General features: G+C 59.8%; 58 protein-coding genes (1 of these 58 running past the window's edge). 35 read left to right on the forward strand and 23 right to left on the reverse strand.

Annotated features, from left to right (window positions below; all coding sequences use genetic code 11):
* The 5 genes from BT108_RS13975 to BT108_RS07230 all read left to right on the forward strand — a co-directional run.
* Window positions 1-355, forward strand: a 355-nt coding sequence (locus BT108_RS13975; protein ID WP_218184841.1) for a hypothetical protein, incomplete at its 5' end; no start/stop codon positions are given.
* A 91-nt stretch (window positions 356-446) separates the two neighbouring features.
* Window positions 447-692 carry a type II toxin-antitoxin system Phd/YefM family antitoxin gene (locus tag BT108_RS07215; protein WP_072293870.1) on the forward strand — a complete coding sequence of 82 codons (246 nt, stop codon included), beginning with the start codon at window positions 447-449 and terminating at the stop codon, window positions 690-692.
* Window positions 689-1,186, forward strand: a complete 498-nt coding sequence (locus BT108_RS07220; RefSeq protein WP_072293871.1) for a PIN domain-containing protein — start codon at window positions 689-691, stop codon at window positions 1,184-1,186. Before BT108_RS07215 ends, BT108_RS07220 begins: the two co-directional genes overlap by 4 nt.
* A gap of 61 nt (window positions 1,187-1,247) precedes the next feature.
* A complete protein-coding gene (locus tag BT108_RS07225; protein ID WP_072293872.1) occupies window positions 1,248-1,601 on the forward strand; it encodes a DUF1428 domain-containing protein in 354 nt (117 codons plus the stop codon).
* 36 nt (window positions 1,602-1,637) lie between these two features.
* Window positions 1,638-2,093: an EVE domain-containing protein gene (locus tag BT108_RS07230; RefSeq protein WP_072293873.1), complete on the forward strand. Its 456-nt coding sequence runs from the start codon at window positions 1,638-1,640 to the stop codon at window positions 2,091-2,093.
* Between the two features lie 36 nt (window positions 2,094-2,129).
* On the opposite strand, the gene BT108_RS07235 is transcribed toward BT108_RS07230, so the two are convergent.
* Entirely contained in the window at window positions 2,130-3,311 is a 1,182-nt protein-coding gene (locus BT108_RS07235) for a helix-turn-helix transcriptional regulator (RefSeq protein ID WP_072293874.1), read from the reverse strand.
* A 437-nt stretch (window positions 3,312-3,748) separates the two neighbouring features.
* Here BT108_RS07235 and BT108_RS07240 point away from each other — a divergent pair, with 437 nt between their 5' ends.
* The 4 genes from BT108_RS07240 (at window position 3,749) to BT108_RS07255 (ending at window position 10,946) form a co-directional block, all read left to right on the forward strand.
* Complete coding sequence (locus BT108_RS07240; RefSeq protein WP_072293875.1) at window positions 3,749-4,165, forward strand: hypothetical protein; 417 nt, start codon at window positions 3,749-3,751, stop codon at window positions 4,163-4,165.
* Window positions 4,166-4,279: 114 nt separating this feature from the next.
* The gene (locus BT108_RS07245) at window positions 4,280-7,159 is read left to right on the forward strand and encodes a hypothetical protein (protein ID WP_143142435.1); all 2,880 of its coding nucleotides are present in this window, start codon (window positions 4,280-4,282) and stop codon (window positions 7,157-7,159) included.
* A gap of 58 nt (window positions 7,160-7,217) precedes the next feature.
* Window positions 7,218-9,329: a patatin-like phospholipase family protein gene (locus BT108_RS14225; RefSeq protein WP_072293877.1), complete on the forward strand. Its 2,112-nt coding sequence runs from the start codon at window positions 7,218-7,220 to the stop codon at window positions 9,327-9,329.
* Between the two features lie 297 nt (window positions 9,330-9,626).
* A complete protein-coding gene (locus tag BT108_RS07255) occupies window positions 9,627-10,946 on the forward strand; it encodes a hypothetical protein (RefSeq protein ID WP_072293878.1) in 1,320 nt (439 codons plus the stop codon).
* Between the two features lie 42 nt (window positions 10,947-10,988).
* Here the strand turns inward: BT108_RS07255 and BT108_RS13525 are convergent, their stop codons facing one another.
* The 4 genes from BT108_RS13525 to BT108_RS07270 form a co-directional block, all read right to left on the reverse strand.
* Complete coding sequence (locus BT108_RS13525) at window positions 10,989-11,366, reverse strand: hypothetical protein (RefSeq protein WP_143142437.1); 378 nt, start codon at window positions 11,364-11,366, stop codon at window positions 10,989-10,991.
* A gap of 87 nt (window positions 11,367-11,453) precedes the next feature.
* Window positions 11,454-12,044: a YiiX/YebB-like N1pC/P60 family cysteine hydrolase gene (locus BT108_RS07260; RefSeq protein ID WP_083566284.1), complete on the reverse strand. Its 591-nt coding sequence runs from the start codon at window positions 12,042-12,044 to the stop codon at window positions 11,454-11,456.
* Window positions 12,045-12,104: 60 nt separating this feature from the next.
* The gene (locus BT108_RS07265; protein WP_072293880.1) at window positions 12,105-12,425 is read right to left on the reverse strand and encodes a hypothetical protein; all 321 of its coding nucleotides are present in this window, start codon (window positions 12,423-12,425) and stop codon (window positions 12,105-12,107) included.
* An 89-nt stretch (window positions 12,426-12,514) separates the two neighbouring features.
* Window positions 12,515-13,678 (reverse strand): tyrosinase family protein, encoded by a 1,164-nt coding sequence (locus BT108_RS07270; RefSeq protein WP_072293881.1) that lies wholly within the window; start codon window positions 13,676-13,678, stop codon window positions 12,515-12,517.
* 334 nt (window positions 13,679-14,012) lie between these two features.
* Between BT108_RS07270 and BT108_RS07275 the strand changes: the two genes are divergently transcribed.
* Entirely contained in the window at window positions 14,013-14,267 is a 255-nt protein-coding gene (locus BT108_RS07275; RefSeq protein WP_072293882.1) for a FitA-like ribbon-helix-helix domain-containing protein, read from the forward strand.
* Complete coding sequence (locus BT108_RS07280; protein ID WP_072293883.1) at window positions 14,268-14,687, forward strand: type II toxin-antitoxin system VapC family toxin; 420 nt, start codon at window positions 14,268-14,270, stop codon at window positions 14,685-14,687.
* A 145-nt stretch (window positions 14,688-14,832) separates the two neighbouring features.
* Here BT108_RS07280 and BT108_RS07285 read toward each other — a convergent pair whose 3' ends face one another.
* Window positions 14,833-15,153, reverse strand: a complete 321-nt coding sequence (locus BT108_RS07285) for a helix-turn-helix domain-containing protein (protein WP_072293884.1) — start codon at window positions 15,151-15,153, stop codon at window positions 14,833-14,835.
* Window positions 15,150-15,515, reverse strand: a complete 366-nt coding sequence (locus BT108_RS07290) for a type II toxin-antitoxin system RelE/ParE family toxin (RefSeq protein ID WP_072293885.1) — start codon at window positions 15,513-15,515, stop codon at window positions 15,150-15,152. The genes BT108_RS07285 and BT108_RS07290 overlap by 4 nt, the downstream gene beginning before the upstream one ends.
* A gap of 252 nt (window positions 15,516-15,767) precedes the next feature.
* Between BT108_RS07290 and BT108_RS07295 the strand changes: the two genes are divergently transcribed.
* The gene (locus tag BT108_RS07295; protein ID WP_072293886.1) at window positions 15,768-16,019 is read left to right on the forward strand and encodes a type II toxin-antitoxin system Phd/YefM family antitoxin; all 252 of its coding nucleotides are present in this window, start codon (window positions 15,768-15,770) and stop codon (window positions 16,017-16,019) included.
* Between the two features lie 596 nt (window positions 16,020-16,615).
* Here BT108_RS07295 and BT108_RS07300 read toward each other — a convergent pair.
* From BT108_RS07300 to BT108_RS07350, 11 genes are all read right to left on the reverse strand, one after another.
* Window positions 16,616-17,170: a D-glycero-alpha-D-manno-heptose-1,7-bisphosphate 7-phosphatase gene (locus tag BT108_RS07300; protein ID WP_304528466.1), complete on the reverse strand. Its 555-nt coding sequence runs from the start codon at window positions 17,168-17,170 to the stop codon at window positions 16,616-16,618.
* A complete protein-coding gene (locus BT108_RS07305) occupies window positions 17,167-17,859 on the reverse strand; it encodes a nucleotidyltransferase family protein (protein WP_143142438.1) in 693 nt (230 codons plus the stop codon). Before BT108_RS07305 ends, BT108_RS07300 begins: the two co-directional genes overlap by 4 nt.
* The gene (locus tag BT108_RS07310; protein WP_304528467.1) at window positions 17,859-18,446 is read right to left on the reverse strand and encodes a D-sedoheptulose 7-phosphate isomerase; all 588 of its coding nucleotides are present in this window, start codon (window positions 18,444-18,446) and stop codon (window positions 17,859-17,861) included. The genes BT108_RS07305 and BT108_RS07310 overlap by 1 nt, the downstream gene beginning before the upstream one ends.
* A complete protein-coding gene (locus BT108_RS07315; RefSeq protein ID WP_255369649.1) occupies window positions 18,443-19,492 on the reverse strand; it encodes a GHMP family kinase ATP-binding protein in 1,050 nt (349 codons plus the stop codon). The genes BT108_RS07310 and BT108_RS07315 overlap by 4 nt, the downstream gene beginning before the upstream one ends.
* Window positions 19,485-20,102: a glycosyltransferase family 4 protein gene (locus tag BT108_RS07320; protein WP_072293889.1), complete on the reverse strand. Its 618-nt coding sequence runs from the start codon at window positions 20,100-20,102 to the stop codon at window positions 19,485-19,487. The genes BT108_RS07315 and BT108_RS07320 overlap by 8 nt, the downstream gene beginning before the upstream one ends.
* Before the next feature lie 57 nt (window positions 20,103-20,159).
* On the reverse strand, window positions 20,160-20,627 hold the full coding sequence (locus BT108_RS07325) for a hypothetical protein (RefSeq protein WP_143142439.1): 468 nt from the start codon (window positions 20,625-20,627) through the stop codon (window positions 20,160-20,162).
* A 152-nt stretch (window positions 20,628-20,779) separates the two neighbouring features.
* A complete protein-coding gene (locus BT108_RS07330; protein ID WP_072293891.1) occupies window positions 20,780-21,691 on the reverse strand; it encodes an FkbM family methyltransferase in 912 nt (303 codons plus the stop codon).
* Window positions 21,692-21,817: 126 nt separating this feature from the next.
* Window positions 21,818-22,627, reverse strand: a complete 810-nt coding sequence (locus BT108_RS07335) for a TylF/MycF/NovP-related O-methyltransferase (RefSeq protein ID WP_072293892.1) — start codon at window positions 22,625-22,627, stop codon at window positions 21,818-21,820.
* Window positions 22,628-22,760: 133 nt separating this feature from the next.
* Window positions 22,761-24,947, reverse strand: a complete 2,187-nt coding sequence (locus BT108_RS07340; protein WP_218184842.1) for a glycosyltransferase — start codon at window positions 24,945-24,947, stop codon at window positions 22,761-22,763.
* Window positions 24,948-25,990: 1,043 nt separating this feature from the next.
* A complete protein-coding gene (locus BT108_RS07345) occupies window positions 25,991-26,803 on the reverse strand; it encodes an ABC transporter ATP-binding protein (RefSeq protein WP_072293894.1) in 813 nt (270 codons plus the stop codon).
* A gap of 7 nt (window positions 26,804-26,810) precedes the next feature.
* On the reverse strand, window positions 26,811-27,593 hold the full coding sequence (locus BT108_RS07350) for an ABC transporter permease (RefSeq protein WP_072293895.1): 783 nt from the start codon (window positions 27,591-27,593) through the stop codon (window positions 26,811-26,813).
* A 392-nt stretch (window positions 27,594-27,985) separates the two neighbouring features.
* On the opposite strand from BT108_RS07350, the gene hemP reads away from it, so the two are divergent.
* The 8 genes from hemP to BT108_RS13535 all read left to right on the forward strand — a co-directional run bounded on the left by hemP (window position 27,986) and on the right by BT108_RS13535 (window position 32,136).
* Window positions 27,986-28,171, forward strand: coding sequence for a hemin uptake protein HemP (hemP, locus tag BT108_RS07355; protein ID WP_083566289.1), 186 nt, complete (start codon window positions 27,986-27,988; stop codon window positions 28,169-28,171).
* 27 nt (window positions 28,172-28,198) lie between these two features.
* Window positions 28,199-28,393, forward strand: a complete 195-nt coding sequence (locus BT108_RS07360; RefSeq protein WP_072293896.1) for a (2Fe-2S)-binding protein — start codon at window positions 28,199-28,201, stop codon at window positions 28,391-28,393.
* A 42-nt stretch (window positions 28,394-28,435) separates the two neighbouring features.
* Entirely contained in the window at window positions 28,436-28,900 is a 465-nt protein-coding gene (gene bfr, locus BT108_RS07365; RefSeq protein ID WP_072293897.1) for a bacterioferritin, read from the forward strand.
* A gap of 80 nt (window positions 28,901-28,980) precedes the next feature.
* On the forward strand, window positions 28,981-30,015 hold the full coding sequence (locus BT108_RS07370) for a multicopper oxidase domain-containing protein (protein WP_083566291.1): 1,035 nt from the start codon (window positions 28,981-28,983) through the stop codon (window positions 30,013-30,015).
* A gap of 408 nt (window positions 30,016-30,423) precedes the next feature.
* On the forward strand, window positions 30,424-31,083 hold the full coding sequence (locus tag BT108_RS07375; protein ID WP_255369650.1) for an acyl-homoserine-lactone synthase: 660 nt from the start codon (window positions 30,424-30,426) through the stop codon (window positions 31,081-31,083).
* Complete coding sequence (locus BT108_RS07380) at window positions 31,080-31,565, forward strand: hypothetical protein (protein WP_072293898.1); 486 nt, start codon at window positions 31,080-31,082, stop codon at window positions 31,563-31,565. Before BT108_RS07375 ends, BT108_RS07380 begins: the two co-directional genes overlap by 4 nt.
* Before the next feature lie 135 nt (window positions 31,566-31,700).
* On the forward strand, window positions 31,701-31,946 hold the full coding sequence (locus tag BT108_RS07385; protein ID WP_072293899.1) for a hypothetical protein: 246 nt from the start codon (window positions 31,701-31,703) through the stop codon (window positions 31,944-31,946).
* Window positions 31,915-32,136: a hypothetical protein gene (locus BT108_RS13535; protein ID WP_143142440.1), complete on the forward strand. Its 222-nt coding sequence runs from the start codon at window positions 31,915-31,917 to the stop codon at window positions 32,134-32,136. The genes BT108_RS07385 and BT108_RS13535 overlap by 32 nt, the downstream gene beginning before the upstream one ends.
* A 100-nt stretch (window positions 32,137-32,236) precedes the next feature.
* On the opposite strand, the gene BT108_RS07390 is transcribed toward BT108_RS13535, so the two are convergent.
* Both BT108_RS07390 and BT108_RS07395 read right to left on the reverse strand, forming a co-directional pair.
* A complete protein-coding gene (locus tag BT108_RS07390) occupies window positions 32,237-32,839 on the reverse strand; it encodes a peroxiredoxin (RefSeq protein WP_072293900.1) in 603 nt (200 codons plus the stop codon).
* Between the two features lie 154 nt (window positions 32,840-32,993).
* The gene (locus tag BT108_RS07395; protein ID WP_255369651.1) at window positions 32,994-34,574 is read right to left on the reverse strand and encodes an NAD(P)H-hydrate dehydratase; all 1,581 of its coding nucleotides are present in this window, start codon (window positions 34,572-34,574) and stop codon (window positions 32,994-32,996) included.
* Window positions 34,575-34,603: 29 nt separating this feature from the next.
* On the opposite strand from BT108_RS07395, the gene purL reads away from it, so the two are divergent.
* The 11 genes from purL to der all read left to right on the forward strand — a co-directional run bounded on the left by purL (window position 34,604) and on the right by der (window position 50,790).
* Window positions 34,604-38,617: a phosphoribosylformylglycinamidine synthase gene (gene purL, locus BT108_RS07400; RefSeq protein WP_072293901.1), complete on the forward strand. Its 4,014-nt coding sequence runs from the start codon at window positions 34,604-34,606 to the stop codon at window positions 38,615-38,617.
* A gap of 141 nt (window positions 38,618-38,758) precedes the next feature.
* Window positions 38,759-39,904, forward strand: a complete 1,146-nt coding sequence (locus BT108_RS07405; RefSeq protein WP_072293947.1) for a ChaN family lipoprotein — start codon at window positions 38,759-38,761, stop codon at window positions 39,902-39,904.
* Entirely contained in the window at window positions 39,901-41,982 is a 2,082-nt protein-coding gene (locus BT108_RS07410; protein WP_255369652.1) for a M1 family metallopeptidase, read from the forward strand. The genes BT108_RS07405 and BT108_RS07410 overlap by 4 nt, the downstream gene beginning before the upstream one ends.
* A 111-nt stretch (window positions 41,983-42,093) precedes the next feature.
* On the forward strand, window positions 42,094-42,519 hold the full coding sequence (gene ndk, locus BT108_RS07415; protein ID WP_072293903.1) for a nucleoside-diphosphate kinase: 426 nt from the start codon (window positions 42,094-42,096) through the stop codon (window positions 42,517-42,519).
* 28 nt (window positions 42,520-42,547) lie between these two features.
* Window positions 42,548-43,714, forward strand: a complete 1,167-nt coding sequence (gene rlmN / locus BT108_RS07420) for a 23S rRNA (adenine(2503)-C(2))-methyltransferase RlmN (protein WP_072293904.1) — start codon at window positions 42,548-42,550, stop codon at window positions 43,712-43,714.
* A 61-nt stretch (window positions 43,715-43,775) separates the two neighbouring features.
* Window positions 43,776-44,738 carry a helix-turn-helix domain-containing protein gene (locus BT108_RS07425; protein WP_177257274.1) on the forward strand — a complete coding sequence of 321 codons (963 nt, stop codon included), beginning with the start codon at window positions 43,776-43,778 and terminating at the stop codon, window positions 44,736-44,738.
* 39 nt (window positions 44,739-44,777) lie between these two features.
* On the forward strand, window positions 44,778-46,031 hold the full coding sequence (gene ispG, locus BT108_RS07430) for a flavodoxin-dependent (E)-4-hydroxy-3-methylbut-2-enyl-diphosphate synthase (protein ID WP_072293906.1): 1,254 nt from the start codon (window positions 44,778-44,780) through the stop codon (window positions 46,029-46,031).
* Window positions 46,028-47,296: a histidine--tRNA ligase gene (gene hisS, locus BT108_RS07435; RefSeq protein WP_072293907.1), complete on the forward strand. Its 1,269-nt coding sequence runs from the start codon at window positions 46,028-46,030 to the stop codon at window positions 47,294-47,296. Before ispG ends, hisS begins: the two co-directional genes overlap by 4 nt.
* 32 nt (window positions 47,297-47,328) lie before the next feature.
* Complete coding sequence (locus tag BT108_RS07440; RefSeq protein WP_072293908.1) at window positions 47,329-47,967, forward strand: YfgM family protein; 639 nt, start codon at window positions 47,329-47,331, stop codon at window positions 47,965-47,967.
* A 40-nt stretch (window positions 47,968-48,007) separates the two neighbouring features.
* Window positions 48,008-49,282, forward strand: a complete 1,275-nt coding sequence (gene bamB, locus BT108_RS07445) for an outer membrane protein assembly factor BamB (RefSeq protein ID WP_255369653.1) — start codon at window positions 48,008-48,010, stop codon at window positions 49,280-49,282.
* 101 nt (window positions 49,283-49,383) lie between these two features.
* Window positions 49,384-50,790, forward strand: coding sequence for a ribosome biogenesis GTPase Der (gene der, locus BT108_RS07450; protein ID WP_072293909.1), 1,407 nt, complete (start codon window positions 49,384-49,386; stop codon window positions 50,788-50,790).
* A gap of 38 nt (window positions 50,791-50,828) precedes the next feature.
* Here the strand turns inward: der and apaG are convergent, their stop codons facing one another.
* Window positions 50,829-51,212 (reverse strand): Co2+/Mg2+ efflux protein ApaG, encoded by a 384-nt coding sequence (gene apaG / locus BT108_RS07455; protein WP_072293949.1) that lies wholly within the window; start codon window positions 51,210-51,212, stop codon window positions 50,829-50,831.
* Between the two features lie 156 nt (window positions 51,213-51,368).
* On the opposite strand from apaG, the gene rpe reads away from it, so the two are divergent.
* The 4 genes from rpe to BT108_RS07480 all read left to right on the forward strand — a co-directional run bounded on the left by rpe (window position 51,369) and on the right by BT108_RS07480 (window position 55,228).
* Window positions 51,369-52,052: a ribulose-phosphate 3-epimerase gene (rpe, locus tag BT108_RS07460; RefSeq protein ID WP_072293910.1), complete on the forward strand. Its 684-nt coding sequence runs from the start codon at window positions 51,369-51,371 to the stop codon at window positions 52,050-52,052.
* A gap of 102 nt (window positions 52,053-52,154) precedes the next feature.
* Complete coding sequence (locus BT108_RS07465; protein ID WP_369816961.1) at window positions 52,155-52,883, forward strand: phosphoglycolate phosphatase; 729 nt, start codon at window positions 52,155-52,157, stop codon at window positions 52,881-52,883.
* A 127-nt stretch (window positions 52,884-53,010) separates the two neighbouring features.
* Window positions 53,011-54,501: an anthranilate synthase component I gene (gene trpE / locus BT108_RS07470; protein WP_072293911.1), complete on the forward strand. Its 1,491-nt coding sequence runs from the start codon at window positions 53,011-53,013 to the stop codon at window positions 54,499-54,501.
* A 367-nt stretch (window positions 54,502-54,868) separates the two neighbouring features.
* Window positions 54,869-55,228 carry a helix-turn-helix domain-containing protein gene (locus BT108_RS07480; protein WP_083566294.1) on the forward strand — a complete coding sequence of 120 codons (360 nt, stop codon included), beginning with the start codon at window positions 54,869-54,871 and terminating at the stop codon, window positions 55,226-55,228.
* 29 nt (window positions 55,229-55,257) lie between these two features.
* Here BT108_RS07480 and BT108_RS07485 read toward each other — a convergent pair whose 3' ends face one another.
* Window positions 55,258-56,727, reverse strand: a complete 1,470-nt coding sequence (locus tag BT108_RS07485; protein WP_177257276.1) for a DUF3526 domain-containing protein — start codon at window positions 56,725-56,727, stop codon at window positions 55,258-55,260.
* Between the two features lie 13 nt (window positions 56,728-56,740).
* Window positions 56,741-57,509 carry the 3' portion of a DUF3526 domain-containing protein gene (locus BT108_RS07490; protein ID WP_072293915.1) on the reverse strand. 713 nt of this gene lie beyond the right edge of the window, so 769 of the gene's 1,482 nt are visible here — the last part of the coding sequence; its start codon lies off the right edge, out of view; the stop codon is at window positions 56,741-56,743.

Here is a 57,509-nt window from a genome sequence, read left to right on the forward strand (position 1 = left end):
CCTACCATCCTTGTGTATACAGGCTCAAAGCCTCGGATACTCCACGGTATTGGCGAATAGGGCGGGGAGCCAATCTACATCACAAGCTCAGACCTTAAAAAACCTGTCTTCAGGATGGGACGGCTTCCCCAGTGAAGCATCATCTTACTTGCATCACAAACAAAATCTGAATATCTCTGATCATACAAGGATGGGTGGAGCGCAGCGCAACCCATCATCTCCCGAAGAACGCTGCGATGGGTTGTATTTCATTTCACCTATCCTATCTGGCTTAAGGATTCCGACCACGAATTACGTCCTCCTGAAAATCCGTACCGCTTCCTTGGCAATCTTCGATGAACCTTTTAATGGGTAACGTCTGCGCGACCGTGGTAGCACCTTGAAAACGTCTTGCGAAGAAGGCACCTTATCATTATAGTAGTTAGTATAACTACTAAAGGGTGTGTATGGAAAAAGCCGTTTCGGCAGCGGAGGCCAACCGCAAATTCTCTCTCATCCTGCGCGGCGTGCGCGAGGGGCGCAGTTATGTCGTGACGAGCCACGGGCGACCGGTTGCGCGCATCGTTCCCGCCGAGAAGCGTGAAGGCGTGGTTTCCGGCGTGCGAGCGGCGCTCCTGTCGCGTCTTGAGCGCCAGCCTGCTGTCAATGCCGGACGCTGGACGCGCGACGAGCTTTACGAAGACGAACGTTGAAGGTTGCGCTCGACACCAACATCCTTGCCTATGCGGAGGGAGTCAATGGGATCGGGAAGCGTGACCTTGCCCTCGAATTGGTGCGCAGCCTGCCGCAGGGGGCAGTCATTATCCCCGTCCAGGTGCTTGGAGAACTGTTCAACGTCCTTACGCGCAAGGCCGGAAGATCACGTGCCGATGCCCGCGAAGTTATCCTGGAGTGGCGCGATGCCTTTTCTGTTATCGAGACGACGCCCGAAGCCATGCTGGCGGCGGCGGATCTCGCAACCGACCATCATTTTGGCATCTGGGATGCGGTCATCCTCTCCGTTGCCTCGCAAGCCGGTTGCCGATTGCTTTTGTCCGAAGATCTTCAGGACGGTTTCACATGGGGCGGAGTAACGGTCGTCAACCCGATCGCGTCGCCGGGTCATGCGTTGCTGGGACGGCTATTGGGACGGGACGATGCACGGCATGGGCCTGGCGAGCAGCCGTCGCGACCCGTACCCGAATGACGTCTTGCCGCGAATAGGATAGGATGGTTGCTCTTTTTCCGATGGCTGGAGGAGACTGCCAATGAATTACGTGGAAGGCTTCGTGGCGGCGGTGCCCGCCGCCAACAAGGAGGCGTACCGCCAGCTCGCGGCGGAGGCGGCGGTCCTTTTCAAGGAATTCGGCGCCAGCCGCGTGGTTGAGTGCTGGGGTGACGACGTGCCCGACGGCAAGCTCACCGACTTTCGCGGCGCGGTGAAGGCTGAGGAGGACGAGGCCGTGGTGTTCAGCTGGATCGAATATCCCTCGAAGGAGGCTCGCGACGCCGCGAACCAGAAGATCATGGCCGACCCGCGCATGAAGGAGATGGGAGCGAGCATGCCCTTCGACGGCAAGCGCATGATCTTCGGCGGCTTCGCCCCGATACTCGATGTCTGACCCGGCGACCCTGGGTACCGCGCGGAGGGGAGGGCCATGCGCTACTGGCTGATGAAGTCGGAGCCTTCCGACGTGAGCGTGGACGACCTCGCGGCCATGCCCGGCCAGACCGTGGCATGGTACGGCGTGCGCAACTACCAGGCGCGCAACTTCATGCGCGACCAGATGCGCGTCGGCGACCAGGTCTTCTTCTACCATTCCAGCTGCAAGGAGCCCGGCATCGTGGGTATCGCCCGGGTTGCCACCCCGGCCTATCCCGACGCCACCCAGTTCGACCCTGCAAACAAGTACCACGACCCCAAGGCCACCCCGGAAACCCCGCGCTGGTTCAACGTGGACGTGCAGCTCGTCCGCAAGACCCGCCTGGTGAGCATCCGGGAGCTGCGCAGCTACCCCGAGCTGGCCAGCCTGCGTATCCTGCAGAAGGGCAGCCGCCTCTCCATTACCCCGGTGGACCCGGCGGAGTGGAAATTCATCCTCGGGATACTCTGACGTCCACGTCTCGGCTGGCGTGCTTGGCCTTCCATTCTAGGGGGCCTGATCCAGCGTCACCAGCAGCCTGACCAGCATTGCCCGGTTGGCGGTGTTCGTCTTGGCGTAGATATGGTTGAGGTGAGTCTTCAGCGTGTTCACGCTCAGCCCGCAGCACCCGCCGATTTCCTCCAGCCCTTTCCCTTCGATCACCTGCTGCGCGACGGCGACCTCCGCGCGAGTCAATCCGTATAGCGACTTCATCAGGCCAGGGTCGACCTCGGCCGGGATGGCGGTATCCGCGATGGATATAATGACGCGTGCGGCGCCATGGGCGATGTCCGAGAAGCCGTGCCGGGAAGGAAGGGGAGAGAACCGGAGCCTGAATATGGCTCTTCCCGACGGACGGGGAATCGCCACCGTGCCCGGATGGGGTGGCGTGCCGGGGCCGGCGGCAGCCCGCACCGCTTCGTCGATCGCCGCCTGCGCAGTGGAGAGCCGTGCCGCAAGATACGCCCGGCCGGATGCCCGGGTCGACGGCTGCAGGCGCAGTCCATCATTCAGCTCGAATATCCGTGCCGCCGCCCGGTTGTGGAACAGCACCTCCCCCTGCACCCCCATCAGCAGGATGCCGTGGCGCAGCCCGTTCAGCGCGGCTTCCGCATCGGCCCGCCGGCGCTCGGCGTCGCTCGCCCGGGCCGATTCCGCCAGGGCGTGCGCAAGGTGCGGCAGCAGCAGGGACGACTTCCAGCGGTCGCGCGCGTTGAATCCGGCGTCTGCCGCGTCGCGGAAGTAGGCGATCACCACGAGAGGGCCCGCCCACGGGCTGGCGGCGTGGATCGTGCTGGCCATCACATGCGGGGTGCCCACCTGGGCCAGGAATTCCCGGTACCAGTCCGGCTGGGCCGGGCTGCGGGGCGCCTCCGGTTTGGCTGCCGCAATGGCCTGGAACGGGCGCACGGTGCCATTGCGCGTCATCGGTACGATCCAGGCGTGGAGGCGGTTGCTGCGGGTGTGCCATCGATCAATCACAGCCTCGGGCAGGCCATGGCTGACGTGAACCCCGCCATTGCGGGGCGCCACCGTAGGCGTGAACAGCAGCGCCATCGGCGCCCCCAGCCATCGCGCCATGTCTGGCAGCGTGCCGCGCCAGGCGGATGGATCGCACGCCGCCTGGTGCATGCGGTCAATCAGCTCGCTGAAACCGCCGAGTTCTTTCCCTTCGTCGTCTAAAGACACAACTTCCTCCCTCTGGAAACCGCGCCGGACCGTTTCTGGTTCTTCTATTCCTTTATATGGATCAGTTTATTGATTTTGGGCTTACTCTGCAATGAACAGAAAAAGGTTATCAGAAAAACATGTGTATGGATGTGATTTTTCTCACCTGAACGGGTGATGACATAGATGACGAGGGGGAATACAGTAACTACCCGGTTTGGGGTCGATATGCATATTCATGGATGCCTGTGGTTTGGCGCGCAGAGGTCGCTTTGGAGTGGAGACCGCTGAAGAGAATGATGAAAGCGAGGAAATGAACGCATGAGAAATACCAGGTAATCATGACCATTGCTACTAACAGATTTCCGTCAGATAAGCCTGTCGCTTATGGAGCTATTCGCAAAGACCTGAAGAACGGGGATTTGCTGGTTGGTTAGGGTACGGGAATATTTTCATCCATGATTCAGCGGGCAACAGGAAGCGTATGGAGTCATGTTGCGCTTGTACTTCGGCTTGACCATATCGATCGGATCATGCTGCTGGAAAGCGTCGAGCCTTTAGGTGTGCGTACAGTAAGACTTTCCAAGTGCCTGGAGAATTATCAGAACGACGATAAGCCATACCTCGGAGGCCTAGCGATCATCCGGCATAAAAAGGCCGATGACCTGATCAACCGGAACAGAGAGAACCTCATAGAGCTTGCCCGTTATGCCGTTGATCAGTTTGGCTATCCGTACGACAGGGGTGAGATTGCAAAGATTGCCGTTCGAATCCTTACGTTCAAAGTACTCTTCACGAGGAAACAGCTGAAAAAATCAAGCCCGATCGTGAGTTCATCTGTTCGGAATATATGGCCCGTTGCTACGAGAAAATAGGGATTCCAGTCAAGTCGGGTCGGCTTGGCTTCGTTGCGCCGTCGGATTTTGTCGGCGACAAATTTCAATCTTGTGGCTGTCCTCCAGAAACCGCCCACCTGAGGTTTATCAGACATGACAATTCCAAAAAAAAGGAACTCCGGCTGGAAACTTCCTTCCCGCGTCTTTATCCTTGCTGCATTCGTTCTGGAGCTTTCCGCATGCTCCTTCGGGAAACCCTATGCGACCGGAATGGGTTCACTTGACGAGAAATCGGCTCAGACGGCCGCCCGGATCCTCTTGAGTCCGCCACAGGTATTTACCCGCGAGCGGCTGATCAACGACAGATTAAAAGAGGAAAGCTTTTTGCTGGATCAATTGGAGAAAAGCAAGGAGGAAAAACTTGGCTGGAACCTGACGCGAAACCTGGAAACGCTCTCTGCCCTGTCTGGGCAGATGTCCTTGAGCGTGAATCCTGTATCAAAGTTCAATTTCGAGAACCAGGCCCAGAAGGCAAACCTGCAACAGCAGATCGAAGTGACACAGCTTCAGGGGCAGTTGCTGAATGTCCAGAATCAACTCAAAGCCCTCCAGGCAGGCACAGGAACAGGGCCGTCCACTCCTGCGAATGCTCCCGCGACCACTGTTACGCCCGGAACCGATAACCTCAACGTCGATGGCGAGCTTTATAAGCGACTTGACAAACTGATTGAGGCTATTTCCTCAAAGGGTGTGCTTTTGGGACCAAGTACAGATCTCCCGACGGGTACGCTGGAAGACGAATTTGAGGATCGCCTCGCGCTGCGTGTTCGTATTCGTGAGGCAATCAATGCCAATTCGCTCGATGACGTCCATGACAAAGATGGCAATGTACTCTACCGTCTGCAATTTACTGCAACCATACTGCCTGGGGGGAAAAAAGGGCAGTTCGGTGTTGCCAGGTTGACCATCGAGCCTCCCAAGTTGAAGCCGAAGGATATCAAGTGGCTCTACCATACATGGCTTTCCGCGGTGACCAGCAGAATGAATCAAGAAAAAGGGGGCGATAAGAGTGCAGACGACAAAGGCCTGATCTATGAAGTACTGGGGCCGATGACGGGGTTGTACGACGTGGCAACCCTGAGGCTGCCGCTGGAGGGACAGGACAAGGAAAAGCACACCTTCAAGGTAGCGGTATATCCTGGGCATAAAAGTCATTTCGAAATCACGGACCATGAGAGACATTATGAATTGATGGTCATCCATGAAATTTTTCATAAACTTGAGAAGGAAGGTCGACTGAATGAGTGTCTCCAAAAGAAATTGGAGAACTGCTTGAAGGAAATAGAGAAATCGGATCTCTATAAGCGGATCAGCCAGGAAATCATAAAATTCCCGACGGAAATAAAGCTGAGAAATATCGATGCGATGGTCATGGAAAAATTTATTGAGCACGTATTGAAGATCGCACCATCGGTCGAGGCGGCGATTTTTGCCTTGGGAGACCGTGGTCATGTTACAGGTGATGTCCGGAGGGTAGCTCAGGAAGAGCTTTCCATATACATGAAAACCTACACGAGTGCAAAATGGATACTCGAAAAGGTAGAAGAGGGGAAAGAAACGCCTGTGCCGGGAACAACTTCCGATGCCTGTGACGCTTCGGATAAAGTGAAGGCAGAAATTCCACGCGGTTTTATGAAGGGATTGGGGCTGAATGAGGGGAAACACGGCTGCATCGAGATCAAAAGTGATTCGTGGAGGGCATATCCTTATGGCATTGATCCCGTGCTCAGAAGCCAGAGAATGTCGACACTTGCTAGTGCTGCAAATGCGCTGGATCTTGCAATGGCGGTTTCAGCGCAGGTACCCAGCATCCCCTTGAGTCTGGGGGGAAGCGCCGGTTATTCGCAATTGGCAGCGGCGCGCGTGGATGCCATGGAGCGGGTTCCACGAGTATTCGGATTTGCAGGTCCGGGGGATGACGAGGATGACTCAGACTCAGGGTGTCGGGATGGGGCGGTGTGTAAGTATGAGTTTGGGTGGATATTCGGACCAAAACTGATGCTTGATCCGAAAGGCCATAAATTGTCGCTCCGCCAGGATGCCCGGACCGAAAAGGTCAGTGTCGACATATCCGTTCCCGGATGGTGGCCTGGCGCAACTCTTAAGGTGCAAACAGCCTGGAAAGGCAGATTCGTGGGTGGTGGGGGCATCCTGAAGGGGGAAGGGGATAATGCGCATAAGGAGTATGAACTACCCATCCGCTTCAGATCGAATCTGTCTTCGTTCGATGCCCTGACGGTCAAGCTGGCCGAGGAGTTGACCGCACAAGGATTTCATCAGGCCCGGATCGATATGGTCAGGCCGGCATCCATCCCATTGTGCAAAGCTCCATCAGTCAAAGATTTAACCGTTCTCATTTACGGCATGGATTTATGGCGGAATCCACGGGTCTTCTTCGGTGGGAGGATGGTGAAAAGCGAGTCGGTTTCGGTGTTGCCCGACATGGCTGGACTTTCAGTGGTCATCGATATCTCATCCTTGCCGAGGGAGGTGCTTCTGAGGAGCGATAAGAAGGATCGTACCCTGGTGGTCTGGACTTCGCACGGCAACGCCGAGATACCGCTGGAGGTGCATGAGGGGTGCGAGAAGAATCCATCCGCTTCATCTCAAACGCATGCCCTCCAGCTTTCCAGCGGGGTCGAAACCATTGCTTCAAACGCCGAAGGTAAGGGAGACCTCCGGATTCAGATCGTTCCCGCGGTGGGGGTATCCTCTGTGGACATATCGGCCACGGGCGGTGAAATCATCAAGGCAAGTTCTTCTCCTGGCGTCTCGTCCGAGCTTGCAGGCAATTCGGTCAAGGTCGCCAATCTGGAGAAGATAAGCAAGGACAAGAAAACGATATCTGTTGATCTTGCTCTCAGAAACCTGATACCCGGCAGAACCCTGAAAATTACGGCGGCGCCCAAGGCTACGAACGAATCGAAGGTGGATCCGGTTAGCCTGAACGTTTCTGTTGTTCCCACACAGTGAAGGGCCAGTCGGCGCGAAAAATAGGAATGGTTTCTGTAAGGAAAGGGAGGAAGATAAGGTGACGGATTCGTCGAGCGGGAAAGAGAAGGGGGAAAAGCAAGAGCACGAGAAGTGGAAGGAGAACTATTGTGACGTGATCATGAAGGGTGGTATTACGAGCGGGATTGTCTACCCCAAAGCAATAGCCACACTGGCGAAGCATTATCGTTTGAAGAGCATAGGAGGAACTTCTGCGGGTGCATTGGCTGCATGCCTTGCCGCGGCGGCTGAATATCGGCGGAGTACGGGCGGTGATTATAAAGGCTACGCCGCGATCGAAGGTCTTTCGGATGAGTTGAGGTGTCCGCCAGAAGAGGCACCAAGAGCACGGATATCGACCCTGTTCGGTTTGTTCCAACCTTCCCATAAAACCGATCCGCTCTTCAAGATCCTGCAAGGCACACTCAACAAGCAAAGTGCCGCAGGCCGAATCTATGGTGCGATAAGAGCCGCATTTTCCATCTATAGAATGAGAGTGTTGGCAGGCTTCGGAATAGGTCTGGCAGTTGCAGCCGTCTTTCTGTTCCTGTCCGGATCCTTGTCTTCCTGTAGCGTTCTGGAATCCGAGAGGATCGTATTTTCGCTTCTGGTCGGGCTGGTTTCACTGGGAGGATGTGGGCTTGTGTTATGGGTGCTGGGTAAGAGCTGGCCTTCCTACTGGAAGACGCTGCTGCTCGTACCCGCAGCGGTTGCAATATATTACGTGCAGCCTGTTGCGTGCGCGGTGGCTCTATCCCCGGCATTTATCCTGGGAGCAATGCTTGCTGCCATCTGGGTGATCTATACTTTGTATCGCCTTGTCATCGAAATCATGAATGACGACGGCCTGGGTTTTGCGCTATGCACGGGCATGAGTGGAAAGGAGAAACCCGAGGGGTACGAGGGATATAAGCCGCTCACCGAGTGGCTGAATGACAAGATCCAGGAAATCTCCGGTAAAAATAGGCCTTTGACCTTCGGAGATTTGTGGGGGGCAAAAGGATTCCCAGCAGAGGCGTGGCCATATAGTGACGAGGAAAAAGAACTTATAGAGCGTGGAGAGTTGAACCCAAAATCCATAAATCTTCAGCTGGTCACTACAAACCTAACTCGCGGATGCCCTCATATGCTGCCCTCCGACGATGAGCATGAGCCCATATATTTCAACTATGATGAATTGGAACCCTTTTTTCCAAGGGTGATTCTGGATCATCTAAAGAACAACTCAAAATGTTCTTCCAATGGGTGCCATAGGTTACCACCAGCGAAGGAGCTCCCTGTCCTGTTCGCTGCGCGTCTGAGTTTGAGTTTCCCCGGGTTGCTTAGTGCAATTCCTTTGTATATGGAAAAGCCGGGTCGGGACAAGCCGGATCAACCTGGAAGGCTTGAGCGTTGCTGGTTCTCGGATGGAGGAATCACCTCCAATTTTCCAATTCATTTCTTCGACTCCTTTCTGCCCACGTGGCCAACATTCGGCTTCACCTTAGGAGAAGTGTCTCATTCACCTAAACCCGGATCAAATGAGGAATCAAGAGTAGGTGCGTGGATGCCTGAATCGAATACCGATAAAAGAGGCGAGACATGGGATGGATTCGATAACGAAAAAGGTCTGAACCGGTTTACCGGATTCTGTGATGCAATCTTCAATACAGCCCGAAACTGGAATGACAACACCTTGACACGCATGCCCGGTGTGCGCGAGCGCGTCGCCCATATCTATCTGTCCAAAGGGGAGGGCGGACTCAATCTCGATATGGATCGTGACGTAATTAAGAAGCTAGAGGAATATGGTGAAGGCGCAGCGGACGAAATCATGAGGCGCTACATATGTCGTTCTCAAACTAGTAATGGGAGTGTCATGGATTTTGATAACCATGCCTGGATACGAGTGAACACGTTCATCGATATGCTGGGACCGCGCATATTGGAGCTTCAGAGAGTACTGAAAGGAACCGGGCCAGTAGACTACGGTGCGCTGATCATAACCGGACATTGCCGCAATCAGTATCGGCTCACAATCAAGGATGTTTCGGCAATATCCACAATTATTGTAGGACTGAAAAAAATTCAAGTCAGCCCTTCAGGAACCATGATTCGTAGTAAGGATCGTCCGTTGCCAAGAGGCGAGTTACGAGGGCGGCCGCCGTTCTAATCTTGGAGATGCTCGTTCATATCAGGTCAGGAGCCAGTCATGGAGGCTCATGGGCTGGCATTTGTGGCGGATAGATGAAGTATTATCGATAAGATCTGGATACTTATTACTCGATTTAGAGTGTGAAACTCAAGTATTGAGATGTGATATTCAAACACGTGGATCGCTAGGGAAGTTTGAAGCTGATGATTCGACGGATGGAAATTCCGGATAGCTGTATAGATTCTGCTTGTATCTTTCACCAGAGGCAGGGGATCCAGAAGAATTTTCAAACATCATTGAGGGGGTCATGAATTCATGAGCAGAATATTCATGTTGATCATGGTGATGGCTCTTGGTGGCTGTATCATTCCCTATGCCAAGCCCCGGATCATTCCTTCGGATTCCCAAGTGAAAGGGATCAGCCATTTCGTGCAGTCTGATGGGAAGGAAATCGATATCATCTTGATTCATGGAATGTGTACGCACGATAAGGAATGGGTCGCCAGCACTCGCGGCAGATTGCTTGAAATGTTCCAGAGCAGCGGACACGTCGTCAGGGAAAGAAATTCGGAGTCCTCCGGGGAGTTTTCAAGGACCAGGCTGTACTCTCAATCATTTGACATAGGAGTGGATGGGAAGATACTCAACGTTCATGCAATCGTCTGGTCGGCGGAGACTTTCGATCAGAAAAAATCCCTGTGCTACGATCGAGACAAAAAGAAATTGACTGACAGAGTCCCCTTTTGCAACGGTATTCGCCAGGACGGCTACACTAGAGCCCTTGTGAACCGATATCTGAAGGATGGTCTCATCAACGACTGCCTCGTGGATGCCATTATCTACGCAGGAGAAACAGGAATTGAGATTCGCAGGCGGGTAGCGGAAGCAATCGAATACATCGCGACTTATCGGGCGAGAGACGATAAAAGTTTATCGAAACAGCAGCAGCTTACAAAAAGTGAGGACGTGCCAATATTCGTCATTTCCGAGAGCCTGGGAAGCAAGGTGCTCTTCGATACGCTGCTGCAGATGCAGGCAAGCGGGAGTGGGGAATTGGGCGATTGTGCTAACGATCGCAGTACGATGCCTGAGAATAGTACGAACATTTCCGAGCAGATCTTTACCAGGATATTTCAGGTATATATGAGTGCCAACCAGATACCCCTGCTCTCGGCTGCCGTGCTTCCAAAGGGATGCATCAGGCAAGGGGATATAACGGAAGATTCTTCCAAAAAGGCCGTTGGCCAGGACCATACCACGGTGGATTCTCTGGATGTTCTGACACAAAGACTTTACGGTAAAAGAGCGTCCCGGATAAAAACCATCATGCCGCAAGCTCCAGCTGTACCCGCGGTGGATGGTGTCATGAAAACCGTTGAACCATTGCCATCGCTACCGGTAATTGTCTTTACCGATCCAAATGATCTGTTGTCCTATCCTCTTGGGGGCAGTACTCGTCATGAAGCTGGGGGAAAGGCGTATGATTTTATTGATGTGCTTGTATCCAATGCGGTAACCTGGCTCGGGATTATCGAGTTTCCATGGAAAGCACATAGCAAGTATTTGAGTAATGAAAACATTCATAAGATCATCGTATGCGGCATCCCAGAAACCGGAAATTGCTGGAGACCGTGAGGCACGGCACGGGGTGCATGCCAATTTATAAATCTTGAGAGTTTAGTGGGCCAATAAAGCTTTTTCGACCTGTTGAATTCTTGTTCCGAGGTCTACAAATTTCTGGGTACTCACAATTTCATTGAGGTCAATTCCTGAAGATGATCTATAGGCTTCTGCGATGTCAGAGTCCTGTGAGTTAGCGGATGATTTGGTTTGTAACTCTACAATCAATTTTTTCAGCCTTTTGTTTTCTATTTCTAGCTCATTCTTGATATCTTTAACTTGTACGATAGCCGATGACAAATTAATTTTTGCGTCAGCTATTTCTATCGATACGGTGGATGATTTATAAGCAATGACGATGATACCGAAAGTGGCGCTTACCATGCAGATACTGAGGGCATGCCAAAAGGTTATGGGTATATTTGAGGTGTCCATTTCGTTCCTCCTTTAATGCATATCGGCGTCAATTCCTCGGTTTGTACGGTTTGCCGTACAAGGCTAATCAGTTGACAGCTTGCTGGATTAGAGAGAAACCCTCCCTATAAGAGTAACCTTTTCGTCTCGCCATATATCTTCCGGGCTGATGAATCCCCTGGGATTGTATGCAAACTCTTTGCCTGCGTAAGAGAAGCATTCGTAAACCAATTCGGAGCAGATGTACTCGCGGTCTCTTTCTTTCTTGCCTATTCCAAGAGTAATTCGTGCCAGGATCTTTGCGATTTCATCTTTGTCATAGGGTTGGGTCAACTCATCGATGCCGAACGTCGAGATACCTGCAACAATACCGGAAGTCACCCCTTCACAGCGAGCTATCACAATACGCCCTTTATACGGTTTTTTATCTTCATAGTCCTCGACGTATTTGGATAGGGGAGCAAAGCGAACACCCATATCTTCAACACTTTCCAATAACAATATCCTGTCAAGCGAATCAAGTCGTAATACAATTCCCACATGGCTCCAAGGGCTTTCTGTAACCTTCTGAATGGCCTTGGACACAAGATAATCTCCGGATGCGAAAAGGAGATCTCCAGACTTCAGTGTTTTCCGGAGTTCTGGATATGGGACAGCAGAAAGCTTCTTGATATCTTTGCTTTCCAGATGCATTGCCATTTCAATGCCCTCAGATGACGATAAGATGCAAAATATTGTATTTTTATGGATACGTTTCGGTTAGTGCACTTCCTCCACTTTGATCGTCGCAATCGATATTCCGTCGTAAAAGATCTCAACATCTGTGTACTTAGGATTATGCGGAGCGAGTATCTTGTCGTAATGACATTGGATCCAGGTCACAATCTGAGGCCACATGCCTGGTCGTTGGATGAGATGAAGGTCAAGTAAGAGGATGCTTGGGTTGATTCCTTGTGGCTCTTTCACGCATAGCTCTCCCTGAGTTCCAGGGTTTCCAACGAGAATTTCACCAATTACATGAAAGCCATCCGGTTTGGGTGGCATCAGATCAATCCATGCATACCAATTCTTGGTTTCCATAGCACATCTCCTTATTCCGCAAGTGGGTTACTCGAAATGCTCTGCCTGTACTCGCATTCACGTGCAGAGCGGTTTCCTGGAAATCATGTTCACGGGACTATACGAAGATCGAGAGCCCCGATGGGCAGCGATGTTGCTTCAACGATGTCACCGGATTTGTTAATTGCGTTCAGACGTATTTCAACTGGCCGACCCCGGAGTCCCAAGCTATCTACGGCTTCCGTTATATCGATGTGCTGGGTAGCCTTCCGACTGTGATGGTGCCCATGATGGGCGCTATGTAGGCCCTCTGCGCCAAAAATTCCAAAGGATCCACCGAATGCCTCACGATCAGCTGTTGACGGATCACGAACAAACAGGTCAACCATGAATGACGTGCCCTCCCGGTCCACGTCATGTATCTCTACGACTATCCGTGGTTTACGGTCGTGAATGGTGTCTACCCGCGCGTTGAAAAGCACGCTTCCCTCAGCGCCGATGCGGGTGGGTAGGGGGCAGGAGAATTCATCTAAGCCCTCATACGTATAGTCAAGACGCGGAGACGACAGATCGAGCGTATCAGCGATTGTCCAATCAGAAAAGCCTGGGAGCGGCTGGGACAGAAGCTCCATAGGTAAAGTACGCGTGGGATTGCACTTCTGCCAGATCGCCCACTGCCGATCCACTGTTGCGTGATGCGACCAGAAGATCGGATCATAGGCTGCCCGCGATACAGTTGACATATCGCCTTGGGGGCCACCTATCCAAACATGGACGCTGTTATGTGGTCCTTCCAACCGGTTGTTGAAGTCGAGATAGCTATCACTGTTGTCCATGGCGAGAAGAACTGATGATGCATAACTGCGAAGTCGATGCGGATGGTGCGGTGGGGTGCGGCGGGTCTGTCGGCTGCGGTCCTCAATAGGCCCCGACGCTAAAGGATTTGACTGTATCTCGTTGTCGATGAACGTGGGATCGGTGTGAGCAGGTGCCATTCCTTGGGCGATTGAAGCGATTGACGTCCAATCCCAAAATGGGAGCGTAACATTTGGGTCGATTGACTGCAGTTCACTTTCGAACATACGGATATAGGCCCTATGCCAAGGCAGAAAAAAAGGAGTTCCATGAGGGCAATGGCGGCGTGGCATCCCATGAAAGCCTGCGAGGTCGATAAAACTGGGAGCTTCCTCTCTTCGTTGAAGCTCAGCCATAGATCTTCTAAGGGCAAGCAGCTGATCCGCCGTAAGGGATCGAATTTCCTTTCTTATATGCATCAGTCAGTTTTCCCTGGTCCAAAAGACCTAAAATGAGTCCGCGTCCCCGTGGGCCGATGTTCTTGATGGATGAATTGGCCCCTGTGTCATGTGTGTATCGTATACTCCTCAACCTGAAGAAAAGATGAGCTATCGGGTAACTGGACCTTAGTTCTCACCGTTTTACCCAGGATGATTGAAGCCCCCAAAATCTACATTAACCTTAACCATTTTGTCATCACCCGTTCGGGTGATAAGAATGGAGGCAGGAAGGGGCGGGGAGCTTGATGCTTGCATGAATGACTGCATTCATCTATGCTTGCAGTCATCGAAGGCGGATGAGAGGTGTTGAATCATGGCAATCTTGACTGTAAGGAATGTGCCCGATGACGTGCATCGGGCCTTGCGCGTGCGTGCGGCCCAGCACGGCCGCAGCACGGAGGCGGAGGTGCGGGAGATTCTGGCGGCCGTGGTCAAGCCGGAGAAGCGCGTGCGTGTGGGCGAAGCTCTGGTAGCCATCGGCCGCAAGATCGGGCTGGCCAATGAGGATTTCGCCGTCTTCGAGAATGTGCGTGACAAGACGCCCACCAAGCCGCTGAGTCTTGATTGAATGATCGTCCTGGATACCAACGTCGTTTCCGAGGCGATGAAGCCGGAGCCAGATGTGGCCGTGAGGGCCTGGCTGAACGACCAAGCGGCGGAAACCTTGTATCTGTCGAGCGTCACGTTGGCCGAATTGCTGTTTGGCATCCGGGCGCTACCGGCGGGCAAGCACAAGAACATGCTCGACCGTGCCCTGACCGAGCTGCTGGAACTGTTCAAGGATCGGGTGCTTCCGTTCGACACGGATGCAGCGCGCCACTATGCTGACCTGGCCGTGATGGCCAGGAACGTCGGGCGTGGCTTTCCGACGCCAGACGGTTACATCGCGGCCGTTGCGGCATCGCGGGGCTTCATCGTGGCATCTCGCGACACATCGCCCTATGAAGCCGCCGGTGTGACTGTCATCAACCCTTGGAAGGACGCATAGGACAGGGCCAGCAATCTTGCGTTCAAGCGCGACGTCATCCAGCTCTGGGGGTCGGCTCATATCCGGGGCAATTCAGAAGGTGGTTGTGCGAATTCGCCGGGCACAGCACAGGATAGTTATCCCGTTCATGCGTGGCCCCCCATTGTCATGTGGCAACAGTAATACGGGCTGCGTGCGAACGTCGTGCGGGACGCACGACAATTTCGACCTGCTGGTCAAGCGAAACCAAGGCCTGCATCAGACGCTCAAGCGAAATATTCTGGAGCTTGTAGCGTCGCACCTGGGACACTTTTGGCTGCGTCATGCCAGTGATGCGGGCGGCCTCGGTCTGGCTGAGGCCGCGTTTGTCGATCAACGCGTTCAACTTGACTGCTAAGACAGCTTTTGCCGACAGCTCTTCCGCATCATCGAATCCGAGGTCTACCAGGACGTTGTCAGTACCCTGAGGATGGCTTTTACGCGTCATCTCGATCTCCCGCTCGCTCCATAACGGGCGAGCACTGTCTTCAACCGCTTCTCGATCAACTCCACATCCGGCTGCGGTGTGGCGATGCCAGACCTGGATTTCTTCTGAAACGCATGCAGGACATGCACCGCATCGCCGACGCGCACGGTATAGACCGCACGAAAGGTGTCGCCCCTGTGATCCTCCACCAGCTCATAAACCCCGGAGCCGAGACCTTTCCAGGGTTTCGCCGAGTCGGGTGTGCGGCCCAACTGCACGACGAACAGCGCGACGCCCATATCCTTCTGGACAGAAACGGGGAACTCCTTGAAATCCTTTTTCGACGAACTTTCCCAGTAAAGGAGCTTGCGTTTCTCAGACATGGATTATACCCGTTCGGATATGAAGTACAAGAGCCGGATTGCCGCCACAGCATCGCGGCAATCCGGCCCGCACCGGCCGAGATTGGCTGTGTCGGCAATGGTCATTTTAGCTTCTGTGGTAGGGATAATTCTTACTAAATATATGGCTGTGTCAGATCTGGGAGATCATTACTTCGGCGATGACAGCTATTTTGACTGGTGGATAGTTTCAATATAAGCTGGGCTTATTGTCTAGATTATTCAGGAAAAGAGATGCGTGAAGTCGGTGCCTTCGAAGCCAAGAATAAGCTTGGTACCTTGCTCGACTGGGTCGAGAAAGGTGAAGAAGTTATCATCACACGGCACGGCAAAGCGGTAGCCCGGCTGATTCCCAATACTGCTGCCCATGATGCCAACAAGGTGGTGGCTGCCGCCAAGCGCATCCGTTCCCGGGCTGAAGCGCTCAAAAGCGGTGTATTTGATTGGCGCGAGTGGAAAGGCTATCGTGATGAAGGCCGTGCGTGACTCTGGTGCTGGACAGTTCGTCACATCATCCTGGCTCTATAGTGACGAGCTGAATCCTGCCACGCAACAGGTTTTCAATCGCGTCGTGACCGACGGCGCATGGGTGCCTTCGCTCTGACGACTTGAAGTCGCCAATAGTCTGCAAGGAGCCGTCAGACGGCGGCGCATCAGCCCGGAATTTCGTGACGCCGTCCTCATTGATCTTGCGCTGCTCGATATCACCATCGATCCGGATACCGATACCTTTGCCTGGTCAGCGACGCTGCGTCTGGCCGAACGCTGTGGGCTCACCCCCCTACGATGCCGCTTATCTGGAATTGGCCCAGCGTCTTGAGCTTCCCCTGGCCACGCTCGATCAGGAATTGCGCACAGCCGCAAGCAAGCTTGGTCTCTCCCTGTTGGAATGCTGATAGATGAACAATGATTTCGTTACTCCTTCCAATCAATGTTCTGACTGGAGAAGATTTCGGCGTCAGTACAGTGAAGGTCGATTTCGAAAAATAGCGTTGTCATGTACGATCCAGGCAAGGTTCAGCCGGAGACCTTTACCCCGCCGACTCATCCGGCTACCGCGTTTGCGGATTTAAATGTGGGTACTAGAGGCAGGGGAGAATCTGCCCCAGGTGGGTAACGACCGTCTGCGCCCCTGATTCGGGCCGATCTCCTTCGGGCCGATACAGTATATTCCTGCCTACGCCCGCGGCAATACCCGCCTCGATGTCCGAGGGCTTGTCGCCCACCAGGATCGACCTGTTCAAATCGACGCCGAATTCCCTGGCAGCGAGCAGGATCATTCCGGGAGCGGGTTTCCTGAAATGGGATTGCCTCCTGTATTTGCCCACTGCGTGTTCGGGGTGGGTTGGGCAGTAGTATACCTGATCGATTTCGGCGTTCTCATGTTTGAAAATTCCGCGCATCCAGTCGGTCAGATTGGCAAAGTCCTGCTCCGTATAGTAGCCACGGCCGATGCCGGCCTGGTTGGTGATGACGAAAATGAGGTAGTTCAACCGTTTGGCATGCCGGCACAGATCGAAGATGCCATCGGTGAATTCCATGTCCTCGGGCTTGTGGACGTAGGCCCGGTCGACATTGATGACCCCATCGCGATCCAGGAAGAGGGCCGGGCGTTCCATCGAGGAAGGATCGATCACGAAAGGATTTCGGTGAACGCGGTCTGAGCGCGAAGGTAGTCCTCGGGTATACCGATATCCATGAAGAATCCTTCGGATACGAACAGATCGAAGCGCTGTGTCATGACGGCGGATTCCAGGAAGTCGCTTTCCAGCGAGAACGCGCGGCCCGGTTCATGACGGTCGAGGATGTCAGGGGGGAATATGTAGCATCCGGCGTTGATCAGTCCTGGCCCGGGAATATCCTTGCCCACGAATCGCGTGATCCGCCGATCCCTGGCTTCCAGTCGTCCATAACGGGTAGTGTCGGCGACGTTCCTTCCGACGATGATCGGGAAGCGGTTGGCCTGCCAATGCGCCTCGGCTTGCGCGACCTCCAGGTCCAGGAAGGTATCGCCATTGAATACGAATGCATGGTCGGATTCGCAGCGTGCCAGGGCTCGTCGCAGTGCGCCGCCGGTCCCCAGGGGCTGCTCTTCGATTTCGTGGAGCAATCGCATGCCTGCGAAGCTGCCGCCAAAGTGTGAAACGATCGTGTCGGCTCTGTATCCCAGGGAGAGGATGATGCGGGAGAACCCCTTCTGCGCCAGCACACCGAGGATGATTTCGAGGAAGGGTCGTTCCCCGATGGGCGCCATGGATTTTGGCAGGTCTGGCACCACTGCCCGCAATCGGGTACCCAGGCCTCCCGCCAGAACGATCGCTTCCATCAGGCGGATGGCTTGAAGAGGGTGCTTTCGATCAATCCGCAGATGATGTGGCCCAGCACGAGGTGGCCCTCCTGCACCTTGGGTGTATCCGCACTCGGTACCTGCAAGACGTGATCGCACAGTTCAAGCATCGGCCCGCCGCGATTCCCCGTCATGCCGATACGTATCAGGCCCCTCTCCCGCGCTGCTTCGAAAGCGTGCAATATGTTGGGGGACTTCCCGGAGGTGGAATAACCGATGAATACATCGCCCTCGTTTCCCTGCGCCTGTATCTGGCGGGAGAACAGGTTCTCATACCCGTAGTCGTTTCCGATCGCAGTGAGGATGGAGGTATCCGTGGTGAGCGCAATGGCGGAAAGTCCTGGCCGATCGAAGGCGAAGCGGCTCACGAGTTCCCCCGCGATATGCTGCGCATCGGCGGCGCTGCCGCCATTGCCGGCCAGCAGGATCTTGTGGCCAGCCTTCAGACTGTCGATGCATGCCCTGGCAGCGTTGCTAGTGACGGACAATATCTCCTCGTCCGCCAGCATGGTGGAGATGATGCGCTGCGCTTCGGCCATCTGCCGTGAAATATATGTTTTCATCATATCTTCCATGCCTGGGTTCCGTGCTTGGTGAAGTGGCAGTTGCTGATCTGTCCCTGGAAGCGGCTCAGTTCCCTGATGACGTTCATCCTCCTTACCGGAGGCACGAAGAAGATCATGAAACCGCCCCCGCCCGCTCCGGAGACCTTGCCTGCCTGGGCGCCTGCCCTGATGGCGGCATCGTAGATTTCCTCTATATAGGGATTGGAAACGGTCCTGGCGGAGCGCTTCTTGCTTTCCCATCCCTGGAGCATGCTGTTGACGATGCCGTCAAAATCCCCCTTGAGCAGGCATTCCTTCATGATCAACGCTTCCCGCTTGAGGCCATGCATGGCTTCCACGGCGTCGATGAGCCCGGCCTGCACGTTGGAGCTCTGATCGGCGATGATTCGTGCGGATTCCCGGGAGACTCCGGTATAGAACAGGATCAGGCAGGCTTCCAGTTCGCAGATGATCCAGTTCTTTATGCGCAACGAGTTGACGACGACTCGCTCATTCGCATAGAACTCCATGTAATTGAATCCTCCGAACGTCGCCGAGTATTGATCCTGCCTGCCACCCTGCAGGTTGCAGTCGATGCGTTCGATCCGGTACGCAAGCTGGGCGATGGTATAGTCGTCCAGCGGAAGGTTCAGCAGTTCAGCGAAGGCGCGAATCATCACGACCACGAGTGTCGATGAGGAGCCGAGGCCCGAGCCGGCTGGCGCGTCGCAGAACGTGCTGAGTTCCAGGGGAATCGGCTCTCCGTTGTTGAAATCCCGGATGATCGCGCGATAGACGGCCTTGTGCAGATCAAGGCTGCCGTCGATCTCCAGGGAATCGGAGAGGAGTTGCGTGTTTTCCATTTGCTGGTCCGTGGCTACGAAGCGGACCCGAGGTTCCTGCAATGGCCTGATGACCGCGTATGCGTATCGGTCTATCGTTGCGCTCAGCACGCATCCGCCGTACAGGTCGCAGTAGGGGGCCACGTCCGTTCCGCCCCCTGCGAGGCCCAGGCGCAACGGCGCGCGCGCACGGACGATGGTGTTGTTCTGGCGCGTACTATCCAATTCGCAATGGCTCGAGCTCATCGAAGGCGGAAGCCATGATATCCGCGGTGAAGCGGCTTCGTATCGCTTCCAGGCCGGTGCCCGCCTGGAGCAGCCAGTAGGCATCGTCCGTCAGGAGTTGGGCGGCCATCATGGCGAATTCCATATCGTTGTCGGCGACGCAGACCGAATCGTTCAGACAGGCCAGTCCCTGCATTCCCACACGGGTCGTGACGACGGGGCGGCCCACGGCCAAGGCCGCGACGACCTTGTGCTTGATGCCAGCACCGAATCGTAATGGTACCACGGCCACCCGACAAGACCGGTAGGCGGCAGCAAGCGCTTCGTCCGGCAGCCAGCCGGATATGTCGATGCCTGCCTCCGCATCGGATCGCTGCCGTATGGAAGCGGGGATCCCGGAGCCGACTACGCGCAGGGTGGCTGCGGGGCAGTGACGCCGAATCTCGGGCCATATCGTTTGAATCAGCCACTCCGCTGCATCGACATTGGGGGGATGGCGGAAATTGCCGATGAACAGGATGCCCTGGGCGTCTGGAGGGGAGGCGTCGGGCGGCGGCGTTTCCTCGAAAAAATAGGGTATGACGCTTCGGGCGTCGGCCTTCGGCACCATGGAGTGGACGACTGCGACTTCCTCAACCGAGGGGTAGTAGACGCAATCGACATTTTCCTAGATTCTCGATTCCATCTTTCTGTAGCGTTCGGAGAGCCACGACAGCTCCGGCGCCCCGGTCAACTCCGCCTCGGATCGAAGACGGGCAAAGTGAAGATCATGCCCGTAAAAGAGTATTCTCGGGCTTCCATACCGCCTGAGGATGGGCAGGAAAGCAGTACACACGGCGGGCCGGCTGAGCAGCACATGGGAGTATCGATGCGCATTGGCGCGCCACCAGGCTTTGAAGCCCTGCGGTGAATGATTGAAGGAGAGCGTATCTATCCCTTTCTTTTTCAGAAAAGCTTCATCTTGTATATCGGCGCGGCCATCCTGAGGCCAAAGCGTCACACCCCAGCCCGCGCGAAGAAAAAGCTCCATGAACTGAATTACCGTGATTGCGCCTGCATTGTGATTCGGTTGGGGGATACATTGCTCGATGAACAGACTCTGTCGCTGAGCATACGTCGGATTGCGACAGTCCATGCAGGGGGTCCGCGATGCGAGAAGGTGGGGTTTTATGGCGCCGGATCCCTTCATTGAGAAGGGATCACGTACGAACCTATCGAGACTCATTAGAACCCAGGCCAGTCTGGGATATGTAAGGATGAGCAACTTGAGTCCTCTGCCCAAGCGTTTCAGCACAGCTCCAACTCTAGAATTTGCCTGGACCGATATTCGCCGATCCGATCTCGATGATAAAAGAAACCGTTTATTTTTGTTCCTGTGCCTGATACTGGAATCAGTTTGTCATCCTTTCTCTCCGCGTAAAGATATCCAAGGGATACCATGAGTTCTTGCAGGCCTGCTTGCCTGTTTCCCCCTTCCGTCATGATAAGAGGTGTGTGTGAGCTTAACGTCGTCATCGCTCCCTTGAGAATTTGATATTCCAGCCCTTCGACATCCAGCTTGATCGCATGTATCCCATGATTGGGTATCAGACCAGGGGAGTTGGAAATCACATCATCCAGTGTCTGTACCGGTACTTCAAACTCGCATATTTTCAGTGTGACGTCATCAACATTCGGCATCCATCGAATAATGGAGTGATGTATATTTTGCGCCAGGGAGTCAAGATGGGGATTGGCTGATGCTGAGGTGAGTGCAGTCAACGCGGTACCATTCACTACCGGAACGTTGAATCTCAATATGTCCGTACTGCTGGATAAGGCCATCATCACGTAGTTGTAGAGATGAGGTTTCAAACGGGCGATCCTCTCCAGACAGTCGCGATAGAGGGGAATGGCTTCGAACGATACGACTTTACAGGAAGCGCCTGCTGCCCATATGGATCCCGCGGAATAGCCCCAGTTTGCTCCCACGTCCAGTATTGCCGCGTTCCCGTCTTGGAAGGATCGGAAGATGATGTAATCTTCGTCGTGAGGCTCCTTTCTTGAGAGCATTTCCTCAACGTAATCTGGATGCCCATCAAGGCGAACATTATTCAAATCTGCGATAACGAGATCATTTCCACGGTCGCCTTGCACATAGAATCGATGAAGGGTATGGGATATCTCATCATACAGCCGGGGGTCATGTTTCTTGATCAAGGGTCTCACTCCTGTTTCCGAGTTTGGTTATGTGGATTGCATGACTCCGAGTATCGATCTCTTTCATTCACCTGATGCCGGATGATAGGAATTTCTTGGCGCGAGGCAAGGGGGCCGATCGAAAGATCATGGAGCCTCATGTGCATGAGGCTTCGATAAAAATCTGACTCTGAAAAAAATACGCCAGTTGATGAACCCGATGAATTCAAAGCGATACTGAGGAACGCGTGGCACCCACTCCATGAAAGCCTTCGTTTCCCCGAGTGTCGCCACATAGGGCCAGTCGTCGAACATCAGGATGGCACCGTCGCTCAGCCGGCCGGTGATGAAATCCAGGCATTCAACGGCGGGAGCATAAAGATCGCAGTCAACCTTGGCAAAGGCTATGTTTCCAATATTCCTGGCTTCCGGCGTCCTGAAGCTGTTGGAGAACCATCCCTTGTGCAAGTGCAGATGCTTACGTTCCGAATGCCTCAAAGTTTCCCGTACCAGTTCCAGCGAATATGAGTACTGTCCTTTCTCCCAGCCATCGCCATCATTTTTTCGATCCGGTTCCGGCAATCCCTCGAAGCTGTCGAACCCGTGCGTTTCCCGGTAAATATTGTTCCGGTCCATATGATCAAGAATGTCCGCCAGCCAGCTTCCGGATGCAACCCCGAATTCGACGACCGCACCCTGTACTTCTTCCTTATCAAGCGTGTCGAGGAGGTCACAGCACAGCTGATGAATCTGGTGTATGGCGAAGCCGTTGATGGCGTCGGCGTACTTGGATCCAAGCGGGAAAGATGTGCCGAGCACAGCGCCGGGGTAGGCATTGCGGATGCCCATGGTCCGGTACATGAACAGGTTGTAGTCAAGAATTTGATTTCCTACCGCACTGGAATACAGGCGTTCAAGTTTATTGTTTGCCAGTCCTGATATGACCAGTCGATTCAATAATCTAGTTGTCCATCCTGGCATGAGTTTCTCCACTCTCCCATTTCACGGTTTATCGCTTGCCACCTCATCATAAATTGAAGCGGCTGCTTTTATCTGTGAATTATGTTACGAAAAATGAAGTATTTTTTTATTAAAATTGGTTGAGATGAATGGAATCGTGATTCCGGTCTTGAATCACATAATCCTCATGGTGATTCGTTAACTGCAGCGTTATTCTGAGATGCTGTTTTTTTTCCAGGCTTTCCTTTTCGATTCTCTCCATGGATTTCTTCAGCTTTTCCTTCAGGGAATGATGTTGCGTTTGTAATAGGCCGATCGCCGTTTCGAGCCCGGAAAGACTGGAGACGACCAGCGTTGGCTCTCCCAGGAATTTATCGAATATTCCTCTCATTTTATCCACACTGGTATATCCTTTTCCTGTTCCCATATAACATATCGCGGTGACCCGATTTCTGAAGGAGGCCAGCGCCAGATGCATGCGGCCACTGACGATTATGTCGAATTCTCCAATCAGATTCAGTATTTCCGGGTAGGTGATCATGGGATCCAGAAGAAGGATGTTGGATGCATGGCCGCTGTTTTGAAGCCACTGCCGTGCCTGTTCCTGGTAATAAGAGTCCGAGGGGAAATTTTTCCAATGCCGGGTATCATTCGACATCAGGACAAAACAGGGATTCTCGACAGAGCGAGCCAGTACGGTCAGGACGTCTGCTACGTATCGTTCACGGCTCTTTGAATTATGAACATCGGAGAACGACCGGAACGCGTGTTCGCTGAAGTTCAGCCCGATGATCGTCTTTCCCTGCCGTTTCGCATTCACCAGCGCCTCTCGCACATTCCGGCATAAGGCTGTTTCGGTCTTCTCGCAGAAAATGAAGAAATCAGGGAAGTACTCCGCCTTTAACCGGGTTTGTGCTTTGAAGCGCTCGAGAGAATGGAGGTCGCGCAGATAGAAGCGGGCCTCCGGGATCTGCAGGAGCCGATCGATTATGGCAGGGTCGACGCTGGAGCGGAAGGAGCAGAAGACATGTACTGCAGCCCCAGCAGTCAGGGCCGCCCGTATCAGGTCCACGCGCTGCAGGCTTGCGTCGGTTCCGCAGGTACCATCGATCACATCTGCCCCGAGGATTAGTAATACGTCGTTGTGGGTAAGAGAGCCGTAGAAATCAGGATAAGGGCCGGTCTGTTCTTTGAACAGGCAGAATTGCTCAGTCCGTACGGTATCGCTCCACAGAGGGGATGATTCCAAAGTCAGTATGACGACATCGGTTGCGCTTGCCAGCAGGTTCAGGCACCCCCGCATCATGCCCTCGTCCCCCTTGCTGCCCGGGTTCGATGGAGCTGCGATGACATAGCGCTTTGCCCGTGCCTTTTCTTCCGTGAACGGAATCTTATGTCCGAGAGCACGCATCCTGTCCAGTTCCATATGCATCTGGTCATCGAATCCGATGGAGGCGAGAATACCCCGAACACGGTGGCTCTGGTTGGCTCGCAGCTGCCGGATTTCTTTGGACTTGATCAGCTCGGTCAGGTCGGCCGTCAAATCCGCATCGCTCAACCAGCCGGGCAGTACCTCGGTGATGGCCAACGGCAGGCCCCGCAGCGCATGGCGAGTGGCGACGATAGGTTTGCCATGCTGGATGGCTTCCAGTGTCTTGATGGCAATCCCGCCACCATTGGTGATGGGTAGTACCACGATGTCCGCCTGCTGGTAGATTTGGGCGATATCTCCGATGACGCCCAGGAAGTGCACGTTCTCGAATGTATTCTCAGGAAATGACAGTGATATGCTCCCGACGATGTCGAGGTGCGCTCCGGTACCTGTCACGGCGGGCCATATATCGTTGAGGAACCAGTACAGGCTGCGCTCGTTGGCCGGATTCCTGCTGGCCACGATCAGGAGTCTGACCGATGCCTCATCCTCGTTCTTCCGCATCTCCACTGCCTGCAAAGGCACGGGCGGCGGAATGGGAATGTAGTAGAAGAATTCTCCACGAGGCCTGTGTCGGCGAACCAGTTCGATCTCGTCCCGGCTCACCATGGTCACGCGGTCGGCGCGATCGATGATGCGCAGTTCTTCCTGCAGACAGGCACTGAAAGGTGCGGCTCGCAGCCGGGTATGACGGTGGTATTCGTGGCTCACGAAATTCAGGGATTGGATGTCGTGGGTATCCAGGAACAGGGGTTTGCTGTTGCAGAGTCTTTTTGCGGCGAGCAGCGAGAAGTAGTGGTTCACGTATACGTAGTCGACGTTGGCATTGGCAATCAGTTTTCGGACGATGGAGGGAGCGACGCACTGTTCGTAGAAGATGGGCATGAAGCCCGCAACGGTCCGGGGCAGGTCGCGCAGGTATCCCCTGGCGATGGCCAGCAGGGCGTATATCCGGGAACCCCGGCGCAGGTTGAAATGAAGGGAAGGGCCGATGTCATTCTCGACTTCAGCCAACTTGATGGCCACGGTCGCCGCATCATAGGGTATTTTATATGGTTGTAGCGCGACATCGATGAGGATCGCGCCCCTGTCGCGAAGAAGGGTGCTCAATTTGCCGAAGGTGGTGGCGCTGCCGCATTTCATCCAGTCCGGTCGGATGAACAGAACTTTCTCCGGGTTTTTCTGGGTCAGCGTGGTGCTGGCGAGCTCTTCATTCCAATCCACGTGTGACGCCCTGCGCGGCTGCAGGGGCATTTCATGGATCGAGTCAAAGTGCAAGGTACGATAGATGTGGAAGGATGACCGTGATGAAGGCGCATAGCCCGATCCATCGATCAGGATCCGCACGCCCCATTGGTCCAGGGAGTGCAATTTCCCCGCGCTCGATTCCTGGGCGTCCAAAAGGACCACGACGATGCCTTCCGGAATGATTCCAGCATAGAGGAACATCAGTTCAACCAGTCGGACGCCGGTATCGATGTTCCGGGCAAAGATGACCGCTTTCGCATCGGTACGGTTCCAGGTCAGCATCCATCGCAGCGCTCGATGATGATGGACATCGAGGCTGGAGAACCAGTAATAGGTCGTGGAAAGTCCGAGTTTTTTTCGTAGCGCCCTGAAGAATCTGGACAGCCTTTGTCTGTGAGGCACGGTGGCCCAGGGCGCGAGCGAGCGTATTTTCAAGGCATGGCCGTCGAGGCGGGGACCGCGGTACGGTCCAAGGACGCGTCCTTCGATCCGCGTTTGGTCTCCCAGGCACTCGTTCAGGCGCGTCAGATAGGAAAATGCCTTGTAGTCGTCCTCCCTGCCCGCCATCTCGAAGATCGCGTAGACATGGCGCGGCGGCCCTTGGTCTGTATGGCGATCGGGCGTATCGGGGATCATGGCACTGGGTTGTTCATTCGAAATTCTTGATGTCGAAGGAATTGTCATGTCCTGACAGGGTGAACAGCGGGAGACTGTGGCTGGGCCTGTACCTGCGGTGTCGCTCCCGACGTGTTTCCGGCGACGTACTGGGCCGTAATGGCGTCGGCCTCACCGAACGCCCGGATCCGCCCCCGCTCCATCCAGAGTACCTTGTTACACATCTTCTGGATGACCTCGTGGCTGTGCGAGGCGAGCACCACGATCTGCGCACGGCTGTGCAGGGCGCGCATGCGCGCCTCCGCCTTCTCCATGAAGGATGCATCGCCTACGCCGATGACCTCATCGAGCAGCAGGATATCGGGGTCCACAGCGGTCGAAACCGCGAACGCCAGCCGCAATCTCATGCCGCTGGAATAGGTCCTCAGGGGGAGGTCCAGGTGGTCGCCCAGCTCGGTGAATACCGCGATCTCTTCGGTCTTGCGCCGGATCTCGGCATCCTTCATCCCGAGCAGCAGCCCGCGGAGACGGATATTCTGCCTGCCGGTAGAGAGTTCGTCCATTCCCAGGCTGATGTCGAGCAGCGGCACGACGCGCCCATTCGTGTGGATCACACCGGATGTGGGGGGATAGATGCCTGCCAGTACCCGCAGGAGAGTACTCTTGCCCGCGCCGTTATGGCCGACCAGCCCTACCCGGTCCCCTTCCACCAGGGACAGGCTCAGATTGTCGAGGGCATGCACCACGACGACTCCGTCGTCGCCTTCCGCTATACGGTTGCGGCGTCCCAGGCTTGCAAGCCGCTTCTTCAGTGAGCGTCCGCCGACCTCGAAAACCGGCAGGTCGACGCTGACGTTCTCCAGCAGTATGCTGCTCATCGTGCGCCTATATCCAGTAGGGAATGCGCTTGAGGCAGCGCTCCGTCAGTGCCAGCGCCAGCAGCCATCCCGTAGCCGCCATGGTGCCGCCGATCATCCACGTCGCGAGACTGGGCGCATGGCCGATCAGGGGTTCGCGCACCAGATCCAGCAGATAGGCGAATGGATTGTAGTCCAGTACCCAGCGGTGCCGGTCGAGCATGCCGGGGGGGAACAGGATGGGGGTGACGTAAAAGGCCACTTGCAGCAGCGAGGCGACGATCTGCGGCAGGTCCCGGAAGCGTGCGGAAATGATGCCGACCACCTGCCCCATCCAGAGCGCATTGAGAATGAAGAGCATGAGCCCGGGGATGAAGAGGGGAAAGGTCGCCCAGTCCTTCGAGCCGAAGACGGTCAGCAGTACGATGACTATCAGGAAATTATGCATGAAAATGAGTATATTGCGCCATCCCACCTGCAGCATGAAGAGCAGCTTGGGTGTCGAGGTCTGGCGGATGTAGCCCGAGGAGCTGATGTAGGCGGTGCAGCCCTCGTTGATGATGCTGACCAGCAGGCTCCAGAAGACCAGCCCGATTCCCAGCATCGGCAGATAGTTTTCCATATCCTGGCCGAAGAGGGTGCCATACACCAGGCCGATGGTGCCCACGATCACGCCCATGCTGATGGTCAACCAGAATGGCCCGAGCTGGGAGCGGGCGTAGCGCTGGCGGATTTCCAGCCAGCCCAGCAGGGACCACAGCCGCCATGCGGCGAGGCTTGCGCTCAGATCCCGAAGGGCGGTCGGGAACATGCGGACACGGATCTCATGAAGGGAGATGGTATTCCAGAATGTGTCGGGATGGGGCTCTAACCGCACGCAGGAGCGGGTTTTCGTCGGGCGTTACGCTATTCTTGCAGATTTTTCCTTTGCGTGGGAGCCCGCCATACCGCGAGGATCGGGAGTCCAACGGATCTTTCGGAGGATGACGCGGCTTCGAGGGCCTCGAATATACCAGATAACCGCATGTTTTCCTGATGCAGCAGGTGACAAGCCGACAGCTTTGTCCGGAGCCGGCGAGGTATTCATCGCCGCTCGATCCCGGATCTGCGGATTGCAGAAATATTTTTGAAGGTATTGCATTTCCTCCGGAAGCGAATATAATTACGAATCATTCTCATTAATGGTCGCGGAAGGAGTGCGAGATGGAAGAGTCGGGCGTGGTTCCGGAAGTGGATGTTAATAAAAGAAATTTTGCCATGATGAGGCAGAATGAGCAGATTTACAGCGATACCCTTTTTCGTCACGGGGACGAGGTATTTATTCAGCATCAGGGGGAGCAATACCGTTTGCGCCGTACCCGCAACGGGAAATTGATCCTGACCAAGTAATGGACTACCAGATATAACACGCTTATCATGTATATTTGTGTCTGCAAGGGTGTAACCGACAATGCAATTCGCGAGGCTGTCCACAAGGGTGCCGACCGGATGCGGGATCTGAAGGCTACCTTGGGCGTCAGCGAGCAATGCGGGGTATGCGCTTGTCATGCCAAGGAGGTGCTGGAGCAGGCACTGATGCAGAGGACCATGGTGCAATACCAGTCCTCATAAACCCACTCGCCGCGTGCGAGATCTCACCTGAGGAGGCAAAGCATGAAAAGCAGTGCAGACATCATTCAATGGTTGAATCGCCAGTTGCAGCACGAACTGACGGCCATCAATCAGTATTTTCTCCATGCACGCATGTACAAGAACTGGGGATTCAACCAGTTGGGCAAGCATGAGTATGACGAATCCATCGAGGAGATGAAGCATGCGGACCTCCTGATCGAGCGGATTCTGTTCCTGGAGGGCCTGCCGAACCTGCAGGAGCTGGGCAAGCTTCTGATCGGCGAGAAGGCGGAGGAATGCGTGGCCTGCGATCTCCAGCTCGAGACAATTTCCCGGGAGACGCTGATCTCCGCCATTTCTGCGTGCGAGGGCGCGAAGGATTACGTATCCCGGGAGCTCTTCCAGGAAATCCTGGAAGATACCGAGGAGCATATCGACTACCTGGAAACCCAGTTGGACGTGATACAGAAGGTGGGGATCCAGAACTGGCTGCAGAGCCAGATGTAACCGCATCGCCGTTCCGCCGGCCTTTGCGGCCGACGGAACGGCCGCGCCCCGAGGCGCCGTTTCGTCCAGTGAAGCCATCCATGATCGATCACCATCAGCGCCGTGACGGCTGTCCGGCCGACTCCGTTAGGGCGGCGCGCCATGCAGGAGGCCGGTTTGCGGCGCTGGTCGTGTTCTTCCTCGGCTGCTGGGCGGTACTTCCGGCGCAGGCGGCGGTACGCGAATACTGGATCGCGGCGGAAAAGGCGGCATGGAACTATGCGCCTTCGGGGCAGAACCGGATCAGGCCGGAGGCGGGTCTCGGCGTGTGGGGCGAAACGCTGTCGTACACCAAGTACCGCTATGTCGGGTATGCCGACGGCAGCTACGCCAAGCCCCTGCCGCAGCCCGAATGGATGGGCATCCTCGGTCCCCAGTTGCGCGCCGTGGTGGGCGATACGCTCAAGGTACACTTCCTGAACCGGACGGACAGGCCGCTGTCGATTCATCCGCATGGCGTGTTCTACAGCAAGGACAACGAGGGTGCCGATGGAGACGCCGCGGGCGCGGCCGTGCCCCCTGGAAAGGCCCACACCTATACCTGGATCGTAGACGAGGATGCCGGTCCCGGCCCGGCAGACCCTTCATCCATTGCATGGCTGTACCATTCCCACGTGATGGAAGAGGAGGAAGCGAACCTCGGCCTCGTCGGCACGATTCTGGTGACGCGCGGAGGAATGGCGCACTCCGACTCGAATCCTGCGCCCCGGGATGTGGACCAGGAGTTCACCGCCCTCTACATGATCTTCAACGAGGAAGAGGGCAACGAGGGTGGAATGAAGCACGCCATCAACGGCCGGATTTTCGGCAATCTGGAAGGCTATGAAACACGCATCGGCCAGCGTGTGCGCTGGCATATCGTCGCGCTTGGCAACGAGACCGACAATCATACGGTGCATTGGCACGGGCAGACCGTGCTCGTTCGGGGCCACCGCACCGACGTGGTGGAGGTGCTGCCGGCCAGCATGATCTCGGTGGACATGGCCCCGCGTTCCGCGGGCGACTGGCTCTTCCACTGCCATGTGGACGATCACATGATGGCAGGCATGTCCACGCGCTGGTACGTCCGGCCCTGAAGCCTGGGCATCTTGCTCATCCGGCACCGACCCGCCCGGGGGGGCTTTCCGAAGGCAATCATGCAAGGAGGCGCGCCACGATGCCGCATGCGCTCCTGTAAGATCCTACAGCTATTCTGAATTCCCGTTCCGTTGTCTCATAGGGTGGTCATCGGGGGCAGGCACCCCGCCTGGAATCCCGGCATCGGCTCAAATCCCGGCATCGGCTCAAGCGAGAGAGGGCGTCATCCCGGGAGCGGCAATGTCGGGGTGGCGTCCGGCCGTCCACTCCGCCGAAGCCGTATTCCGCGTGAGGAATGGATTGGAGCCGCTGGCGAGCGAGTCCGGAAGGGAAGGCAGTCCGATGCCATCGGCAGCCCTGGGCGATCACCGAAAATGGGTTTGCCAAATCCATTTCCGCATCGGAGAATGAGGGTCGGGAACATCGACAGGAATTTCGCCCTGCGAGAGATGACGATGCAAATCATACTTGCCCGGTACGGGAACGGCCTGCTGGAGCGGCAGGAGATCATGGCGATGTATCGATTGCGGCATGACATTTTCCATGATCGGCTGGGATGGGAGGTGACCGTCGACAATGGCATGGAGCGCGACGAGTTCGACCATGCCGATCCGGTCTATATGCTGGCGAAGGACGCCGAGGATGGAGTGATGGGCTGCTGGAGGCTGCTCCCCACCACGGGACCCAACATGCTGCGCGACGTCTTTCCACAATTGCTGCACGGGCAGCCGGCGCCCAGCCGGGCCGACGTGTGGGAGCTGAGCCGGTTTGCCGTGCTGCTGCCCAGGCATGAAAGCGCGGGATTCGGGTTCAGCGCCATTCCCGTGGAGATGATGCGGATTCTGTTTTTCTTTGCCAGGGACTATGGAATCAAGCGATACGTGACGGTGGCCACCGTGGCCGTGGAGAGATTGATACGCAAGCTCGGCGTCAATGTCTCCCGGCTGGGTGCGCCGATCAGGATCGGGCGTGTGATGACCGTAGCCTGCTATATCGAGATCGACGCCGTGACCGAGCTCGCGTTGTTTGGAGGGAGGGCCGGTCGTCCACAAAGGAAGGCTGCGTGAATATCCTGATGGTGGGAGAGAGGCGCAACGGACTGCATGTCCTGCAGTTGCTGCTCAGGAAATCCAGACACAGGCTGGCGTACAGATCGCTGGAGGATTGCTCCGATCCCGATCTGGAAAATTGCGACATGGTGCTGGTCGACGGCAATGTTTATGGTTGTGCCCAGCAGGCCAGCCTGCTGCAGTGGATCCGCGAGGCGCGGCGGAGGCGTCCCCATCTTCCCGTCACGGTGTTGAATGATGTCGGGTCTCAGTTGATGCCCGGCGGCCGCGAGGGCGACGGGGAGATCCCGCGCACATGCGGCATCTTCGAGTCGAGTAGCGGGATGTTGAGCATGCGCTGCCGTCTCCAGGAGATCGCCCTGGGTGAAACGGCTGCGTTGATGCGCGACGGTTGCGAGCGCGCCCCGCTGGAGCCCGTCACATTCGAGTATTCCAGTTCGACGTGGAATATGGCGGGAGTTTCAAAGAAGCAAGGCTAGCGGCCGGGGTTGAAGGGACGACGGTTTCCGCCGCCCGGCTGACCGTCAGCGTAACCTTCACGGTTTCTTCATCGAAATGCCATCTGCGGTGGCTAGTCTGGACGCACCGTGTTGTGCGATCCCGCAGGAGGTGACATGAAACCCGAGTTGCTCCAGGCACCCGCGCCATCCGCGGGCCAGGCCGATCCCCCGCCGCCGGAGCGGCGATCTGCGCAGGTGCAGGCTGCCGCAAGCTCCGTTGCCGTCCACCGCATTCCCGCGGACGAGCGCCGCGATAAAACCCTCCATCTGCCCGGTACCGCCGGTCTTTCCCGCAGGAGCGCGGGAGAGAATCCGCAGGCTGCACCCCTTGTCAGAATTCGAAAAAAGCGCTTCGGCTAGGCTGCTTCCAGGCCGGGTCGAGGAGTTGGGAGAGGCTGCCGAGGCGAAGCAGCAGGTGAACGTGCTGCACGCACTCATGCTGCACTACGAATCCGGTGAGATCGCAGACGAATATACGGATGAGATGGAGGCGGACCTGATGCGGCAGTTGGGCGATGTGGCCCATTCCCATGCGTGGTTCAGCGAGTAGCCGGCGCCTTTCCCTTTATTCCCCGTTTCCGGGCTGCTGAGGCATCCGGTTTCCTGGCGGCGGCCCGCCCGATGCCCGGGCGAGCCGATCCGGTTCGCCGCTATAGTGCTTCGGCGTGCGAGCTCAGGTATTCTGCAACGCCTTCGGGGGAAGCCTTCATGCCTGCATCCCCGGCCTTCCAGCCAGCGGGACAGACATCGCCGTGGCTTTCATGGAATTGCAGCGCATCCACTATGCGCAGCGTCTCGTCCACGTCGCGGCCCAGCGGCAGGTCGTTGACTACCTGATGGCGCACGATTCCATCCTTGTCGATCAGGAAGGTGGCGCGCAGGGCAACCCGATCAGGGTGGGCGACGCCGTAGGCGTGCATGATCTCGCCTCCCACGTCGGCAACCAGGGTGATGCCGACCGGGCCGATGCCGCCCTTGTCCACGGAGGTGTTGCGCCAGGCGTAGTGAGTGAACTGCGAATCCACCGAGATGCCGATCACTTCCACGTTGCGCTTGCGGAACTCTTCCGCGCGGTTGGAGTGGGCGATGATCTCCGAAGGGCAGACGAAGGTGAAGTCCAGCGGGTAGAAGAACAGCACGGCATACTTGCCGGCGATCTCGCTGCGGAGATTGTAGGCATCGTTGAAGCTGCCGTTCGGCAGAACGGCGGGTTTGGTGAAGTCGGGCGCGGGTCGGGTCACGAGTACGGTCATGATGGCGGATCTCCTCTAGGATCGGAATGAGTTCAATGCTTCATGCGCAAGAAGTATTCTATACGCACAGTGTCGCACATTGCGGGGAACAAATAAACTGCCTGCCGGCCAGCGCGTCCGGCCGGGCCGGTTTCATCCGGCGGCACGCAGTTCGCTAGGCGGATCGATCATCGTAGGTCCACCGGTTGAGCAGGGTACGCGCGGCATCGATGATTTCCGATGCGGTGAGGCCCACCGGGCCGCCCTGACGCGTCCGCAGCATATCCGCCGCGGCACCGTGCAGGTATACCGCCAGAAGCATGGCGCCTTCCGCATCCAATCCCTGCGCCAGGAGGGCGCCCATGATGCCGGACAGTACGTCGCCGGTTCCGGCGGTGCTCAGCCCGGGGTTGCCGCTGGCATTGACATGGCGCTTACCATCCGGCGCCGCGCAGACGCTGCCGGCACCCTTCAGTACCGCATGGCAGCGAAAGCGCTGCGCCAGGGTCCTGACAGCAGTCATGCGGTCGTTCTGGACGGCCGCGGTGCTGGTGTCCAGCAGTCGGGCGGCCTCGGCAGGGTGAGGCGTCAGGATGGAGGCGGCGGCGCGTTCCCGCAGCAGGCGGGCGAGACCGGAACGGGCGGCCACCAGATTCAGCGCATCGGCGTCCAGGATCAGGGGCAGGGAGGATTCCAGGGCGCAGCGCAGCCAGAAGTCGGCATCAGCCCCCATTCCCAGGCCCGGCCCGACGACCAGGCAGCTCAGAGAATCGAGTTTGAACAGCTCATGCACGGTACGCAGCATCAGTTCGGGCTGCATCGTGTCGATCCCGGGTACCGGGTTTCCGACCAGGCCGAGGTGCACGCGACCCGCACCCAGTTTCAAGGCGGCGGTTCCCGCCAGGATCGCTGCGCCCCGCATGCCCGGTGCTCCACCGACGATGCCGACACTGCCGAAGGTACCCTTGTGGCTGTCGGCTGGACGCCGAGGAGGCAGCAGTCGCTTCGCCCGTGCCTGGTTCAGCAGCCAGGATTCCGGCTCTTTCAGCGCACGCGCGTCCAGTCCGAGATCGCACACGAAGATCTCCCCGCAGTGTCCGGGACCCTCGTGCGTCAGCAAGCCGGCCTTGAGGCCGATGAAAGTGGCCGTGAGGGAGGCGCGAATCGCCGTACCGCGTACCTGGCCGGTGTCGCTGCCGAGGCCGCTGGGGACATCGAGTGCGAGCACGGGCAGGCGCAGGCGGTTGACGGTGTCGACCAAGGTGGCGTACCGGCCCTCCAGGCCCCGGTGTGCGCTGCTGTCCAGGCCGATCCCGAACAGGCCGTCCACTATGCCGTCCCAGTCCTCGTTCCTCGGTATCTCGGCGAGTATTTCGCCACCTGCGGCGCGCCAGGCATCCAGCATGCGCTGTGCGTCCGCGGAGAGCGCATCCCGCCTGCCGGTGAACACCAGCGTCACCTTGTACCAGAATTCACGCAGATGGCGCGCGACCACGAAGGCATCCCCGCCATTGTTGCCTGGTCCGGCCAGGACCAGCACTCTTCCCTTGTTTCCTTTCAGCAGCCGGTCGCGTGCCAGCGCTGCCGCCGCCAGGCCGGCACGCTCCATCAGGGCGGGGGACTCCGGCAGGGCCGCCGCAAGCGCCTCGATTTCGCGTATCGCCTCCGTGGCGTAGATGGGGATGCTTTCGCCGTCCGCCGCCCGATATGGCTTCCCGGGCGCCTGTGGAGCGTCGGTCTTCTCGTGTAGAATCACGTCTTCAATTGATCGGATGACCCTGACGGATGCTTCGATTTCGTGGCGGCAGCGCACTTTCCCCGTTCCGGCTGGAAAAACTGACCCGTGTACTCGAAGCCGCCGCCCCCCAAGTTTCCCACATTTGCGCGCGGCATTGGCATTTTTGCACGCTTCGCCGGAGCCTCGACGCGGATCGGATCGCGACACTCGAGCATCTGCTGGAATCCACCCTGGACGAAGGCGGCGGAAATGGCGCCGCGGAGCGGGAAGCGGACGAGCTGCTGCTGGTGCTGCCTCGTCCCGGTACCGTCTCTCCATGGTCGTCCAAGGCCACCGACATCGCCCATCGATGCGGGCTGGAGGCGGTGGCGCGGCTGGAGCGCGGCGTGGCGTTCCATGTGCGGAGCCGCGAGCGCAAACTCTCGCCCATGGAGAGACAGATGCTGATCGGATTGATCCATGACCGCATGACCGAGGCGGTATTCGATACATTCGATGATGCACACAGGCTTTTCAGTCACGTCGAGCCCGCGTCGTTCGCAACGGTGGATCTGCTGGGCGGCGGGATTGACGCGCTGCGGCGTGCCAATGAAGGCATGGGGCTTGCGCTGTCGCAGGAGGAGATCGATTATTTTGCCGCCTACTTCCTGCGCATCGGGCGCGATCCCACCGACGTGGAGCTGATGATGTTCGCGCAGGCGAATTCTGAGCACTGCCGCCACAAGATCTTCAATGCCGACTGGGTGGTGGATGGCGTGTCCGGCAAGCCGTCCCTGTTTTCGATGATACGCAACACCCACCGGCAGCATCCCGGGGGGACGGTGGTGGCGTACGCGGACAATGCCGCCATCATCGAGGGAGGCGCGGTGGAGCGCTTCTATCCCGGCCCGGGCAGCGTCTACGGCTATGCGGAAGAATCGACGCACCTTCTGCTGAAGGTGGAAACGCACAATCATCCCACCGCCATCTCTCCCTATCCCGGCGCCGCCACCGGCGTGGGTGGAGAAATCCGCGACGAGGGCGCGACCGGGCGGGGAGGGCAGCCAAGGTCGGGCCTGAGCGGTTTCTCGGTATCCCATCTGCGCATCCCGGATCTTGCCCAGCCCTGGGAGGCGTGTCCGCAGCCGGACGGCAGCCAGGCGTACGGCAGGCCGTCGCGCATCGCATCCGCCCTGGAGATCATGCTCGAGGGGCCTATTGGCAGCGCGGCATTCGGCAATGAGTTCGGCCGCCCCAACCTGGCAGGGTATTTCCGTACCTACGAGGCGCGGGTCGCGGGGGAGATGCGCGGCTATCACAAGCCCGTCATGCTCGCCGGCGGCATGGGCCATGTCGCTGCGCGGCACGCGTTCAAGGAGGCGTTTCCGGATGGGGCGCCCGTGGTCCAGCTCGGTGGACCGGGCATGCTGATCGGCCTGGGGGGGGGAGCAGCCTCCAGCATGGACACCGGCGCCAATGCGGAGCAGCTGGATTTCGACTCGGTGCAGCGGGGCAATGCGGAAATGGAGCGCCGCGCGCAGGAGGTCATCGACCGTTGCTGTCAGATGGAGCGGCAGGGCGTAGCCAATCCCATCCTGTCGATCCATGACGTGGGCGCCGGCGGGCTCTCGAACGCGCTGCCCGAACTGTTGCATGGCGCGGGGCGCGGAGGACGCCTCGATCTGCGGGACATTCCCTCGGAGGAGCCGGGCATGTCGCCCATGCAGATCTGGAGCAACGAGGCGCAGGAGCGGTACGTGCTCGCGCTCCAGCCCGGATCGCTGGCCTTGTTCCGGGCGATCTGCGAGCGCGAGCGTTGCCCCTTCGCGGTGGTGGGCACGGCGACGGCGCAGCCGCAGCTGGTCGTGACCGACGCCGCGTTCGACAGCCGTCCGGTCGATATGGATCTTCCGGCGTTGCTGGGCAAGCCGCCGAGGATGGTGCGCGAGGCGGCGCACCGGGGATGCGCGCCGGCGTCCTTCGATGTCTCCGCGCTGGAGCTGCGCGAGGCGGCCTACCGGGTGTTGCAGCTGCCGGCGGTGGCCGACAAGACGTTTCTCATCACTATCGGGGATCGCAGCGTCGGCGGCATGACCGCGCGCGACCAGATGGTGGGGCCGTGGCAGGTGCCGGTGGCGGACGTCGCCGTGACGCTGATGGGTTACCGGACCTGCCGGGGCGAGGCTTGCGCCGTGGGCGAGCGGGCGCCGCTCGCGCTGATCGACGCTGCCGCTGCGGCGCGCATGGCGGTGGCGGAGGCGATCACCAATCTCGCGGCCGCGCCGATCGAGCATATTGCCGAGATCAAGCTTTCGGCCAACTGGATGGCCGCCGCCGGGCATCCCGGCGAGGATGCCGTGCTGTTCGACGCGGTCCACGCGGTAGGCATGGAGTTCTGTCCGCGGCTGGGCATCAGCATTCCCGTGGGCAAGGATTCCATGTCGATGAAAACCGTATGGGAAGAACCCGGGGGGGACGGCGGGAAGGTCAGGAAGGAAGTGATCGCGCCCCTCACTCTGGTCGTTTCGGCCTTCGCGCGGGTAACCGACGCGCGGAGGACGCTCACCCCGCAGCTGCGCCTGGATTGCGGTGAAACCGAGCTCATCCTGATCGATCTCGGGGAGGGCAGGAACCGCCTCGGTGGATCAGCACTGGCCCAGGTACATGGCCAGATGGGCAGCGAAGCGCCGGATTTGGCCGGGCAGGAGGGTGCGGAAAGGCTCAAGGCGTTCTTCGCGGCGATACAGCGCCTGAACCGGGAGGGCAGGATTCTCGCCTACCACGATCGCTCGGATGGCGGCCTGTTCGTCACACTGTGCGAAATGGCCTTCGCCGGGCGAGCCGGCCTCGCCATCAATCTCGACCAGCTGTGCTTCGATGCCGCCGCCAGCGACATCGACGGTTACGAGTTGCGCCCCGAAGTCATGAATGGGAGATTCAGGGAGCGCATCCTGGCAGCGCTGTTCAGCGAAGAGGCCGGAGCGGTGATCCAGATCCGCTCGGAACAGCGTCAGGAGGTGATGGCCATCCTGTCGGAAGCGAGTTTGAGTCAGGCGTGCTTCGTCATCGGAACGCCCAATGGCCGGGACGACATCCGGTTCTTGCGCAACAACAGGACGGTGCTGGCGGAAAAGCGCGTCGACCTGCACCGCGCCTGGTCGGCGACCACCCATGCGATGCAGGCGCTACGCGATGATCCGGAGTGCGCGCGCCAGGAATACGATCGCATCCTCGACGCTGGCGACCCCGGATTGCATGCAAAGCTGAGCTTTTCCCCGGACGAGGACGTGGCCGCCCCGTTCGTGCACGGCAGCTGCCGGCCGAGGATCGCGATCCTGCGCGAGCAGGGCGTGAACGGCCACGTGGAGATGGCCGCCGCCTTCGACCGGGCAGGATTCGCGGCGATCGACGTGCACATGAGCGACATCGCCTCGGGGCGCGTTTCGCTCGCGGACTACAGGGGGTTCGCCGCCTGTGGCGGATTCTCGTATGGCGACGTGCTGGGTGCTGGCAGGGGTTGGGCCGGTGCCATCCTGTGCAATCCCCGCGTGCGCGACGCGTTCGAGGCATTCTTCCACCGTTCCGATACCTTCGCGCTGGGCGTCTGCAACGGCTGCCAGATGATGAGCGCACTGCGAGAGATTATTCCCGGTGCGCAGCACTGGCCACGCTTCGTGCGCAACCGTTCGGAGCAGTTCGAGGCGCGACTCGTGATGGTCGAGATCCCGGACGGTCCTTCGCTGTTCTTCGATGGCATGGGGGGCAGCCGGCTGCCGGTGGTGGTGGCGCATGGAGAGGGTCGTGCCGAATTTGCCGGGACGGGGCATGCAGAAGCGGCAGCTTCTCTGGTCGCGCTGCGTTTCGTCGACAACCGGGGGGCGCCCACCGAGACGTACCCGTACAATCCCAGCGGCTCGCCGTGCGGCATTGCCGGGATGACCACGCCGGACGGGCGTTTCAGCATCCTGATGCCGCATCCGGAGCGCGGTTTCCGGGCGGTGCAGTATTCATGGCAGCCCGGCTGGGACGGGGACGCGCCCTGGATGCGCATGTTCGGCAACGTGCGCAGATGGGTGGGGTGACGAAACGGGGCAATCAGGGTAGTATGGATGAGATAGACCGCAGGAGGAATCCGCTTGATGCTGTTTGAGCACATCATATTCCGATGCATCCGGCCGTGTGCGTCCGGCCGCGTGCTATTTTTGTCGGCATGGCTTGCTGCCATGCCCGCGGGGGCGGCTCCGGCCAGGGCGGCGGAGGGGACGGCCTGCGTCCCCGTGGGAAGCTGGGTCGTTCCCGGCGCGGCGGAGGTCGCGGGGCGCGACGTCTTCACCCGGGCCGCGAGGAATGCGGTGCTGCTGCTGGGCGAGACGCACGACAACCCGGAGCATCATCGCTGGCAGCTGCAGACGCTGGCCGCGCTGTATGCGCTGCGGCCCGACATGGTCATCGGCTTCGAGATGTTCCCGCGCAGGGTGCAGCCGGTCCTCGACCGCTGGGTGGCGGGCGAGTTGTCCGAATCGCAGTTCCTCGATGCGGTGGACTGGGGGGTCGTCTGGAGCACGGATGCCACCCTGTATCTCCCGCTGTTTCATTTCGCGCGCATGAATCGCATCCCCATGGTGGCACTCAATATCGACACCCGCCTGCGACGGGCCGTCTCGCAGAAGGGATTCGACGCCATTCCCGAGGCCGAGCGCGAGGGCGTGACGCCGCCCGCCGCACCCGGTCCGGCCTATCTCGATTACCTGTTGCCGTTCTACCGGGAGCATGTGCGAGATGGCAAGAAGCGGCTCGACGCCACCCGCGACGATCCCGATTTCCGTCGTTTCGTGGGAACCCAGCAGCTTTGGGACCGGGCCATGGCGCAGGCCCTGCACGCGGCGCTGGCGCAGCCGAACCGCCCCCTGGTGGTCGGCGTCATGGGGTCGGGGCATATCCGGCACGGTTACGGCGTGGCCCACCAGTTGCGGGATCTGGGCGTGCCCGATGTCGGTGCGCTGCTGCCGTGGAACAGCGGCGCCGATTGCGGGCAGGTCGTGGTCGGGCTGGCGGATGCGGTATTCGGCGTGGCCCCGCCTTCGTCCGTTCCACCCGGCCCGCCGCGGCAGCGTCTGGGCATACGCTTCGAGTTGGTGCAGGGAGGCGCACGCGTCCTGCAGGTCGAGAAGGGCAGCATCGCGGAGGCGGCCGGCGTGCGCGACGGCGACGTCATCCTGGAGGCCGCGGGCGTTGCGATCGGCCCTGGCGACGATATCGCGGAGATCGTCAGGCGCCAGGCGCCCGGCACCTGGCTGCCACTCAAGCTGAAGCGTGGCGGTGGCGACAACGTCGAAGCCGTGGCCAAGTTTCCGGCGCTGCCGCGGTGAACCGGCTCATGGACCGCATCGGCGCTTTCCAGCCGGGCAGCCGCGGCGGCATCCTGCTTCTGGTACCGGTCTTCGCTCTTGCCTGCGTGTCCGTGGCGGCTTGCGCAGCGGAGGCTACGGTCCCGGTCCCGGAGCAGGCGCAGATCGGGTACGACATGACCGTACGCATCGATCCGGTGGCGCGCACGCTGGAGGGGCGCAGCGTCATCACGGTGAATACATCGGAAGAATTGTCCCTGGTGCTGGGGCGCCGTTTCGAGGTGACGCGCGGCCGTGTCGGCACGGCGCAGCTGGGCCTCTCGGCGATCACGGGAGAGATGCGCGTCTGGCGCGTTTTCGCGAATGCGCAGATGCCGCGACGCATCGAGGTGCACTGGCGTGGTGAATTGTCGGCGCTCGATACCTCGCTCGATCATGCCCAGACGCTGGGGGGTGCCCAGCCGGCAAGCGGTGCGGACGGGACTTTCCTGCCGGACGCCAGCGGCTGGTATCCCTACATCGCGGGAAAGCTTGCCAGCTATCGCCTTGCCATCGAACTGCCGGCCGGCCAGCGCGGCCTGGTCGCGGGGCGGCTGGCCGAGGAATCGGACACGGACGAAGGGTATCGGGCCCGCTTCGATTTTCCGGCGCCAACCGGCGGCATCGACCTCATGGCCGGCCCCTACAGGATCGAGACTGCCACCATGCGCGGCATCGGCGGCAAGCCGATTCGCCTGCGCACCTATTTTCATCCCGGGATCGCCGATCTCGCAACTTCCTACCTTGCCTCCGCCAGGGGCTACATCGAGCTCTACGAGTCGTGGATCGGAGAGTACCCCTACACCGAGTTCAGCGTGGTGTCCAGTCCCACACCGACGGGCTTCGGCATGCCCACGCTCACCTACCTTGGTATCGAGGTGCTGCGGCTGCCGTTCATCCGTTCCACCTCGCTTGGCCACGAAGTGCTGCACAACTGGTGGGGAAACGGCGTGTATCCCGACTATGCCCAGGGCAACTGGTCTGAGGGGCTGACCACGTTCATGGCGGACTACGCCTACAGGGAGCGCGAGAGCGCCGCGGCCGCCCACGAGATGCGCCGCGGCTGGCTGCGCGACTACGCTGCGCTGGCGCCGGGCCAGGATGCGCCGCTGACCACCTTCACCTCGCGTACCCATGGTGCTTCGCAGATCGTCGGCTACAACAAGGCCGCGATGGTGTTCCTGATGCTGCGCGACCTGCTGGGCCGCGATACGTTCGATCTCGCGCTGCGGTCGTTCTGGAGCGAACATCGTTTCCGTATCGCTTCGTGGGCCGATCTGCGGCATAGCTTCCAGGTGGCGTCGGGGCGCGACCTGGGGGGGTTCTTCGACCAATGGCTCACGCGCGCGGGCGCTCCCCATCTGCGCATCGCGCACGCGGCGCGCTCGCAGACGGATGGCGGGCATCACGTCACGCTCACGCTGGAGCAGTCCGCGCCCGAATACCGCCTGCGCGTGCCCGTCGCGATCCGTACCGCGGAAGGCGAGGAAGTGCATCTGCTCGAACTGGAGCAGGGACGTCAGACCTTTACGCTCGCTGTCGGCGCCCGGCCCGGCGAGGTGGCGCTCGATCCGGATCTGCGATTGTTCCGGCGACTCATGCCGGGCGAGGCGCCCCCCATCCTGCGCCAGGTCATGGTGGACCGAAACACCGTCACCCTCCTGCTGCCGGAGGGCGGCGCAGCGCGTGCCGCCGCCGAAACGCTGGCGGCGAAGCTGCAGCATCGGCCGTCGCGGCCGGGTGAGGCGGCCGATGCGCTGCCCTCCGCACCGGTTCTGGCCATCGGGCTGGAAGCCCAGGTGGATGCGTGGCTGGCCAGGCACGGCCTGCCGGGTCGTCCGGAGGTCGTGCGCGGCAAGGGATCGGCACAGGCCTGGACCGCGAGCCGTCCCGACGGCGGAATGCTGGCGGTGGTGTCGGCACGGGATGCGGCTGCCCTGGAGGCGCTGGCGCGTCCGCTGCCGCACTACGGCCGTCAGAGCTACGTCGTCTTCGAAAATGCCAAGGCGACGGAGCGGGGGGCGTGGCCCACGCGGGTGCAGTCGGTGACGCTGGATTGAGATCGGATGACGGATCGGGGCGCGACGTTCCCGTGCATGCTCGTTTTCCTCGTACAGGATCGGTTTATTTGGTAAAATGCGTTTTAATTTATTCATTTAACGGAGTATTGCATGGCGGTCGAACGTACCCTCTCCATCATCAAGCCGGACGCGGTGGCAAAGAATGTCATCGGGGAAATCTACTCGCGCTTCGAACGCGGCGGCCTCAGGATCGTCGCGGCGCGCATGCTGCATCTCTCGCGGGCGGAAGCCGAGGGATTCTATGCGGTGCATCGCAACCGTCCATTTTTCGGTGATCTGGTGGAATTCATGATCTCGGGGCCGGTCATGGTACAGGTGCTCGAAGGCGAGAACGCGATCGGGAGGAATCGGGATCTGATGGGGGCGACGGATCCCAGGAAGGCCGAGAAGGGAACGATACGTGCCGATTTTGCCGACAGCATCGAAGCCAACGCGGTGCACGGCTCCGACGGACCCGACACTGCCGCGACGGAGATCGCCTATTATTTTCCGGCGCTGGACATCCATCCGCGCTGAGGATGACCTGGAATCCCGATCGCATGAGATGACCGTCAATCTCCTCGACTTCGATGCGAAGGCCCTGACCGATTTCTGTGCGGGCCTCGGCGAAAGGCCGTTTCGTGCCCGGCAGTTGCTGCGCTGGATTCACCGGCGGGGAAAAGCGGATTTCGCGGTAATGAGCGATCTGGCCCAGGCGTTTCGAGCCAAGCTCGCGGCTCGTGCCGTGATCGAGCCGCCGCCCCTGATCGACAGTCATCTGGCTGCCGACGGCACCCGCAAATGGCTGCTGTCGGTCGGCGCCGGCAACGGCATCGAGACCGTCTACATCCCAGAGGCCGGCCGCGGCACCCTGTGCGTGTCGAGCCAGGTGGGCTGCGCGCTGGCCTGCACCTTTTGTTCCACCGGACGGCAGGGTTTCAACCGCAATCTGACGGTCGCGGAGATCGTCGGCCAGCTATGGTGGGCGAACCGTGCGCTCGCCCAGGTCCATGAAGGCCATGCCGCCATGGAACTCGAAGAGCGTCCGGGAGGTCAGAAAAAAGAGCGTGCCTCGCAGGCGTCCGCGGCAAAGGCTCGTGATCGCGCGGTCACCAACGTGGTCATGATGGGCATGGGCGAACCGCTGGCCAATTTCGAGAATGTGGTGACCGCGCTCGATCTGATGCTGGATGACGATGCCTATGGCCTGTCGCGGCGGCGCGTGACGGTCAGCACCTCGGGTCTGGTGCCGGCGATGGATCGGTTGCGCGAACGCTGCCCGGTGGCGCTGGCGGTATCCCTGCATGCGCCCAACGATGGTCTGCGCAGTGAGCTGGTGCCGATCAACAGAAAGTATCCGCTCAGCGAACTCATGGCGGCCTGCCGTCGCTACCTCCAGTCTGCGCCGAGGGATTTCATCACCTTCGAATACGTCATGCTGGAAGGGATCAACGACAGTCCGGAACATGCGCGCGAGCTGATACAGCTGGTGAGGGATACGCCGTGCAAGTTCAACCTGATTCCGTTCAATCCGTTTCCCGGTTCGGGCTATCGGCGTTCGTCGGCGGAGGCGGTGCGTGTCTTTCGCGACGTGCTGATGCAGGCGGAGTTGATGACGACCGTGCGCAGGACCCGCGGCGACGACATTGCGGCAGCCTGCGGGCAGCTCGCCGGCAGAGTGCGCGACAAGACCCGGCGAGCGGAGCGGAATACCCTGGAAGCGGTGGGATGAGGCGCAAGCCGGATGCCTGCGCATCCTTTTCCGCGGTGTCCCGGCCATGCGGGGGCGCGACATGAGCACGGTCGACGAAAGTGGAAGCCACGCAACGGAGACGGGATCGAACGGCTCGGGCGCGCGCATCGGGGATGCGTTGCGCAGCGCCCGGCTGGCGCGCGGCATGAGCGTCGGCGATGCCGCCCGGCAGCTGCGTCTGTCGGTACGCCAGATCACGGCGCTGGAGCAGGACGACTACGACAAGCTCGCCGGCGGCACCTTTCTGCGCGGTTTCGTGCGCAACTATGCCAGGCTGTTGCAGATGGATGCAAAGCCCCTGCTGCAGCGGCTGGAGCAGTCCCAGCCCGCGGTGCCCGTCCAGACCATTTCGTATCGGACGGAAGGCATTCCCTTCCCGTCGGGCCAGGGTGGAGGAAAGCGCGGCCTGCTCATCGCCGCAGCAGTCATCCTGGTGCTGCTGCTGGCTTTCGAGATCCATGAAGGGGGCGGAGGCGGTGCCGGCGGACTGGCGTTCATGAAAACGGAACCCGGCGACGGGATCGGGCCGGTCGAGCCATCGCAGGATCGGTCGCCATTTGCCGGTGACGCCGGTGACGCCGGCGACGCCGGGACAGGGACGGGCGGCGAACCGGCGAACCGGGCGGCGGCCGGTGAGGCGCCGGAGATATCCGCGCCGCTCCCGGCTCCAGTTCCCCGTACGCCCGGCGTGGGCACCGAACCGGCGGAAATCGCCGCACGCGCGCTGTTCGAGAGTCCGCCCCCGGAGCCGGTGACGGGAAAGGATGCGCTGCATCTCACTTTCGATGGCGAATCCTGGGTCGAGGTCAAGGATGACGATGGCAGGCTGCTGCTTTCCCGGATCAATCCCGCTGGCACGCAACAGGTGCTGCGCGGCAAGCCGCCGTTCTTTCTCACGATAGGCAACGCCGCCCAGGTCAGACTGGTCTACAATAGCAGGCCGGTGGATCTGGCGCCTCATACCAATGCCTATGGCGGGACGGCGCGTCTTTCCATTCAATAGATTTCCATATTTCGTAGGGTTATCGTACCAGCCATGACCATGTCGCAAAGCATCTTTCCGCCCCGTCGCCACAGTGTCGGGGTGCGTGTGGGGACCGTCACGGTGGGCGGCGGCGCACCGGTGGTAGTGCAGTCCATGACCAACACCGATACCGAGGACGAGATCGCCACGACCACGCAGGTGGCCGAGCTCGCGCGTGCAGGATCGGAACTGGTGCGCATCACCGTCAACACCCCCGCCGCTGCCCAGGCGGTACCGGGGATCCGCGCCCGACTCGACGACATGGGTTGCGACGTACCGTTGATCGGAGACTTCCATTTCAACGGCCACAAGCTGGTGACCGACTATCCGGCGTGCGCAAGGGCGCTGGCAAAGTACCGCATCAATCCCGGCAACGTGGGCCATGGCAGGAAGCGGGACGAACAGTTCTCCATCCTGATCGAGGCAGCCTGCAAGTACGGCAAGCCGGTGCGCATCGGCGTCAACTGGGGCAGCCTGGATCCGGAGCTGCTGGCCCGCATCATGGATGAGAATGCCAGATCCCCCGACCCGAAGGATGCGAAACTGGTCATGCGCGAAGCGATGATCACCTCCGCACTGGAGAGCGCCGCGCGGGCGGAGGAGATCGGGCTGGGACGCGACCGTATCATCCTGTCCTGCAAGGTCAGCGGTGTTCAGGACCTGATCGCGGTGTACCGCGATCTGGCGGCGTCCTGCGATCATGCGCTGCACCTCGGACTGACCGAGGCGGGGATGGGCTCCAAGGGGATCGTCGCTTCCGCCGCCGCGCTGTCGGTGCTGCTGCTCGGCGGCATCGGCGACACCATCCGCGTCTCGCTGACACCGGATCCGGGGGGAGATCGCGCCCGCGAGGTGGTGGTGGCCCAGGAGATTCTGCAGACCACGGGGCTGCGGGCCTTCGTTCCGCTGGTGGCGGCATGCCCCGGCTGCGGACGCACTACCAGCACCTACTTCCAGGAACTCGCGGAAAGCATACAAGGCTATGTGCGTACCCAGATGCCGGTATGGCGAGAGGAGTACGAGGGCGTGGAGAACATGACCCTGGCAGTGATGGGGTGCGTGGTCAACGGCCCGGGGGAAAGCAAGCACGCCAATATCGGCATCAGCCTGCCCGGTTCGGGAGAAAGGCCGGTGGCGCCGGTCTATGTGGATGGACAAAAGTCGGTCACCCTGAAGGGCGACAATATCGCGGGCGAGTTCCGCCAACTCGTCGATGCATACGTACAGACGAGGTACCCGAGGAAGCAGGCCGTCGCAGCAGTCAGGCAATGACCCGATCCATCCAGGCCATCCGCGGGATGAACGACGTCCTGCCCGACCAGGCGTATCTGTGGGAATTCTTCGAGCAGACCGTGCGGGAGTGGATGGCATCCTATGGATACCGCAACATCCGCATGCCCATCGTCGAACAGGCCGACCTGTTCGTGCGTTCCATCGGAGCGGTGACCGACATCGTCGAGAAGGAGATGTATGCCTTCGACGACAGTCTCAATGGCGACAGGCTGGCGCTGCGCCCGGAGGGCACCGCTTCCTGCGTGCGTGCGGTGCTGGAGCACAGCCTGCTGTACGGTGGACCCCAGAGGCTGTACTATTCCGGACCCATGTTCCGCCATGAGCGTCCGCAGAAAGGTCGCTACCGCCAATTCCACCAGGTGGGGGTCGAAGCGCTGGGCTATCCCGGCCCGGACATCGATGCCGAGCTCATCGTCATGTGCGCGGATCTGTGGAAGAGGCTGGGCGTTCCGGGGGTGCGCCTGGAGATCGGCACGCTGGGCAGCCTCGAGGCGCGCACCCTGTACCGGTCGCGGCTCATCGGATACCTGGAACGGCACCTGGGCAGGCTGGACGAGGATGCGCGCAGGCGCCTGCACAGCAACCCCCTGCGGATACTCGACAGCAAGAATCCGCAGATGCAGGCGGTGATCGAGGCTGCCCCCCGGCTGCTGGACGATCTGGACCAGGACTCGCTGGAGCATTTCGAGGCGCTGCAGCGCCTCCTGCGCGCACAGGGCGTGGCGTTCGAGATCAATTCCCGGCTGGTCAGGGGACTGGACTACTACAACCGCACCGTGTTCGAGTGGGTCACGGACCGGCTGGGGGCACAGGGCGCCGTGTGTGCCGGCGGGCGCTACGATGGCCTGCTGGAACAGATCGGCGGCAAGGCGGCGGCCGCGCCCGCGTGCGGTTTCGCCATGGGGGTGGAGCGGGTGCTCGCGCTGATGCTGGAATCGGGCGGCGAGATCCCGCATGCCGTGCCCGATGCGTACGTGGTGCACCAGGGCGAGGCGGCGCAGGCGGTTGCGTGGAAAACCGTCCGTTATCTGCGCGACAGGGGGTTTCGGGCGATCCTTCACTGCGGAGCCGGCAACTTCAAGGCGCAGATGAAGAAAGCGGACAGCAGCAACGCACGTTATGCGATCATCATCGGCGAGGACGAGGTGCGGGCGGAGGAGGTCAGCGTCAAGCCCCTGCGCTCGGGGGCGCCGCAGGCACGGATCGGCCTCGCAGCAGCGGGCGATCTGCTCGGACGAGGCTGAAGCCGAACGGGATATTACTGACGGGGAATCGGATGGCGATCTACGATCTGGAAGAACAGGAGAAGATAGACGGTCTCAAGTCCTGGTGGGAGGCCAACGGCACGCTGGTGATCATATTCGTCGCGACCCTGATCGCCACGACCGCGGGCTACCGGATTTGGAAGCACTATACGGCGCAGCAGACGGAACAGGCGGCGGAACTCTATGCCTCGCTGTTGCAGGTCGATGCCGACGGCGATCCCAAAAAGACCGGCGACGCGGCGCATCTGCTGATGGAAGGCTATCCCGCCAGCGGCTACGCGGCCCGCGCCGCCCTGATCTCGGCGCGGGCAAGCTTCGAGGCGGGGGACAGGCAGACCGCCAAAGGCCGCCTGCAGTGGATACTGGACAATGTCAAGGAAGAGGAGTTGAAGGATCTGGCGCGCCTGCGGCTGGCGGGGATCCTGCTGGACGAGGAGCGGTACGACGATGCCCTGCGACTGCTGGACACCGGACACGGTCCATCCTTCGACGGCCTGTACGCGGATCTCAAGGGCGACATCCTGGTTTCGGCAGGGAAGCCCGCCGAGGCGGTTGCCGCCTATCGGGCCGCACTCGGCAGACTTGAACAGGACGGTGTCTACCACGGTATCGTCCAGATGAAGCTCGATGCACTGGCGGAGGGTGGATAGAACGCCCGGCCTGCGATCCGCGCATGGAAAGGCGGCTGCAATGAAGCACTCCTGCCGGATCGTCCGCGGCGGATTCATGCAGGCGATCGCCGCCGTCACGGGCCGGCTTCCACGACGGGCCACCGTGCTCGTGCTCTCAGGGATCCTGATCCTTGCGGGGTGTGCGAACGTCATCGACATGGGGCGCGATCTGGCCCGGGATCTCTCGGATATCGATGTCGAGGGCATGAGTGGCGGCCTCATAGGCGGCAATACCTTCGAGTTCAGCCCGGAGCAGGCTGCCCAGCTGGAAAGGATCCCCAAGATTCCCCTGTTGTGGCGAGGCGACATTGAGGAAAGCCGGGTCATGGGATTCATGCCGGTGGCCGAGGGCGGGGCCGTCTATGCGGCGGGAGCGAATGGGTTGATGGTGCGTTTCGACCCCGCCACCGGCCGGCAGGAGGGCCGTGTCGATACCAAGCGCCCGTTGTCCGGCGGTGTGGGAACGGGGGAAGGCATGCTGTTGCTCGGCACCCTCAAGGGCGAGGTCCTGGCATATGGCAGTGATGATGGCAAGTTGCGCTGGACGGCGCGGGTATCGACCGAGGTGCTGAGTCCGCCACGGGCGGCAAATGGCATGGTTGCGGTGCGCAGCGGGGATGGCCGGATATTCGGCCTGGAAGCCGGCAGCGGCAAGCGCAGGTGGATCTACCAGGGAGCGACGCCATCCCTGATGGTGCGCAGCTTTGCCGGGGTGCTGATCCTGCGGGACCGCGTGTACGCCGGGTTCGCGGGCGGCAGGCTGGTGGCGCTGGATCTGGAGAACGGCAGGGTCGTCTGGGAGGCGGTCGTGTCGCGGGCGCGCGGCGCCACCGAACTGGAGCGGGTGACGGATATCACCGGCCTGCCGGTGGTCGACGACTACCGCATCTGCGCAGTGGCCTATCAGGGACGAGTGGCCTGCTTCGACCTCGATCGCGGCAATCCGATCTGGACACGGGATGCATCGAGCAGCGCGGGTCTCGCCATGAACGATCACCACGTCTACGTGAGCGATGCAAAGGGTGCAGTCATCGCCTACGACAAGAACGTGGGCACCGATATCTGGAAGCAGGAGCTGCTCGCCGGCGTTCAGCTGTCTCCGCCGCTGGTGCGGGATGCGTACGTGGTGGTTGGCGATTCCATGGGATATGTGAATGTCATCAGAAGTGACACAGGCAGCATCGTGGCACGCGTTGCCACCGATGGAAGCGCCATCGTGGCCCGCCCGCTTCCGTTGCCCGACGGCGTCCTGGTACAGACCAGGATGGGGGGATTGTATGCCTTTGGCATTTAATGGGCTCGGTCACGCCGTATTTTCCCGTATCCTGATTGCAGATGCCGCCCATCGTCGTTTCCGTGCAATGGCGGAGAAATACGAACCCGCCAGGATGCGCAGTGGCCCATAAGCCCACTCTGGTGCTGGTGGGGCGGCCCAATGTCGGCAAGTCTACGCTCTTCAACCGCCTGACTCGCAGCCGCGATGCCATCGTGGCGGATATCCCGGGCCTGACGCGGGATCGCCACTACGGCCAGGGCAGGTACGGCGAGAAACCCTACCTGGTGGTCGATACCGGGGGGTTCGAGCCGATGGCGAAGGATGGCATCCTGCACCAGATGGCATCCCAGACCCGGCAGGCGGTGGATGAGTCCGATCGGGTATTGTTCATCGTCGATGGCAGGACGGGCCTGGCATCGCATGACAGAGTGATCGCGGAGCAGTTGCGCCGGACCGGTCGCGCCATCATGCTGGTGGTGAACAAGGCCGAAGGCATGGCACGATCGATCGTCGCCGCCGAATTCCACGAGCTTGGGCTGGGGGATCCGTGCGTGATTTCCGCCGCGCATGGCGACAACGTGGATGAGCTGGTGGAGCGGGCACTGGCGGATTTTGCTGCCTTCCAGGAGGAGGAGGCAGAGGTACGGTATCCGAAGATCGCCATCGTGGGACGCCCCAACGTGGGAAAATCGACCCTTTTGAATGCGTTGCTGGGTGAAGACCGCGTCATCGTGTCGGACCAGCCCGGCACCACCCGGGACAGCATCCAGGTCGACTTCCACCACGGCGACCGTGCCTACCGGTTGATCGATACCGCCGGGCTGAGACGGCGCGGGAAGGTGTTCGAGACCATGGAGAAATTCTCTGTAATCAAGACTCTGCAGTCTGTGGAGGAGGCCAACGTGGTCATTCTGGTGCTGGACGCGCGCAGCGAAATCTCCGAACAGGACGCGCATATCGCCGGTTTCATCCTCGAAAGCGGGCGGGCGCTGGTGGTGGCCGTCAACAAGTGGGAGCGCCTGGAGCCTGATCGGCGCGATCTCGTCAAGGCGGCAATTGCCCGCAAGCTCACCTTCCTGTCGGTCTTCGCGAGGTTCCACTACATTTCGGCGTTGCTGGGGCAAGGAGTGAAGGAATTGCTGCCGTCGGTCGACAAGGCATACGCGGCAGCGATGGCGGACCTGTCGACGCCGAAGCTTACCCGTATCCTGGCGGCGGCGGTGGAGAAGCAGCCTCCTCCGCGTGTCGGCATGCAGCGTCCCAAGCCGCGCTATGCCCATCAGGGTGGAAGCAATCCGCCGCTGATCGTGATCCATGGCAATGCCCTCGACAAGATCACGGAAACCTATCAACGCTACCTGGAGAACACCTTCCGCGAGGCCTTCGGGCTGATGGGCACGCCGCTGCGGGTGGTGTTCCGGTCGGGGAGCAATCCCTATGCCGAGAAGCGTGCCGGGCCCCTCAGCGAGGCGCAGGCGAGACACGCCCATCGCCGCCGCATGATCGGCAGGAAGAAATACGGATGAATGACTGAAGTGAAAACGCGGCAGCGGCGCGGGACCGGTCAGTGCAGGATGCGCGGCACGCTCAGGATGAACTCGGGAATGGCGGCGTCGAAGCGCAGGCCGTCCTCGGCGACCATCTGGTAGCTGCCCTTCATGGAGCCGACCGGCGTCGAGATGGCGGTTCCGCTGGTGTATTCAAAACTGTCGCCGGGTTTGAGCAATGGCTGTTCCCCGACCACGCCCAGCCCCCTTACCTCCTGTACCCCGCCTACGCCGTCCGCGATGATCCAGTGCCGGCTGATGAGCTGCGCCGGGACCGTGCCGGTGTTGGCAAGCAGGATGGTGTAGGCGAAGACATAGCGATCCGCCGCTTCGTCCGACTGCTCCGGAAGATAGGTGGTGTGAACGGTGACGACGATCTCGTACTTTTTTTCTTCGGTCATTCCGGCATTCCACACTATTTTCGGGATCACGGCAAGGGCGGCGCCGCCGCGCGCCATCAGGCGGCCGGATGCGCCCTTTCCGGACTCCATTCCGGCTGTTAGCGTGGAACGTCCTTTACGGTTAAAATGATGCTTTTTTAATACAAGGAAGCCTTCATGGCAAACTATCGCATCGCTCCCAGCATACTCTCGGCAAATTTCGCCAAACTGGGAGAGGAGATCACGGCTGTCATCGAGTCGGGCGCGGATATCATCCATTTCGACGTGATGGACAACCACTACGTGCCCAATCTTACCATAGGCCCGCTCGTATGCGAGGCGATACGCCCCCTGACGGAAGCGCTGATCGACGTGCACCTGATGGTCGAACCGGTCGATCGGATCGTTCCGGATTTCGCCAAGGCGGGAGCCAACATCATTTCCTTCCACCCAGAGGCTTCCAGGCACATCGACCGCACCATTGGGCTCATCCATGAACAAGGTTGCAAGGCCGGTCTGGTGTTCAATCCGGCAACGCCCCTGCATTATCTCGACCATGTGCTCGACAAGCTCGATCTGGTGCTGATCATGTCGGTGAACCCCGGCTTCGGCGGGCAGAAGTTCATCCCGGAGGCGCTGCAGAAGCTGACGGCGGTGCGCCGACGCATCGATGCGAGTGGAAGGGACGTCATCCTGGAGATCGACGGCGGGGTGAAGGTGGACAACATCGCCGAGATCGCGCGCGCCGGGGCCGACACTTTCGTGGCAGGTTCCGCCATCTACGGTGCCGGCAGGGACGACGATCCGCACCGGTACGACAGCATCATCGCCGCGCTGCGCGCGGAACTGGCCAGGACCTGAGGCCAGTCGGCCAGGAACAGCGCCACAGCCCGCTCCAGCCCAGCCGGGCAGGCATATCCCGAACGAAGCACCCACCGGAGACGATTCCCCGTGAACCAGGATATTTCGCATGCTGCAGGGATTTCACCCATCAACGGCGCAGTCGGTACGGATGCACGCCCCGTGGCGGTCAAGGCAGTGATGATCGACCTGGACGGCACGCTGCTGGACACCGCCCCCGATCTTGCGTTGGCGGCCAATCTCATGCTGAAGGAACTGGGCAGGCGGGAATTGCCGCTGGAGACCATCCGCTCCTATATCGGCAAGGGCATCCGAAGGCTGGTGGCCCGCGCGCTGACGGCCAGCCCGGACGGCGAGCCCGGCGAGGAGTTGCTCGCCCGCGCCATGCCGATCTACGAACGCCACTACGCTGCGGTGCTGTACGCCAGCACGCGCCCCTATCCAGGCGTCGTGGAGGGGTTGGAAGTGCTGCGGGCAGCGGGCTTTCATCTCGCCTGCATCACCAACAAGGCGGAAGCGTTCACCTTGCCGCTGCTGCGTGCCGCGGGCCTGATCGACTACTTCGGCATCGTGCTGTCGGGCGACAGCCTGCCGAAAAGAAAACCCGATCCGATGCCCCTGCTGCACGCTTGCCGGCTTTTCGGCATCGCGCCCCACGAGATGGTCCTGATCGGTGATTCGCTGAACGATACCCAGGCGGCCCGTGCGGCGGGGTGCCATGTTTTCTGCGTCCCCTACGGCTATAACGAGGGACGCGACGTGCGTGAACTGGATTGCGATGCCTTCGTCCCATCCATCTCCGCCGCCGCCGCGCTGCTGCGCGGGCAGTGATGACGAATGCGTCCATGGGAGAGGGAGGGCATGTGCAGGCCGGGTGCCGCTGGCGTCCGCAACTGTGGCGCTGGCATCTCTGAATCCAGCATCCCATCCCTTCCTTCTTTTCCATGGAGCCGCACGCATGACCGAAACCGAATTCATCGACCTGGCAGAGCAGGGGTACAACCGCATTCCGGTGGTGCTGGAGACGCTGGCCGATCTCGATACGCCCCTGTCCATCTATCTCAAGCTTGCCAACCGTCCGTACTCGTACCTGCTGGAGTCGGTGCAGGGAGGCGAGCGCTTCGGGCGCTATTCCTTCATCGGACTGCCTGCCGTCACGCGCATCGAGGCGCAGGATAACCGGGTCAGGATCATCGATGGCAGCGGCTCCCAGGAGATCGAGTCGGAAGATCCGCTGAATTTCGTGGCATCCTACCTCTCGCGCTTCAAGGTGGCTGTCTGCCCCGGCCTGCCGCGTTTCTGCGGCGGCCTCGCCGGATACTTCGCCTACGACACCGTACGCCGTATCGAGCGCAGGCTTGCCAGGGGCGCCGGTCCGGGCAGACTCTGCACGCCCGATATATCGCTGCTGCTATCGGAAGAATTGGCCGTGGTGGACAACCTGTCCGGCAAGCTCTACCTGATCGTGTATGCGACCCCGGGGCCCGCCGGAGAAGGAGGCGCCGGGGCATCGTACCGGGCTGCGCGGGAACGCCTGAAGAACCTGCTGTCCGGCTTGCGCCAGTCGGTGGAGATTCCCGTCGAGACGCCGAGCCGTCCCTCTCCCGCCGTCTCGGAGTTCGACGAGGCGGCCTTCATTGACGCGGTGAAGCGCGCCAAGCGCTACATCTTCGACGGCGACATCATGCAGGTGGTGCTGTCGCAACGTTCCAGCAAGCCTTACGCCGCTTCGCCCCTGGCGCTCTACCGTGCGCTGCGCGGCCTCAATCCCTCTCCCTACATGTTCTATTATCACTTTGGCGGATTCCACGTGGTGGGCGCCTCACCCGAAATCCTGGTACGCCTCGAAGGCGATACGGTGACCGTTCGGCCCATCGCCGGTACCCGCCCACGTGGAAGCACTCCCGAGGACGACGCGGCGCTCGCCGCCGAGCTGCTTGCCGATCCGAAGGAGCGGGCCGAGCACCTGATGCTGATGGATCTGGGACGCAACGACATAGGGCGCGTGGCGCGCACCGGATCGGTGAAGGTGACCGAGAACATGGAGATCGAACGCTATTCCCATGTCATGCATATCGTTTCCAACGTGGAAGGGACGCTCAAGCCGGGATTGAACGCGATGGACGTGCTGCGCGCCACCTTTCCGGCGGGGACCGTCAGCGGTGCGCCTAAGGTGCGGGCGATGGAGATCATAGATGAGCTCGAGGCTTCCAGAAGGGGCGTCTACGCCGGGGCGGTGGGTTACCTCGGGTTCAACGGCGACATGGATCTTGCCATCGCCATCCGCACTGCCGTCATCAAGGACGGGAGGCTGTACGTCCAGGCCGGCGCCGGCATCGTCGCCGATTCCATTCCCGAGAGTGAGTGGATCGAGACGCAGAACAAGGCCAGGGCGGTGCTGCGAGCAGCGGAAATCGCCGAGAACGGGCTGGACAGCAGGATCGAATAGGCGCACACAGCGGAAGACCGTCGTTATCCGCCATGGAAGCAGGCGGTTTCAGCTCATATGGACGTAACAACATTTGACAATGTGGTAAGATCTATATTAGGCTCTACAGTAATTTTCTTCGGGTGGCCGGAAAGGTGATGATCGATCCGGCGGCCCGTCTGGCGGGCATGGTTGCCGGTTTCCGATTTGATCCGATTTACGGGAACCCTCGGGGGAGATCCGGGGACCCGATTCCAGGGTGGTGCGTCACAGTCATGCGGCATAAGATCATGCGGCTAATCCTTATAACGGATGCACCCTGGCGGTGTATCCACGATCACGAAAATGATGTCATGCATCAGGGTATCGCGCTCATGAGCGCGTATGCATGGTTGACCGCCGGATTCGGGCCTGCCAGATGAGCATGGGGTCCCGGATCATCCAGTTGCGGCGAAGATACAAGTTCAGCCAGAGCAGGTTGGGCGAGCTCTGCGGGGTGACGAAGGCGGCGGTCTCCCAGTGGGAGACCGGGGCTTCCACCCCGGAACTGAAGAAGCTGCTCATGATACGCTCCAGGCTCGATTTCTCGTTGGACTGGCTGATGACCGGGGAGGGCGAGATGATGAACGGAGTCTATCCCCGCGCCACGGGGGGCGCGGTGGAGCGGCGCCTGAAGGACAGGCGCAGCATGCAGCAGCACGACCGGCGGCGCACGGACAGGCGCAGGGATGAAAGCACCCGGCAGTAGCGCGCCTCCTCGGTGACTGCCTGTACCCGTTATTCCCGGATCGGATAGCGGGAGAGCCACCGGCTGCCGGCAAAACCCAGCAGGAGGGCGGGAAGCAGGAGACCGAGCAACGCCTGCAGCAGGGCAGGCGTCCATCCCGACAGCGGTTGCGGCTGGTAGCGGAAACGCGGAAACCGGTCATAGTCTTCCATCGTCAGCGCGACGTTCTCCATGACCTTCGGCGTGAAGAACGCACGCCACTGCGCATGGAAGCGGTCGACCTGCGCCTGATAATCCCGATAGCGGCTGTTGCCGGTACCGGCGATATCGTTCAACCCTTCCTGCACGACGATCGCGGGAGACAGGAAGCGCAGCCGTGTCACGGTCTCCTGCTGCCGCATCAACCGTTCGTCATGCTGTGCCATGAGTTCCTGCGCCGCGATGGCGGCAGCCTGCTGTACCCGTACCCGCCGGTGCGCGGCATTCAGATCCCGCTGATTCAATATTCCCCCGTCCCCACCCGCCAAAGCGGAATGCTCTTCCTGGTAGCGGGCGGCGGAAGCGTCGTATTCCCTGCCGGCCTCCGTCTGCAGGGCGCGCAAGGCATTGATCATTTCCACCCTGGATGGCACTGGGTGGGCGACGTTGACTACGACGCCGAGAAGTGTGGGCACGATCAGCGAAAGCACCACCCACAGGCTGATCAGGACGAAGATGTTGTATTCGGAAGGCCTGCCCAGCGCTGTGACGGCTCCCGCAAGCGCGAACCAGAACACTCCGTAGGCGGTGATCAGGGCCGCCCATGCTGCGCATCGGGCAATCCCTTCGGCGGAAAGCAGCGTGGATATGCCGTCGAATGCGATCATTGCCATGGTTGCCAGCAGGAGAGGGGGAATGACGACCAGCGCCCGAAAGACGAGCTTGCCCAGCAGGACGGTTCCGAGGCGAACGGGATTGGACATCAGCATCGCCAGGGTGCCGCGCTCGCGTTCCCCCGACAGGACATTGTAGGTGAGCGCGATGATGAGCAGGGGGTAGAGGAATACCACGAAGAATGCAAGGTCGAAGTGGCCGATCAGCAGGTTGCCGGGATTCTCGATCTCCTCGTTGAATGCGAAGGTGTCCCTGCTGTCGGCGGAGACCAGGACATAGGAGGGATTCAGGTCGCTCTGGCCGATGGCGGTCAGAGCCAGCGGAGCGGGGGGCAGTACCGCGTAGCTTGCCGCGTGGCGGTTGCCGACCCAGAGCGGATTGGCGGGATTCCTGTAGGCGGTGGCCGCCGTATAGCGGCCTTCCTGCATTGCGGTCAGGTTGTCGCGCTGTTCCGCGAGCCTGGCCTGTTCTTCGGCCTCGGCCTGGGCAATCGCGCGCTGCTGCCGCTCGACCGCCGCCCTGCCGTTGTTCAGGCCGTACAGGGCCGCGGCCAGCAGTATCGATGTGATGAGCATGGTCAGGCGGTCCGCTTGGAACAGCCGCCACTCTTGCAGCAGAGTCGCACCAAAGATGGAGGGCGTCTTCACGACGGCGCCGTGGTCAGACCGGGGACAGCCGGCGTGTGGCATACACGGCCAGGAGCGTGGCGGCCAGCGTCCAGGCGGACAGGATCAGGAGATTGAAGCCCTGCTGCCGCAGGGCCCATCCGGCATCCGGCGGGCGGTAGTCGAATGCCTGAACCGCCGCCCATAATTCCGGACCTGCCTTGTAGTCCTTGTCGCCGTACTTGCGGTTCCTGATCAGATCCTCGCTGGTCACCGTCTGGATGTGCCTGCGGTACGTCTCGGCGGCGCGTGCGAAATCATTGTGGTGGCCGATGTCCGATCCTGCTAACCCCATGGAGACGGGTTGCATGGCCGCCAGCGGAAAGATGAAACCGGCGAGAGAGCGAATGGCTTCCTGGCGTGCATAGCTGTCCCACAGTGCTTCGAAGTGACGGTCGAAGAGGCGGTAGCCGCGCTCGTCGTCCTCCCGCAGTGCCAGGCCGTCGAAGTCCAACGGGAGTTGCTCGACGCTGGATGCGCCATACCGCTTCAGCGTTTCCTCCCGGAACCGGAGGTATTCGGGGTGCGTGTCGTCATGTCCGAAATTGGCCTTGCGCGCCTCGCTCAGGGCATGCTGGAACTCCACGGCCGTGGGTGTCGGGCTGACGAGGCGTGCCAGGTCGACCATGGTGCGCGGGACGATGAAGCTGTTGGCGACCCAGAAGGCCAGCAGCATCACGAGCGCCGCACGCGACGAGTGCGCCAGGGCGGAGACCGCGAGCGAGAGGGTGCAGAATCCGGTGAGATAGGTGGCGTAGCCCGCC

The sequence above is a fragment of the Nitrosovibrio sp. Nv17 genome, assembly GCF_900119085.1.
Lineage (GTDB): Bacteria > Pseudomonadota > Gammaproteobacteria > Burkholderiales > Nitrosomonadaceae > Nitrosospira.

Coding starts and splice junctions, on each gene's coding strand:
- BT108_RS07290 (WP_072293885.1), bottom strand. CDS start 15,515: ATGTCTGAGAAACGCAAGCTCCTTTACTGGGAAAGTTCGTCGAAAAAG.
- BT108_RS07345 (WP_072293894.1), bottom strand. CDS start 26,803: ATGAGCAGCATACTGCTGGAGAACGTCAGCGTCGACCTGCCGGTTTTC.
- BT108_RS07240 (WP_072293875.1), top strand. CDS start 3,749: ATGATTCAGCGGGCAACAGGAAGCGTATGGAGTCATGTTGCGCTTGTA.
- BT108_RS07360 (WP_072293896.1), top strand. CDS start 28,199: ATGTATATTTGTGTCTGCAAGGGTGTAACCGACAATGCAATTCGCGAG.
- BT108_RS07340 (WP_218184842.1), bottom strand. CDS start 24,947: ATGCCCATCTTCTACGAACAGTGCGTCGCTCCCTCCATCGTCCGAAAA.
- BT108_RS07225 (WP_072293872.1), top strand. CDS start 1,248: ATGAATTACGTGGAAGGCTTCGTGGCGGCGGTGCCCGCCGCCAACAAG.
- ispG (WP_072293906.1), top strand. CDS start 44,778: ATGTCGCAAAGCATCTTTCCGCCCCGTCGCCACAGTGTCGGGGTGCGT.
- BT108_RS07385 (WP_072293899.1), top strand. CDS start 31,701: ATGAAACCCGAGTTGCTCCAGGCACCCGCGCCATCCGCGGGCCAGGCC.
- BT108_RS07370 (WP_083566291.1), top strand. CDS start 28,981: ATGATCGATCACCATCAGCGCCGTGACGGCTGTCCGGCCGACTCCGTT.
- BT108_RS07305 (WP_143142438.1), bottom strand. CDS start 17,859: ATGGAAGCGATCGTTCTGGCGGGAGGCCTGGGTACCCGATTGCGGGCA.
- BT108_RS07265 (WP_072293880.1), bottom strand. CDS start 12,425: ATGGAAACCAAGAATTGGTATGCATGGATTGATCTGATGCCACCCAAA.
- purL (WP_072293901.1), top strand. CDS start 34,604: ATGCTTCGATTTCGTGGCGGCAGCGCACTTTCCCCGTTCCGGCTGGAA.
- BT108_RS07245 (WP_143142435.1), top strand. CDS start 4,280: ATGACAATTCCAAAAAAAAGGAACTCCGGCTGGAAACTTCCTTCCCGC.
- rlmN (WP_072293904.1), top strand. CDS start 42,548: ATGACCGTCAATCTCCTCGACTTCGATGCGAAGGCCCTGACCGATTTC.
- BT108_RS07405 (WP_072293947.1), top strand. CDS start 38,759: ATGCCCGCGGGGGCGGCTCCGGCCAGGGCGGCGGAGGGGACGGCCTGC.
- BT108_RS07255 (WP_072293878.1), top strand. CDS start 9,627: ATGAGCAGAATATTCATGTTGATCATGGTGATGGCTCTTGGTGGCTGT.
- BT108_RS07320 (WP_072293889.1), bottom strand. CDS start 20,102: ATGGTGCCGAAGGCCGACGCCCGAAGCGTCATACCCTATTTTTTCGAG.
- rpe (WP_072293910.1), top strand. CDS start 51,369: ATGGCAAACTATCGCATCGCTCCCAGCATACTCTCGGCAAATTTCGCC.
- apaG (WP_072293949.1), bottom strand. CDS start 51,212: ATGACCGAAGAAAAAAAGTACGAGATCGTCGTCACCGTTCACACCACC.
- BT108_RS07390 (WP_072293900.1), bottom strand. CDS start 32,839: ATGACCGTACTCGTGACCCGACCCGCGCCCGACTTCACCAAACCCGCC.
- bamB (WP_255369653.1), top strand. CDS start 48,008: ATGAAGCACTCCTGCCGGATCGTCCGCGGCGGATTCATGCAGGCGATC.
- hisS (WP_072293907.1), top strand. CDS start 46,028: ATGACCCGATCCATCCAGGCCATCCGCGGGATGAACGACGTCCTGCCC.
- BT108_RS07280 (WP_072293883.1), top strand. CDS start 14,268: ATGATCGTCCTGGATACCAACGTCGTTTCCGAGGCGATGAAGCCGGAG.
- BT108_RS07310 (WP_304528467.1), bottom strand. CDS start 18,446: ATGATGAAAACATATATTTCACGGCAGATGGCCGAAGCGCAGCGCATC.
- BT108_RS07295 (WP_072293886.1), top strand. CDS start 15,768: ATGCGTGAAGTCGGTGCCTTCGAAGCCAAGAATAAGCTTGGTACCTTG.
- BT108_RS07285 (WP_072293884.1), bottom strand. CDS start 15,153: ATGACGCGTAAAAGCCATCCTCAGGGTACTGACAACGTCCTGGTAGAC.
- BT108_RS07375 (WP_255369650.1), top strand. CDS start 30,424: ATGAGGGTCGGGAACATCGACAGGAATTTCGCCCTGCGAGAGATGACG.
- BT108_RS07325 (WP_143142439.1), bottom strand. CDS start 20,627: ATGGACTGTCGCAATCCGACGTATGCTCAGCGACAGAGTCTGTTCATC.
- BT108_RS07270 (WP_072293881.1), bottom strand. CDS start 13,678: ATGCATATAAGAAAGGAAATTCGATCCCTTACGGCGGATCAGCTGCTT.
- BT108_RS07215 (WP_072293870.1), top strand. CDS start 447: ATGGAAAAAGCCGTTTCGGCAGCGGAGGCCAACCGCAAATTCTCTCTC.
- bfr (WP_072293897.1), top strand. CDS start 28,436: ATGAAAAGCAGTGCAGACATCATTCAATGGTTGAATCGCCAGTTGCAG.
- BT108_RS07425 (WP_177257274.1), top strand. CDS start 43,776: ATGAGCACGGTCGACGAAAGTGGAAGCCACGCAACGGAGACGGGATCG.
- BT108_RS07480 (WP_083566294.1), top strand. CDS start 54,869: ATGGTTGACCGCCGGATTCGGGCCTGCCAGATGAGCATGGGGTCCCGG.
- BT108_RS07230 (WP_072293873.1), top strand. CDS start 1,638: ATGCGCTACTGGCTGATGAAGTCGGAGCCTTCCGACGTGAGCGTGGAC.
- BT108_RS07260 (WP_083566284.1), bottom strand. CDS start 12,044: ATGGCAATGCATCTGGAAAGCAAAGATATCAAGAAGCTTTCTGCTGTC.
- ndk (WP_072293903.1), top strand. CDS start 42,094: ATGGCGGTCGAACGTACCCTCTCCATCATCAAGCCGGACGCGGTGGCA.
- BT108_RS07350 (WP_072293895.1), bottom strand. CDS start 27,593: ATGTTCCCGACCGCCCTTCGGGATCTGAGCGCAAGCCTCGCCGCATGG.
- BT108_RS13525 (WP_143142437.1), bottom strand. CDS start 11,366: ATGGACACCTCAAATATACCCATAACCTTTTGGCATGCCCTCAGTATC.
- BT108_RS07275 (WP_072293882.1), top strand. CDS start 14,013: ATGGCAATCTTGACTGTAAGGAATGTGCCCGATGACGTGCATCGGGCC.
- BT108_RS07440 (WP_072293908.1), top strand. CDS start 47,329: ATGGCGATCTACGATCTGGAAGAACAGGAGAAGATAGACGGTCTCAAG.
- trpE (WP_072293911.1), top strand. CDS start 53,011: ATGACCGAAACCGAATTCATCGACCTGGCAGAGCAGGGGTACAACCGC.
- hemP (WP_083566289.1), top strand. CDS start 27,986: ATGGAAGAGTCGGGCGTGGTTCCGGAAGTGGATGTTAATAAAAGAAAT.